Raw genomic sequence first — 55154 nt, 5'->3', positions numbered from 1 at the left:
GTTTCGAGCGCGGCGACCTGGGCTTTGAGTGCGGCCAACTGCGCCAGCTGTGCTTCCCGTTCGGCACGCTGGGCGCGCGCTTCGATCAGGCCGTAGGCCAGCCACTGTAGCCAGGCGTCCATGCCGTCGCCATTGCGGGCGCTCAGCTGCAGCACCTCGATGGCGGGGTTGACGCGGCGGGCGTAGGCGATGCAGGCATCGACGTTGAAATCCAGGTGCGGCAGCAGGTCGGTTTTGGTGAGTACCATCAGACTGGCGGCGGCGAACATGTCCGGGTACTTCAGCGGTTTGTCTTCGCCCTCGGTGACCGACAGGATGGCGACCTTGTGCGCCTCGCCCAGGTCGAACGCCGCCGGGCACACCAGGTTGCCGACGTTTTCGATCAGCAGCAGGCTGTCGTCCTGCAGCGCCAGCGCGTCCAGCGCCTGGCCCACCATGTGCGCGTCCAGGTGGCAGCCCTTGCCGGTGTTGATCTGGATGGCCGGCGCGCCGGCGGCGCGGATGCGCTCGGCGTCGTGCGCGGTTTGCTGGTCGCCCTCGATTACCGCCAGCGGGGTGGAGGCGGCCAACCTTTGCACGGTTTCGGTCAGCAGCGTGGTCTTGCCGGAGCCGGGGCTGGATACCAGGTTCAGCGCAAAAATGCCGCGCTCGGCCAGGCGGCGGCGGTTTACCGCCGCGTACTGGTTATTCTTGCCCAGGATGTCCTGCTCGATCTTCACCATGCGCGCCTGGCTCAGCCCCGGTGCGTGCGCGTGCGCCGGGCCGTGGCCGTAGTGGTGGCTGCCGTCGGCCAGTGTTACCGGCGCGCTATCGGCGGCGTCGCTTGCCTGCGCTACCGGCTGGGCTGGCGCGTGGTGGTGGTCATGCTGGTGCGGGTGAGCGTGGCTGTGATCGTGGTCATGATGATGGTGATGGTGATGGCCATGCGCGTGGCCGCCGGCGCGGCGCGGGCGGTACGGGTATTTCACGGCCGGTTTCTGGCCCTCGATGCTGACATTGCCTTCGGCGCAGCCACAGACGGTACACATGGGTGGGGTCCTTTCTTATTCTGTTCGGTGTTGTGTTTTTCTTTGTGCGGGTGGTAACGGTGCTGGCAGGGCTTATTCCACCTCCAGCTCCGCCACGCGCAGTTCCTCGCCGCCGGTGACCTGTACCTGGTGGCGGCCGCAGCTGGGGCAGGCGTCAAAGCGCGCGTGGATGGCGACCTCCTGGCTGCAGGCCAGGCACCAGCCACGGCCGGGCTCGCGCAGCAGGTGCACCTGGGCGCCCTCGGCCAGGCTGCCGCGTAGTACCACGTCCAGGCAGAAGGTCAGCGCTTCCGGCTCCACGCCGGCCAGCTCGCCTACCTGTAGCCAGATCTGTTTGACGCGGCGGAATTGCTGCGTGTGTGCGTGCTCTTCCAGCAGCTGCACGATGCCTTCGGCCAGCGACATTTCATGCATGGGGCGGTTCCTCGTTATCGATACCGGCAAGTGTAAAGCTTACGCAGGGGTCGATCAGCAATAGCCTGCGCTGTATCTGGGCGGCCGTACCGTTGGCCGCGGCCTGCGCCATGCAGCCTTGCGGGTGGCTGTGCCATAGCGTGGGCGGCAGCACGCGGTAATGGCTGATGTGGCCGTCGCTACCCAGCGTGGCCAGATGCAGCAGCGGGCCGCGTGCGGTGTCTACCAGCGCCAGGCCGCTACCGGCCAGCGTGCAGCTGTCGCTGCCCGCTTCGGCCTCGCCCAGCCAGGCGGCCAGCGCCAGCCAGCGCGCCAGCAGGCGCGCAGCGCTGACATGGCAGGTGTCCAGCCACGCTTGCAGCAGCGGCTGGTAACGCGCCAGCGCGCCGGTTTCTACCGGCTGGCTGCGCCAGCTTGGGTAGTGACCGGCAAGCCAGTGTGGTTCGGCGGCCAGCGCGGCGGTGTTGCCCAGCATATGCAAGGCAGGGGGGGCTTCCGGCGCTGCAGCCAGTAGCTGCTGCAAGGCACGGGCGGCGGCATTATCGCCAGCGGCTGCCCATTGTTGCCAGCCGGCCAGACCATACTGGCACCAGATAGCCGGCTCGGTACCGAAAATGCTGTACGCGGCCAGCTGGCGGTAATCCTGTAGCGTGCTGGCGCGCGCCAGTACCGCGATGGCACTGGCGTCGCAGGGTTGGCCGCAGGCCGGCGCCCAGTCCAGCAGCCAGCGGCGCAGCGTTTCGCGGATGGCCTCCAGCCGCACAGCGGCCAGTGCTTGTGGGTTGGCCGCGGCAGGCTGGCCGCTGGCGGCGGCCAGCGCCAGTGTGGCGGCCAGCTGCTGCGCGTGGCCGCACAGCGAAAACAATTGCGGCGCCAGCGCAATGGCCTCGGCCGGTGTGCGGCCGACAAATAATTGCTCGGCGGCCAACCTGGGCCAGTGCACGCTCACCTGGCCGTGCCGGCGCTGCAAGGTGATGCCGTTCATGCGCCGCCCAGCCCGAACAAGCGGCGGCGGCTCAGGTCCGGCCCTGCCGGCGTGGCCGCTGGCGGCGCCGGAATCTCGAACAGCAGGCGCAGCACTTCGCTGGCGGTGTCGCGCGCGGATTGCTGGTCGGCAAACTGCGGCAGCGGCGAAAACAGCGAGCACATCAGGTAGGGGCCGATGCTGTCCTCGCTGCCCGGCAGAAACGGCATGATGCCTTCCGGCAGCGCCACCAGCCGCTCTTCGCCGGCCGGGCCGTCCGGCAGCGGCGCGTCGGCAGGCAGCAGCATCAGGTTGATGAACCATGGCGTAATCAGCACGCCGGCCCACCAGCCCTGGTAGCGGCGAAAGCCCACGCTTTCCACGCAGATGGCCGGGTTCAGGATGGGGATGCCCTGCATGCGCGTGTGCTGGATGTGGCGGTAGGCCTGTTCCAGTGCGGCGCCCGGGTGCTGCAGCCAGCCGGCGCTGCTGTGGCGCGCGTTCATGGCAGCACCATGAACTGTTCATGCGCACCGTCGCACACCGGGCAGTGCCAGTGCGCAGGCAGTGCGCTAAACGGGGTGCCGGGGGCGATCTGCCATACCGCATCGCCCTGTGCCGGGTCGTACACCCACCAGCAGATCTTGCACTCCAGCCGCGCGTCGTCGGCCAGCGCGCCGGGTTTGCCCAGATAACTGCCTTCAAAGGTGTTCATGCCACTTGCTCCCCGGTGAGCCAGTCCAGCGCTTCCTGCAGCCGCTCGATGGCGTCGGCCAGATCGTCGGCGGCGGCCAGGGCCACCTCCGGCATGCGGGTGATTTCCAGCGTGTCCAGCAGGATGGCGTTCATGCCGTTGAAGTACTGCACCCGCCACACGTTTTGCAGGCCGGTGGCCATCACCCGGCACTTGCCGTAGCCGCGCGAGAACACGCCGCTGTTGCCGCCGCCCAGGTTGGCGTCGATATAGGCCATGTCTTCCGGTGTCATCGGCAGCAGGCTGAAGTTGATGACGTGGTCTTCGTCGCCGTCCTGGTAGGCGGCGGCGCGCTCGGCCACCTCGGCCAGCACCGCCGGCGCGTTCATCAGCGCCACACCGGCCGGGTCGAACGGGGTCAGCTCTCGGCGGCCAAAAGCGCGGGCCTGCTGCCACACGGCAGCGGGGATGGCACAGGCTTCGATGCGGTCGGCCAGCGGCTGGCCGTCGGCGTCGGTTTCCAGCACGCGCCACACGCCGGCGAACACCGATTCCTGGATCAGCAGCTCGTGGCCGTTGAGGCAGCGCACGCGGGCGCTGACTTCACCTTCGCCCAGCAGCTGGCTGACTAGCGTGCGGCCGTCGCGGTCCAGGCCGTTCAGCTGTAGTGACGGGTAGGGCTCGCTCGTGCCGTCCCACGCCTGCATGCGGCGGATCAGCTCGGCCACCAGCGCCTTGGCGTTGCCCAGGTGGGCGGTTTCTTCGGCGGTAGGCAGCCAGGGCATGTCGAAGCCGTCCAGCAGGCGCGGCAGCGGCAGGTAGTTCAGGTCGGGGGCGGCCGGTTGCGAGCCGGGGCCGATGCCCACTACCGGAATGGGGAAGGCTTTGGGCAGGGTAAAGGTGCTCATTGGCAGGCTCCGCTGGTGGGGCTGGTCACAGGAATGCCCACCGAGGGCGGGCGGCGCGCCGGTGCGGCCAACAGTTCGGTAAAGCGGTGTACGACGTCCGGCCAGTCCATCAGGCCGACGATGACGCCGGTGTACTGGCCGCCGCGCAGGAATACCAGCGCCGGGTACTTCAGCACGCCAAAGCGGCTGGCAAGCGTGCGGCTGGCGGCCGGGTCGGCCCAGCAGACGTGCGGCGCGGCGCCGGGCAGGCTTTTCAGCACCTCGGGCACGATGATGGCGTTGTCGGCCACCTCGGGGTGCTGGTGCGGGTCGGCGTTCAGCATCAGCACCAGTTGCGGGTGTGCGGCAGCCAGTGTGTCAAGGTTGGCCGCATCGGCCTGGCTGTAGCCCAGCGCGGCCAGGCGAGCGGCAACGCTGTCGAAGGTAGGAATATACGATTGCATGGTGGGTGGCCTTGCCTTGTCAGCTTGATGGGGTCTCGGGTGTCAGCAGCGCCTGCAGGTGCGGGGGCAGCTGCGGCTCGCGGTGGTAGAGGTCGGCAAAGTGCTGCTCGGGCTGGTAGTGGCCGGCCAGCGCGGCTTCCAGCGCGGCGATGGCGGCCAGGATGTCGGCGGCGCGCTGCTCGTCCAGCAGCTCGCGCGCGGCGCCGGTGAATACCAGTAGCCACTGGCCGGCGCTGACCTCGCCCAGCAGCCGGGTGTCGATGTCTACCTGGCTGCCGTCGCGGTCGCGGCAGCGGGCGCTAAACCAGCCGGGAGTAACGACTTGCATCGGGGTGCCCATGCACATCAGTGCGGCTCCCCGTCAAACAGCACGCGCGCGTCGCCCACGCGGCAGGCGCTGTCGGCGCTGGGGCGCTCGCTTTCGTAGCGCGTCATGTCCAGGCTGGCGTCGTTCAGCCGCGCGCCGTCACCGCTGGCGGGCTGTACCTGCACGCCCCAGGCGGCCAGGGTTTGTACGGCGATGGCCAGCGCCTCGGGCAGGCGGGCGCGCACGGCTGGCGACAGGCTGCCGCCGTAGTCTTCCAGCTCGGCCGGCTGCACACCGATCAGCGTGATGGCGGCAGGCGTCGTACCCTTGAGCTCGGCCAGCGCCAGCACCTCGGAAAAACCGGTCTGGTGCAGGCTCATTTTCTTGGCGGTGAGGTAGGCCGGTACCGCGTCGTCGTGGAAGACGCGCAGCGTGGCCGGGGGCAGGCCAAAGTCGATGGCGTCCAGGATCAGCAGATGGTCGGCCGCCTCGACATAGGGCAGCAGCAGCAGGCCCTGGGTACCGCCGTCTATCACCTCCACGTTGGCGGGCAGGGTATGGCCGGCGTATAGCGCCTCGGCACAGCGCACGCCGAAGCCTTCATCGGCCCACAGCAGATTGCCCAGACCCAGTACCACGATATGTGGCGTTGACATGTTTGCCTTCCCGGTGTGTTACGGAGGGCGTTACATATACAAAGGCCGTGCCAGTTTTGCGTGGGGGGGTGGTGCGGGCAAGTGGCTGATTTTTATGGGTTTGCTGGAGCGCGGCGGCGGGTGGTGCTTGCGGGGTGGAAGGTTGGTTTTCGTTTTGATGCTTTTGGGTGGAAGGTGGCTTTGCAGTGTGGCGGCTAGTGATAGCGTGCAGTCAGCTGCTGTAGCCAGCCGTTTTTTTGCAATTGGCGAAAGCTGGCCTGGTAAGGTGCCAGCCGGGTAGCCGGCGTACCTGGGCTAAAGGCAATGTACAGCGGCTGCGACAGCCCCGGCAGCGTAAAGGCAGGCTGCAGCAGGTGGCTATCCAGCCCGGCCTGGGCGCTGCGGTAGCGCAGCACGGCCTGGTTGGAAAAGGGCAGCAGGTCGATGCGGCGGGCAAACAGCTTGCGGATATTGCTCAGGTCGTCGCTGCTTTCCTGCAGGTTTTGTCCCAGTACAAAACCCTGTTGCAGCAGGTATTGCATTTTCACATCACCCGCGGTGGCGCCCAGCTGCCATACGCGGGCTTGGTCCAGGTTGCGGGCGTTGACTTCCTGGCGGGCGGCCAGGCGCCAGACGGTGACGTCATTGGGAGCGATTTCCCCTATCCAGCCAAACTGCGCTTCTCGCTGTGGCGTGCGTGCCAGGCAGAAGATCATCAGCCCCGGTGTGGTTTCTGCCATCTGGTAGGCCCGGGCCTAGGGCAAGAAGCGTACATCCAGCGTATCGCCGTTGGCCTTGGCCAGCTGGCGTGCGGTTTCCAGCGCGATGCCCCACGGCTGTGGCTGGGCGCTCTGGAAAGGCGGAAACTCGGTGGTGACGGCGGTGATGTTGGCCGCGCAGACCGGGGCGCTGAGTAATAAAGGAAACAGGCGGATGTACACGACAGGCAGGCGGCTTGGTGAGTGGTAAGTAAGGTGCCATGACTCTAGCGCGCCAGGCTTGCGTCGTTAAGTGCTTTTACCAGTACAGATGAAAATTTATTGAATTTAGGCAGGAACGGCTGTTTCAGACGCTATTGCCCGCGTTATCCTGATGCACTATTCATTGCCCTGCCTGCCGCGCCACCCTAAGCTGTATTACCGGTTTTGTGGTGTAAACGACATGAACATACCCGTATCGCAAGCCCTTTCCCTGTTACATCGCTGCAGCACAGCGGTGCTGGCCAGCCATTCGCAGGCAGTGCCGGGCTACCCCTTTGCCACGGTGTTGCCTTTTGCACCGGGGCCGGATCATAGCCCGTGGTTCTTGATGAGCAGCCTGGCCGAGCATTGCCGCAATGCCCAGGCCGACCCGCGCGTCAGCCTGTTGCTGCAAACCCCCACCGGTGAGGTGTTGCAGCAGGCGCGCATGACGCTGGTGGGTGAATTGCAGGCCCAGGTGCCGGATGCGGCTTTGCAGGCCCGGTTGCTGCGCTATTGCCCGGATTTCGAACAGTACCTGGCCTTGGGCGATTTCAGCTTTTACCGCCTGTCACTGCGCGCGCTGCGCTTTATTGGCGGCTTTGGCCAGATGGGCTGGGTGCAGCCTGAGGCCTGGCAGGCGACTGCCCGGCTGGAGCTGGCCACCGAAGCCAGCCTGTTACCGGGGCTGGTGCCGCCGGGCGAGCAGGTTACCGTGCTGGGGGCAGACAGCTACGGTGTGGACTATCTGGCACATGGCCAGCGCCAGCGCCTGGATTTTGGCGCTGCGGTGCCGGCCGGGCAGCTGCTGGCCCGCGCCCGCGCAGCGTTGGCCGCAGGCGAGTTGCGCTGATGGTACAGCGCGCGGCGTGAAAGCGATGTTTGCCGGGCAAATGCGGCATACTGGTATTTGGTTTAAGATTTTGTCGTTTATTTAAAAGTGAAAATCATAAAGCGAGGTAAGGTATGAGCCAACAAGTCAGGCTCGACCGCTGGTTCTGGCAGTCTTTCCTGCGTACGGCACTGGTTCCCTTACTGGTGGTCGAGCTCGGGTTTTTGCTGATCTACTGGGTCAGCGCCCAGATGATTTACCAGGATAACAGCCGCACGGTAGGCGACATGTCCAAGGCGTTCATGCCCCGCGAAGTGGTCACCGAGGCGCGTGCGCTGTCCGAGCGCCTGCATGCCGTCTCGGGTATCACCGGGCTGTTTGCCAGCCAGACCGGGCATGCGCTGCAGACACCCTATACCCCAGCTGCCGGCGAGAAAGCACGCTATCAGCGCACGGCAGACGGGGCGCTGGTGACCACCCGTGACAATGGCGGGGCCGCAGCCTACTACAGCGGCATCGTGCCGTTAGGCCCGCAGCAGCAAACCATAGACCGCAGCGTACAGCTGGACCCGGTACTGAAAGATATCAAAGCAGCGAACCCGCTGATTGCACAGGTTTATCTGAATACCAAAGATTCCTACAACCGTATCTATCCCTATTTTGAAGTGAAGGGCCAGTACCCGGCCAAGATGGATATCCCGTCGTACAACTTTTATTACGAAGCCGACGGCAAGCACAATCCGGCACGCAAACCGGTATGGACCGACGCCTACCTGGACCCGGCCGGCCAGGGCTGGATGGTGTCATCCATCGCCCCGGTGTGGCAGGGTGATACGCTGCAGGCGGTGGTGGGCATCGACATCACACTGAAGACCGTAGTGGACGAGCTGCTGGCACTGGATCTGCCCTGGGGGGCCTACGTGATGCTGATCGGGCGCGACGGCACCATTCTGGCCTTGCCACCGCAAGGCGAGCACGACTGGGGGCTGCAAGAGCTGGGCGTGCACAGCTATACCGAGGCTATCCGCCAGAACGTGTTCAAACCCGAAAAATACCGTATCGACCTGCACCCGGAGGGCAAGAAGCTGGCCGCACTGATGGGCAAGAACCACGCCGGCGTTGCCAGCCTGCCGCTGCGCCATGGCCGTCAAGAGGTGGTGGCCTGGTCGCGGGTGGCCGGCCCGAACTGGACCTTGCTGATGGTGGCCGAAGAGCCGGTGATCCTGGCCGAGGCGCAAAAGCTGCATGAACGCATGACCACCATAGGCTGGTTCATGCTGGCTGCCTTGCTGGCGTTTTATGCCGTTTTCTTTGCCTTGCTGTCCCGGCGTGCCCGCCAGATGAGCCAGCGCGTGGTGGCACCGCTGGCCAGCTTCCAGCAAGCGGTAGAACAAATTGGTGCCGGGCATTACCACACCACCCTGGCCCAGCAGCCCATCACCGAGCTGGACGCCCTGGGCAAGCATATAGGCCAGATGGCCGTACAGCTGCAAAAAGCTTCCGGTGTGGAAGAACAAGCCCGCCTGCAGATGGAAAAAGCCCTGGCTACCGAGCGGCAAATCAACCAGCAACAGCAGCATTTCATCGAGGTGCTGTCGCACGAGGTACGCACGCCGCTGGCGCAGATAGATTCTGTCGCCCAGGCGCTGCAGCGCCGTGGCAGCACGACGGATGCCGATACGCTCAAGGCGCGCCTGGGCCTGATCCGTGATGCCGGCGAGCGCCTGGGGGCCATGCTGGATCGCAGCTTGCTGGCTTTGCTGCCGGTACAGGATAACCATACCCCCTTGCTGCCGGTATCGCTGCCCGCCTTGCTGGACAGCCTGCTCGCCGACGGCCTGACAGACCAGCATATCCAGCGCCAGCTCGACGCGCCGGACAGCCCTGCCGTGCGCGAGCCGCTGTTACGCCTGGTGGTGCAAGAGCTGCTGCACAATGCGGCCAACCATGGTGGTGGCCAGCTGCGTGTAGCCTGCCGCCGGCAAGGCACTGAATGGCTGCTGCGTATCAGCGATGGCGGCCCCGCGTTGCCGGCCGACGAGCTGGCACAGCTGCTGCAGCCGTTTTATCGCCGCAGCGGTGACCGCGCCGTGGGCAGCGGCCTGGGCCTGACCATGGTGGCGCGCTTTGTCGATGAAATGGGTGGCCGCTTGCAGCTGGATAGTGCAGAAGGCGAAGGGCTGATCGTGTCCGTCTACCTGCCACTGACGGAGCATGACCATGTCTGAACAAAAAACAGTACTGTGTGTAGAGGATGACAACACCATCCGCATGCTGATCTGCGAGGAGCTGGCCTTTGCTGGCTACCAGGTACTGCAGGCACGCGATGGCGTGGAAGGGCTGGAGATGGTGCGCCAGCACAGCCCCGACCTGGTAGTGTGCGATATCTCCATGCCGCGCATGAACGGTTTCGAGCTGCTGGAAGCCGTGAACCTGAACGATGACGACCCGGTGCCCTTTGTCATGCTTACCGCGCTGGGCGACCGCCAGAACCAGATCCGCGGGCGTGAGCTGGGGGTGGTGGACTACCTGGTCAAACCGGTGGACTTTGATTTGCTGCTGGCTGCGGTGGCCTCGCGCATCAAGCGCCGCCGGCACTCCGACACTTTTGCCGACGCCAGCGGGCAGTTTTTCAGCCGGCCGTTACTGCTGCAGCGGCTGGAGGCCGCGCGGCGCGTGGTGGCGCCGGTGAGCGTGATCCTGACCAAGATCGACAGCTTTCTTGGCCTGTCCATCCGCCTGGCACCGGCAGAGCAGCAACTATTGCGCAGCCAGGTGCACACCCAGCTGTCGCAGCTGGCCGAATCCGGCAAGGTGTATGGCTGGGCCGATGGCTGCTGGGCGCTGATCGAGCGCGCCGATACCCAGGCCAGCGATATTCCTGCCAGCATGCAGCGCCATGAAATCATGGTGGGGGGGGTGATGGTGAACTACACCTTCAGCATGCTGCGTATCCAGGTGGACTGGACATCGCCCGAGCTGCGCCGGCTGGACGCCAGCGCACTGGTGGAGGCTTGCGCGCTGCACCTGAACTTCATCAGCGCCGGTAACGCGCGGCGCTTTATCTATCTGGGCGATGCGGACTACCACGCGCTGGAGGCAGCGCGCTACGCCGAGCGTAACCTGGCCGAGGCCATACGCCACGGCGAGCTGGAGCTGGTGTTCCAGCCGCGGGTGGATATGGCCAGCGGGGGTATTGTGGGCGCCGAAGCCCTGCTGCGCTGGCCCGGCGCGGCCATCGGGGTATTGTCGCCCGGTTTTTTTGTTCCCGCTGCCGAGCGCATGGGCCTGGCTGCCGAGCTGGACCGCTGGGTGATCAGCCGCATGCTGCAAGCTGTGCGCCAGATGGTGCAGTGGGCGCCGAGTATCGTATTGTCGTTCAACCTGTCCGGGCAAAGCCTGGGCGCCGGGGTGCCGGCCTACCTGAGCGACTGCCTGAAAGACGACGCACAAGGCATTGCGGCCAACCTGGAAATCGAAGTCACCGAAACTTCCATGGCCCACCTCACGCCCGAGGTAGAACAGGCCATCGCCCGTTTGCGCGAGATGGGTACCAAGCTGGCGGTTGATGATTTTGGCATGGGCTACGCCTCGCTGGCCTACCTTAAACGCTTGCGTGCCGAGGTCATCAAGATAGACCGCAGCTTTGTTACCGACATTGCCCGGCAGGAAATCGACGCCCAGATTGTAGAGGGCCTGATCGGCCTGGCGCGCGCCATGGGTTGCATTGTGGTGGCCGAGGGCGTGGAAACGGCGGTACAGGCAGAAGCCTTGCTGAACCTGGGCTGCCGCTACGCGCAGGGCTATTATTTTTATCGGCCCATGCCGCTGGACGAACTTCTTGCCCTGCTGGAGGCACCATGACAGCGATTCCTCCGGGCTGGCTGCCGGCGCTACCGGCGCTGAACCAGCTCAGTACCGCCATCTGGTTTTATCATTTCAGCCAGCAAACCATCGTATGGGCTAACCTGGCCGCGCTCAAGCTATGGGACGCACCGGACCTGGAAGCCCTGCAGCAGCGCGACCTGAGCATGAGTAGCGAAGGCGGGCGCTTGCGCCTGCAAGGCTACCAGGCAGCCTTTGCCCGCCACGAAACCGTGCGTGAAACCTGGACCATCTACCCGCGTGGCCGGCCGGTGCAGCTGCATTGCCATTGCGCGCAGCTGGATGTGGCGGTGCCGGACATCATGCGCGTAGAAGCCAGCGAGCTGGATTTCGACACGCAGACTTCGCGCTCGATAGAAATGCTGCGCCACGTGCGCGAAATGGTGACCCTGTACGACCTGCACGGCAATGTGCTGCTGCGCAACCCGGCCGCGCAGGCCTATCTGCCGCAGGCCGATGATGCCTTTGCGGCCAACCTGCACAGCGCTGCCATCGCCCGCGAGCTGCGCACCGCTGTGTCGGAAAGCCGCTCGGTACGCCGCATTGTGGAAGTCAACCTGGCTGACGGCAGCACCACCCGCCACCAGATGCAGCTGGTAGAAGTGGCCGACCCGGCTACCGGCGACCCGGCGCTGCTGGTGAGCCAGCACGATGTGGGCGACCGGGAAAAACTGCTGCAGCTGCAGCGCGAGCGTAGCGAGGAGCTGCAGAGCATTCTGGATGCCTTGCCGCTGCCCATGGTGATTTCCGAGCTGGAAGGCGGGCGCATCCGCTACGCCAACCGGCTGGCGATAGAGCTGTACGGCATGTGGCTGGGCAGTAGCGGGGACTTGTCGCCCGTTTCGGCGGGTTTGTATGAAAAGCCGGAAGACCGCGACAAATTTCTGGACCTGCTGCAGCTGCAGGGCATGGTGTCCGACTTCCAGACCGTGCTGCGCGACCGCCAGCAGCAGCGTTTTGACGCCAGCCTTACCGGCTGCCTGGTGGATTACCGCGGTATCCCCAGCATTCTGGTCAGCGTGCTGAATATCTCGCATATCCGCGAGCGCGAGCGCTCGCTGGAAGCCACCTTGCAGCACGAACGCGAGCTGATGGAAATGCAGCGGCGTTTTGTCTCCATGGTGTCGCACGAGTACCGCACGCCGCTGGCGGTGATCGACGGCATTGCCCAGCGCATTCTGCGCAGCCCCGGCCAGTTCACCTGCGAGATGCTGCACGAGCGGGTGCAGCGTGTGCGCGATATGGTGGCGCATATGGTGACGCTGGCCGATAGTGTGCTGACGCTGAACCGGCTGGAGTCAAACCAGCTTCGCGTAGAACACGTGCCGGTGCGCTTGCTGCCCTTGCTTGGCGAGTTGGTCGAGCTGAACCAGGCCATTTACCCCGATTGCCATATCGAGCTGGACGCCCAGGCCGAGGTGGCGCTGCAGGTCGAGGGCGACATGGAGCTGCTGCGGCTGATTTTTTCCAACCTGATCAACAATGCCATCAAGTACTCGCCGCGCTGGCAGCGTGTGGCGCTGACCCTGCGCCAGGATAATGACACGGTAAGGGTGTCGGTGCGCGACTGGGGGGTAGGGGTGCCGGAAAGCGAGCAGGGCCTGCTGTTTACGCGGTTTTTCCGCGCCAGTACCGCGCAGGGCATACCCGGCTGCGGCATAGGCCTGGCGCTGGTAAAAGAGCTGGTGCAGATGCACCACGGCAGTATCGAGCTGGAAAGCAGCGAGGGCAATGGTGCCATGTTTACCGTGACGCTACCGCTGCGCCAGCCAGACTAGCCTGCGCAGTAGTGACAAAAGACAACCCCTGTTTGCCAGTGCAAACAGGGGTTTTTTTACGGCATGGCCCTGCCGGGGGCAGGGTGGGTGGCTGCGGCTTATTCGGCCTTGGCGGCTTCCAGCACGATGTTCAGTTTTACGTCATCGCTGATGGCTGGCAGGAAGGTTTTCATGCCGAACTCGCTACGCTTGATGGTGGCCACGGCGTTGGCACCCCAGTTTTCCGCACCGGTCATCGGGTGTTTGGCCTTGGTCACGTTGACCAGCTTCAGGGTCACCGGCTTGGTCACGCCCAGCAGGGTCAGGTTGCCTTTTACAGCAGCCGGCTTGCCGTTCTTGAACTCAACCGCGGTGGACTTGTAGGTCAGGGTAGGGAATTTTTCCACGTTGAAGAAATCGGCGCTCTTCAGGTGTTTGTCGCGGTCGCCCAGGAAGGTCTGCAGCGACGCGGCGTCGATAGCGACATCCACGGCGCCGGTTTTGGCGGCTTCATCCACGGTCAGCTTGCCGCTGATCTTGGTGAAGGTGCCGGCTTGTACCGACAGGCCCAGGTGGTTCACTTCGTAGCTGGCGTAGGTGTGGGTCGGGTCGATGTTGTAGGACACCGGGGCGGCAAAGGCGGCACCAGCAGTGGCAAACAGGGCAGCAAACAGGGTGGTACGGATCATTTTTTCTCTCCAGAGTAGGGTGGGGCTATCAGGGCAAATATGGCTGGGGCTGGGCCCGGGTATCAGGGGTTGACCAGCACCAGACGGAATTTCAGGTCTACGTTGTCGGCTACGGTGCCGGTATCGCTCCAGCTGCCTTCACCGATCTTGAACGCCAGGCGCGAGATCGGCAGCGTGCCGTCCACGGTCAGGGTTTTACCCTGGGCGGTGGCGGTAAACGGGGCGCTCACGTCACGGCTGACGCCTTTCAGGGTCAGCTTGCCGGCGACCTGGTAACGGTTGTTACCCAGGGCCTTGATACTGGTAGACACAAAGCGGGCCTGCGGGAACTGGGCAGCGTTGAACCATTCTTTTTTGCGCGCTTCCGCGCTGGCCTCGCCGGTAGGCAGCGCGATGCTGCCAGTGTCGATGCTGATGTCGGCTTTGCCGGTTTCAGGCTGGGCCGGGTTGAAGTCCACGTTGGCCGCAAATTTCTTGAAGCTGCCGGACATCGGCACGCCCATCTGTTTCAGGGTAAAGGCCAGCTGGCTCTTGGTCAGGTCTACCTGCTGGGCGAAGGCTGGCGCTGCGAGCAGGGCGGCCAGGGGCAGAAGCAGTGCTTTTTTCATGGGTGGGTTCCTGTGTGTGCCACGCGGGTTTAGCCGCGCAGGCTCATGCGGCTCAGCAGGCCGTCCTTGTCGATGAAATGGTGTTTCAGTGCGGCGGCTACGTGGCCCAGTACGGCCAGCAGTAGCAGGGTATTCAGGGCGTCGTGCAGCTGGCCCAGCTGGGGTGCCAGCTCGGGGTTGGCCGCTATCAGGTCTGGCAGCTGCCACAGGCCGAACATCACCACGGGGATGCCGTAGGCCGAGCTCATCAGCCAGCCGGACAGCGGGATGGCAATCATCAACACGTACAGCAGCAGGTGGCCGGCGTGCGCTACCAGGCGGGCAGCTGCCGACATGCTGGCCGGCAGCGCCGGGGCGCCTTTTGCCAGGCGCAGCAGAATGCGTACCAGTACCAGCGCCAGTACGGCGATGCCAGCCCATTTGTGGTAGCTGATCAGCTGGAATTTGGCTGGCGACAGCGGCAGGCTGTGTACGTATTTGCCAAAGGCAAAGGTGGCGACCATCAGCACGGCCATCAGGCCATGCAGCGCGATTTGCAGCGGGTGGTAACGGTTGGCTGGCTTCATTCGGCTGGCTCCAGTTTCTGGCCAATGGCGGCGCGCAATGCGGCCAACATGGCAATGTGTTGGTTCAGGCTGGCGTCGTCCAGGTGGTCAAACGCTTCGCCACAGTGGCTTACTACATCAGGAAAGGCGCTATCGAATACCGCTTCTCCTGCCGGGGTCAGTGCAACAAACAGGCTGCGCCGGTCGTGTTCCGGCACCGTGCGGCTGATCAGGCCTTTGTCCAGCAGCCGGTCCAGGACGCCGGTCAGCGTGCCTTTGGTAATCAGCGTGCGCTCCGACAGCTCGCGGCAGCTCATGCCGGGGGTGTTGCCCAGCGTGGCAATGACATCGAACTGCGGGTGTGTCAGGCCGTGTTGTTTGATGCGCTGGCTACTGAGCTGCTCGAACGCCTGGTAAGTGCGTACCAGTTCGCGTACCAGTGGTATGGAACGGTGTTTGCCGGGCTGGTCTGGCATGCCTGTGTCTCCGAGTAAGTTGTGATTAGGATAGTTCCAGTTAGTACTAAATAAAATCAAGCTTTTTTGTAAATCTTATTCAGCAATTCTGAACTGCTGATGTACCGGCGGGTGTGATGGGGCGTACGGGGGCCGCGTGTGCCGTGCAGGCAGTCCGGTTCGGGCGGGGTGTTGCCGTAAAGATAGCGCTAAGCGGATGAACCCCCGCCGGCAGGCGGGGGCTGGGTGGGTTAGGCTGCCGGCGTGCTGCGCTGTGCCCGCTCTTCGCGCGGGGTAATGCCGAAATGGCTGCGGTAGGTGCTGGAAAAGTGCGGCCCACTGGAAAAACCGCAAGCCAGGCCGATCTGCACAATGGACTTGCTGGTTTGCTGTAGCAGCTGGCGGGCGCGGCTCAAACGCAGCTCCAGATAGTATTTGGAGGGCACAGTGCCCAGGTGCTGTTTGAACAGCCGCTCCAGCTGGCGACGCGACACGCCCACGTAGTAGGCGATATCGTCGGTGGTCAGTGGCTCTTCGATATTGGCTTCCATCAGGCTGACGGCCTCGGTCAGCTTGGGCTGGCTGCCGCCGATGCGCGTGGCCAACGGTATGCGCTGGCGCTCGCTGCCGGGGCGCAGGCGCTCCATGCTGAACACCTCGGACAGCGTGGCGACAAACTCCTGCCCCAGGTTGGCCGCTACCAGTGCCATCATGAAATCGAAGGTGGCTGCACCGCCTGCGCTGGTCAGCCGGTTGCCATCCAGTTCAAAAAGATTGGATGACACGATGACGTCAGGAAATTCGTCGGTCAGGCGGCTGATCTCCTGCCAGTGGATGGTGGCGCGATGCCCTGCCAGCAGGCCGGCGCGCGCCAGCCAGTAGCTGCCGCAGCCTATGCCGACCAGCTGGGTATGGTCGGATAGCTGGCTGCCTATGGCTTTGCCCAGCTCGTCGGCCGATACGTCAATGCCGACTTCGTCAGCCAGCACCACCAGCACGTCCAGTTTGGGCGCGTGTGCCAACGGCAGGTCCACCGGCATGCGCATGCCATTGCTCAGGGTGACCATTTCACCGCTCAGGGATAGCGGCAGAAACTCGTAGGCGCGGCGTTCTGCCAGCTGGTTGGCGCGGGTGAGCACTTCGGTGGCAATGGCAAGGTCTGCCATCGAGGCATGGGGCAGTAGCAGGAAGCCGAAGCGAACGGGTTTGTGATGTGGGGCGATATTGACCATATCCGGTAGCCGGGTGCTCCAGGTGCTGTAGCAGCGGGGTGAATCAAGCGCGCATTGTGTCGTGCTTGCAGGTGGCAGGCAATATGCAGCCATATAAAAACTGCATGGTTTTGCTGCGTGCCTGTAAAAAACGGCGCCATGCAAACGTTGTAGCTTGCATGGCGCCGGTAGATCAAGCCAGATGCTTTATTTCAGGCTGCCGGACAGGAACTGCGCCAGGCGCTCGCTCTTGGGCTGCGCCAGTACTTCGCGCGGGTTGCCTTGTTCTTCGATACGGCCCTGGTGCAGGAAGATCACGTGGTTGGACACCTCGCGGGCAAAGCCCATCTCGTGGGTTACCACCACCATGGTGCGGCCTTCTTTTGCCAGGTCCTGCATCACGCGCAGTACTTCGCCGACCAGCTCCGGGTCCAGCGCCGAGGTGGGCTCGTCAAACAGCATGACTTCCGGCTCCATCGCCAGCGCACGGGCAATGGCCACGCGCTGCTGCTGGCCACCGGACATGTGCGACGGGTATTTGTCTTCCACGCCTTTGAGGCCAACCTTGTCCAGGTATTTGCGGGCACGGGCAATGGCTTCGTCCTTGGGTACGCCCAGTACGTGCACCGGCGCTTCGATGATGTTTTCCAGCACCGTCATGTGCGCCCACAGGTTGAAGTGCTGGAACACCATGGCCAGCTTGGTGCGGATGCGCGCCAGCTGTTTCTGGTCGGCCGCTTTCAGCGCGCCGTTACGCTTGTCCGTAGTCAGCGCCAGCTGTTCGCCGGTGACGGCAATGCTGCCGCTATTGGGCTGTTCCAGCATATTGATACAGCGCAGGAAGGTACTTTTGCCGGAGCCGGACGAGCCGATGATGCTGATCACGTCGCCCGCATGGGCGGTAAGCGATACGCCTTTCAGGACTTCGTGGCTACCGTAGCTTTTGTGCAGATCCTGCACTTGCAGTTTGATATTGGGTGTCTGGTTCATGCTGAGAGCAACTTTCCGGTTTTGAAGGCCTCGGCGCTGGCAACTTTGGCCAGCCACTGGCCTGCAGTAGCGTAATGACGGCTGTCGGTGGCGTACAGCATGCCGGCGCGGTGGGCGCGCAGCGCGGTAACGCGGTCGTTTATCGGGTCGATCACATCGGCCAGGTGCTGGCCGCTTTCAACCAGGGTGCCGGGCGGCACGTAGTAGTGCACCACGCCGGCGTGCGGGGCGAGCAGGCTTTCCGAGCCAGCCAGCGGCGTGGCCGGGTAGGCCAGCGCGGGCAGTGGCGGGGCCTCACCACGGAGGATGCCGCGGTGGGTCAGGAAGGCCAGCAGCCGGTCGGCATCGCCTGCGGCCAACTCGTGGCTCACATCAGCCTGGCCGCGCAGCTCTACGGTGACCGACAGGCAGGCCATGTCGATGGCCGCGTCCAGGCCGGCGCCCTGTACCAGGTCGCGCAGCTGCCACCATAGCTGGCTGCAGGCTTCGTCGAACGGGTTGTCGCCCGAGTCTTCGGCCAGCAGCGTGGCGGCGGCGCCCAGGTAGCGCGCCAGCGGCTCGCACTGCGGCCACAGCGGTGTGCCGGTATACAGGTGCAGGGCGGCGTCCAGGTCGCAGTGCAGGTCCAGTACCACGTCGGCATCGCAGGCCAGCAGCATCAGGGTTTTACGCTGCGAGGCCAGTTCGCTGGCCGGCTCGATGGCGGCCACCATGCTGCGCAGGTGCTCGCGTACCAGGCGGGTGTTGGCCGCAGCGTCCGGGCCCAGTTGCTCGCGCAGCTTGTCGAATAGCTGGCGGGCAAAGGCGGGGTAGTGGCGGTTGAAGTTCTGGCCGCTGCCCAGCTCGAAGCGCCCCAGCGCCACGCCGTTCAGGTTCTGGTCCAGGCCGATGGGGTTGGCCACCGGCACCAGCACGATTTCGCCGGCAATGCGGCCCTCGGCTTCCAGTGCGGCCAACCTTTGCTTCAGATGCCAGGCGGTCAGCATGCCCGGCAGCTCGTCGGCGTGCAGGCTGGCCTGGATGTAGACCTTTTCACCCTGGCCAGGCTGGCCGTAGTGAAAGCTGCAGATGCTGCGCCCGGTGGTGAGGCTGGGCGACAGCAGGGGGTGGTCTATGCGTTGCATGTCGGCTCCTTAGTGCTTGCGCGGGGCCAGGTAGGCCAGCCAGCGGCGCTCGGCCAGCTTGAACAGCCACACGAAGCCAAAAGTCAGCACCAGGTAGAAGCAAGCCACGGTAATGAAGGGCTCGAACGGCATATAGGTATCGCTGAACACGCGGCGCGCCACGCCAGTCAGGTCGGCCAGGGTGACCAGGCCGGCTACAGACGTGGACTGCATCATCATCACCACCTCGTTGCTGTAGGCGGGCAGCGCGCGGCGCAGCGCCGACGGGATGACGATGCGGCGCATCATCAGCCATTTGCTCATGCCCATGGCCTTGGCCGCTTCGATTTCACCGTAATGGGTGTTACGGATCTGGCCGGCGATGATTTCGGTGGTGTAGGCCGCGGTGTTCAGCGTAAAGGCCAGGATGGCGCAGGCGTAAGCCTCGCGCAGGTATTCCCACGCCCAGCTATCGCGTACCCAGTCAAACTGCGACAGGCCGTAATAGATGATGAACAGCTGAACCAGCAGCGGTGTGCCACGGAAGACATAGGTGTACAGCCACACCAGGCTGGACGCCACGCGGTTTTTCGAGACGCGCATCAGCGCCAGCGGCACCGCCAGCAGCAGCCCGCAGGCCAGCGACAGGAACAGCAGCTCCAGCGTCAGCTGCAAGCCATCGCTGGTGGACATCATCGGTGCGCCGTCGGCGCCGCCCAGAAAAGCGGGGAGCTTTTCCACGATCATGTTGAAGTCGATCATAGTTCGGTCTCCCGTACGCCCAGCGAGTAGCGTTTTTCCAGGCGTTTGAGGGCAAAGTCGGACACGCTGGTAATGGCCAGGAAGATCAGGCCTACGACGGCGTACACGGTAAACGGTTCCTGGGTGATGGATTTGGCGGTGTCGGCGCGGTACATCACGTCGTTCAGGCCGATCACCGATACCAGGGCGGTGGATTTCACCAGCACCAGCCAGTTATTGGAAAAGCTGGGCAGGGCAAAGCGCACCATCTGCGGGAAGGTAATGCGCAGAAACACGCGCAGCGGGCTCATGCCGTAGGCCAGGCCGGCTTCCATCTGCCCCTTCGGTACCGCCATGATGGCGCCACGGAAGGTTTCGGTCATGTAAGCACCAAAGATGAAACCGATGGTGAGCACGCCGGCAAAGAAAGAGTTGATCTCCGGTGCCTGCCAGCCCATACGGGTACAGAAATCGTTGATCAGCATCTGGCCGCCAAAGAACAGCAGCAGCATCCACACCAGGTCGGGTACGCCCCGCACCACGGTGGAATACAGCTCAGCCAGCCAGACCAGCGGTTTGGAGGGGGCCATCTTGAACATGGCGCCAATCAGCCCCAGCACCACGGACACCAGCAGCGATGCCACGGCTACCTGCAGTGTCAGTATGGTGCCTTCCAGAATGCTGGGTAGGTAACCCTGTAGAAACATTGTATTACTCCATCGTTCCTGCTTGATGCGGCAGGCGGCCAACCCGGGGTTGGCCGCGCGTTTTGCCAGACGGCGGGTGTTAAGTGCTGCTTACTTGCCGTAGATATCGAAGCTGAAGTATTTCTTCTGGATCTTGTCGTAGCTGCCGTCGGCACGGATCTGCTTCAGCGCCTGGTTGATGCGCGCCAGCAGGGCCTTGTCACCCTTGCGCACCGCAATGCCGGAACCCACACCGAAGTATTTCGGGTCGTTGTAGTCCGGGCCTACCAGGGCAAAGCCTTTGCCGTTGGCGGTTTTGACAAAGTCTACGTCACCCACGGCGGCATCCACGAAGGCAGCGTCTACGCGGGCGGCTTTCAGGTCCAGGAAAGATTCCGGCGCCTTGCCGTAGCTCACCAGTTTGGCACCCAGCTTCACGAAATGTTCGCGGGCGTATTTTTCCTGGATGGACGAGCGCAGTACGCCGATCTTCTTGCCCTTGAACCAGGCATCATTCACCTGGCTGCCTTCGCGCGCCACCAGGCGGCTGGCCATGTTGTAGTACTTGTCGGAGAAATCCACCGCCTTCTTGCGCTCTTCGGTGATGTTCATCGAGGCGATCACGGCGTCGAACTTCTTGGCGTTCAGCGCCGGGATGATGCCGTCGAAGTCTTGCGGCAGCACTTCGCACTGCGCTTTCATGGCCGCGCACAGCGCCTGGGCGATGTCCGGGTCAAAGCCGGTCATCTTGCCGTCGGCCCCCTGTTTGGAAAACGGCGGGTAGCTGGCGTCGGTGGCAAAACGCAGGGTCTCTGCGTGGGCGGCAGTAGTCAGGGCGAGTGCAAGCGCACCCAGCACAAGCAAGGGCTTCTTCATGTTTCTCTCCGGCACGGTAGGTTTTTCTGTTTTTAGGTATGAAAAACCCTGCCTACGGACCAAGGCAGGGCGGGGTTGGCAGGTTTAGTTGCCGTATACGTTAAAATTGAAGTACTTGTCCTGTACTTTCTTGTAGCTGCCATCCTTGCGGACTTGCTCGATGGCTTTGTTCAGGCGTTCGGTCAGGGCGCTATTGCCTTTCTTTACGGCAATGCCGGCACCGCGGCCGAAGTATTTGGCGTCGTTGTAGTCAGGGCCCACGAAGGCGTAGCCCTTGCCTTGCGACGACTTCAGGAAGTCGGTATCGCCGACAACGGAATCCACGAACACGCCGTCAATGCGGCCGGATTTCAGGTCCAGGAAAGCTTCCGGTACCTTGCCGTAAGCCACCAGGCTGGCGCCGCTCTTGGCCCAGTAGTCCTTGGCGAATTTTTCCTGGATGGAGGCGCGCAGTACGCCGATCTTTTTGCCCTTGAAGCTGTTCTGATCAACCTTGGTGCCTTCTTTGGCGATCATGCGGCTAGGGGTGTGGTAGTACTTGTTGCTGAAGTCCACCGCCTTCATGCGCTCTTCGGTGATCGACATGGACGACAGGATGGCGTCGAACTTATTGGCATTCAGTGCCGGGATCAGGCCGTCCCAGTCTTGCGGCACGATCTGGCAGGTGACTTTCATCGCGGTACACAGCGCATTGGCCATATCCACGTCAAAGCCTTGCAGCTTGCCGTCTGCGCCTTGTTTGGCAAACGGCGGGTAGTTGCCGTCGATACCAAAGCGGATGGTTTCAGCTTGTGCCGACATGCCGGCTGCGGACAGGGCCAGTGCGGCCAGGATGAGCGCTTTTTTCATGCTGCTATAACTCTCTTTGAAGATGGTGAACCCCGGCAAGCCGGGGCAGGGGTACCGCAGCCTGACGGTGGCGGTGGTACTGGCCTGGTGCAGGCCTTGCCTTGTTTGCAATATTGTTGTTTTCGCACCCCCTCTGTGGGGGACGGCGAAATCTTTGCACGCAAGCGGCAGCAGGCACAATGCGCCGGCGTGGTTGCCGTGTGTGCTTGCGTGCGGGGGGCGAATTCTACTGTCTTTTTTATAAGGAGGGAAATGTCTTTATATACAGTGGCTTGTTGAGTGTTTTTGCAAAAAAGCCTGTTTTTTACGCATATTCATTTTGTAATTTGCCGTCGCATTGCTATAAGGCAAAAAGTGCACGATTTGTCAATTTCCCGCTGCGCAAGTACTTGTCATTGTGCAGTGCGGTTATTGAATGTGTACGAGCATGTCGCAATAAGGAAATCCCTAGGGTGTGGGCGCTCTTACAATGCGCTCACACAACACCTGTGTTCCCAAAACAAATACGAGAAGCAACATGTCGCTTACCAACAAGACTGAATTTCTGAGCCTGATTGCTGATATCCAGGCGGTAGCAGAGCAGAAGCTGTCCAGCCAGGACGCCGCAAGTCTGGGGTCCTTTGTGCCGCTTTACTTTGAAGAAACCGAACACGAAGACCTGAAAAGCTTCTCGCCGCTGGATCTGTTCGGCGCAGCCATGGCGCATTTCGAATTCGCCAAGAAGCGCGCGCCACGCCAGGCCAAGGCCCGTATTTACAACCCTGATTTCGAGCGTGACGGTTGGCAGAGCACCCACACCGTGATCGAGATCGCGAACGATGACATGCCGTTCCTGATCGATTCGGTAGCCATGCTGCTGGCACGCCACAACCTGAACCTGCACCTGCTGGTGCACCCGGTGCTGTCGGTTGGCCGCAGCGCGGACGGCATCATTGCCGAATTCAAGCGCACCGAAGACCGCAGCCTGCCGCTGGAATCCTTCATCCACGTGCAGGTAGATCGCGTCAGCGACCCGGCCGTGCTCAAAGCGCTGCAAGCCGACCTGAACGATGTGCTGTCCTACCTGCGCCGTGTGGTAGACGACGAGCCGCAGATGCGCGAGGTGGTTGCCGCCCTGCGTGCCGACCTGGCCGCCATCAAGGGCGAGCGCGAGCGCGAAGCCGCTGAAGCCGTTGCCTTCCTGGACTGGATGGCAGCCAACCATTTCATCTTCATGGGTTACTGCGATTACGACCTGGTGAAGCGTGACGGCAAAGACAGCCTGAAGATCGTGAAGCACTCCGGCCTGGGCTTCCTGAAAGACCAGGGTGATAAAGAGTATTCCGAGAGCTTCGAGGCGCTGCCGCAAGACCTGCGCGAACTGGCGCACCAGCCGCAGCTGCTGATCCTGAACAAATCGCAGTCCCGCTCGGTGCTGCATCGTTCCGCCTACATGGATTTCGTCGGCATCAAACGCTTCAACAGCAAGGGCGAGGTCGTCGGCGAGCGCCGTTTCCTTGGCCTGTACACCGCCAGCGCTTACCAGCAGTCGCCGAAGGACATCCCGCTGCTGCGTGAAAAAGTGGCCCACGTGGTATCCGCTTGCGATTACGTAGACAACAGCTACAAAGCCAAGACCCTGGGTTTTGTGCTGGAAAGCTACCCGCGTGACGAGCTGTTCGAAATCCCGGCAGAAACCCTGACCCCTATCGTGGAAGGTATCGTGAACCTGCAGGAGCGCCCGCGTGTGCGCCTGTACACCCGTACCGACCGCTACCATCGTTATGTAAGCTGCCTGGTATTTGTGCCACGTGACAGCTTCAATACCGAAATCCGCCTGAAAATCGAGCGCGTGCTGATGAATGCCTTCAACGGCGCGTCGGCCGAGTTCAGCGTACAGATCAGCGATAGCACCCTGGCGCGCGTGCACTACATCATCCGTACCCAGGGCGGCCACCTGCCGCAGTTCCGCACGCACGAGCTGGAAGCCGACATTGCGCGCGTGGTGCGCGGCTGGCAGGAAGAGCTGCACCATCTGCTGATCGAAGCGCACGGTGAAGAGAAGGGCAACCTGCTGTTCAACCGTTACCGTGGTGCTTTCCCGGTGGCTTACCGTGAAGAGTTTGCCGCGCGCAACGCCGTACTGGATATCCAGCTGATTGAAGATGCTGCCGCCAGCCACGGCCTGACCATGAAGCTGTACCGCGCCTTCCACCGTGGCCATGGCTTCAACCTGAAGCTGTTCCGTGGTGGCGAGCCGCTGGGCCTGTCTGCCAGCCTGCCTATCCTGGAAAACATGGGTGTACAGGTGCGCGACGAGCACCCGTACCGCATCGAGCTGAACGACGGCACCGTGTGGGTAAGCGACTTCGGCCTGGAGCTGGGGGGCGCTGCCGAATCCATGCAGGACGAAGCCGTGCAGAAAAACTTCCAGGCACTGCTGTCTCGCGTGTTTGCCAAAGACTGCGAAAACGACGGTTTCAACCGTCTGGCCGTGGTGGCAGGCCTGGATTGGCGTGAAATCACCCTGGTACGCGCACTGGCCAAATACCTGCGCCAGGGCGGCCTGACCTTCAGCCAGACCTATATCGAAAACTGCGTAGCGCACTACCCGGAAATCACCCGTCGCCTGGTACAGCTGTTTGCTGCCCGCTTGCACCCCGCTGCGTTTGACGACGTGCGTGCTGCCGCCTTGCAGGAAGAGTTGAAAGACCTGCTGGACGGCGTGGCCAACCTGGACGAAGACCGCATCCTGAACGGCTTCCTGCAGGTGATCCTGGCGACCCGCCGCACCAACTTCTGGCAGAAAGACAAAGCCGGCGAGTTCAAGTCCTACGCGTCGTTCAAGCTGGAATCCAGCCTGATTTCCTTCCTGCCGCAGCCGCGCCCGCTGTTCGAGATCTGGGTATACAGCCCGCGTGTGGAAGGCGTGCATTTGCGCGGCTCCAAAGTGGCCCGTGGCGGCCTGCGCTGGTCCGACCGCATGGAAGACTTCCGTACCGAAGTGCTGGGTCTGGTGAAAGCCCAGATGGTGAAAAACTCGGTCATCGTGCCGATGGGTTCCAAGGGCGGTTTCGTCGGCAAGCAGCTGCCGGCACCAAGCGACCGTGAAGCCTTCATGGCCGAAGGTATCGCCAGCTACAAAACCTTTATCTCGGCCCTGCTGGACGTGACCGACAACCTGGTGAATGGCCAGGTGGTACCGCCGGCCGATGTGCGCCGCCTGGACCCGGATGATCCGTACCTGGTAGTGGCTGCCGACAAGGGCACTGCAACCTTCTCCGACATCGCCAACAGCATTTCGGAAGCCTATGGTTTCTGGCTGGGTGACGCGTTTGCATCGGGTGGTTCCGCCGGTTACGACCACAAAGGCATGGGCATTACCGCCCGCGGCGCATGGGAATCGGTGAAACGCCACTTCCGCCATCTGGGCATCAATACCCAGGAGCAGGACTTCAGCGTGATCGGTATCGGTGACATGGCTGGTGACGTATTCGGTAACGGCATGCTGCTGTCCGAGCACATCTGCCTGAAAGCCGCGTTCAACCACCTGCACATTTTCCTGGACCCGACGCCGAATGCGGCGGCCAGCTTTGCCGAGCGTGCGCGCCTGTTCAACCTGCCGCGCTCCAGCTGGACCGACTACAACCGCGAGCTGATCTCGCAAGGTGGCGGCATCTTCGAGCGTTCTGCCAAGTCCATCCCGCTGTCGCCAGAAGTCAAGGCCTGGCTGGAAACCGACAAGGACAGCATGGCGCCGAACGAGCTGATCCACGAGCTGCTCAAAGCCAAAGCCGACCTGCTGTACAACGGCGGTATCGGTACCTATGTGAAGGCGTCTACCCAGAGCCACGCCGACGCCCGCGACCGCGCGTGCGACCCGGTACGTGTCAACGGTAACCAGCTGCAGGTCAAAGTGGTCGCCGAAGGCGGCAACCTGACGTGCACCCAGCTGGGCCGCGTCGAGTTTGCGCTGGCTGGCGGCCGCATCTGCACCGATGCCATCGACAACTCCGCCGGTGTGGACTGCTCCGACCACGAAGTGAACATCAAGATCCTGGTGGGTGCGGTAATGCAAGCCGGTGACATGACGCTGAAGCAGCGTAATGACCTGCTGGCCGAGATGACCGAAGAAGTGGGCCACCTGGTACTGCGCAACAACTACCTGCAGACCCAGATCCTGGCAGTAAACCGCAGCCATGCCGCGTCCATGCTGAGTACCCACTCGCGCATGATTACGCACATGGAAAAAACCGGCGAACTGAACCGCGAGATCGAGTACCTGCCGTCCGATACGCAGATCGGCGAGCGCCGCCTGGCCCGCCAGGGCCTGACCCCGCCAGAAGTGGCCGTACTGCTGGCTTACAGCAAGATCTCGCTGGACCAGGCCATCCTGAAGACCGACGTCCCGGATGACGCCGACTTCCTGCCGGTGCTGGTGAACTACTTCCCGAAACCGCTGCAGCAGCGTTTTGGCGATGCCATGCAGAAGCACCACCTGAAACGCGAGATCATCGCCAACCAGCTGGCCAACCTGATCATCAACCGCATGGGCACCACCTTCGTGTTCCGCATGCAGGAAGAGTCGTCGTTCTCGGCCGCCGACATCACCCGCGCGTTCTGGATTGCCAGCCGCGTCTTTGATGCCGAAAGCCTGTGGACCCGCATCGAAAGCCTGGACAACCTGGTATCGGCCGACCTGCAAGTAGAAATGATGGTGATGGTGCGTACCCTGGTAGAGCGCGTGGTGCGCTGGGTACTGCGCAACCGCCGTGCTGCCGGCTCGGTAGAGGCCACCATCGCGCAGTTCGGCGACAAGGTGCAAGCGCTGCTGGCCAAGCTGCCGCAGCTGATCAGCGCCGACACCTACCCGCAGGTAGCGCGTCTGGAAAAACGCCTGACGCAGCCAAACGTACCGGCCGAGCTGGCCAGCGTGCTGGCGCGCCTGGAGTTTGCCGTGCCGCTGATGGACCTGATCGAGATCGGCGAAGATGGCGAGCTGGCGCTGGAAGACATTGCGGCCAACTACCTGCAACTGGGCCGTGACCTGCAGCTGGACTGGCTGCGTGCGGCCATTACCCAGCTGCCACGCGACAACCGCTGGCAATCGCTGGCACGCAGCGCGCTGCGTGACGACCTGTACCGCCAGCACCGCTCGCTGACCCAGCGTGCGCTGTCTGTGTCGCAAGACGCCGGTTTTGTCAGCCAGTGGCTGCAGCAACGTGCGGCCGAGGTGGAAGCCTGCCAGCAAATGTTTGCCGAGTTGCAGTCTTTCGAAACACTGGATCTGGCCATGTTGTCCGCCGGCATGCGCGAGCTGAATAACCATCTGCTCGCATAATTCCGCTTTCTTGCATTACTCCCTTCAAGCCGACCGCAAGGTCGGCTTTTTTTGTTGTCACGATGCCACAAACAAGCGTTTTACATCACGGTGCAGTGATGATGCTATTTGGTGCAATTCCATGCGGTTCAGCCGGTGAATTGCGCATATTCCGCTCAATAAATCCCAATCGCATGCACTGAAAAAGTGCTGCATGTCCCCGTCTTGCTTGATTGCTTATTCATATTTCGAAAAAGCACGCCTGGGTGGTTTGCTTTATTAAACGGGGCGATTAAATTAATGGACACCTGTGCATAGAGACAGGAAGACAAACCACAGGGCAGGGTCGTGCCCTAGCACTTTACTTCGATAAAGATGCTGGTTAATCTGATAAAAACGAAACAATATTCCGCATTGCGGAACTACTCAGGAAGGACATGATGAGCGAGAAACACACGGCCTCCGACACCCTGGTCAGTTTTCGTGGGGTACAGAAGAGCTATGACGGCGAGTCCCTGATCGTCAAGAACCTGGATCTGGACATTCGCAAAGGCGAATTCCTCACCATGCTGGGGCCGTCCGGCTCCGGCAAAACCACCTGCCTGATGATGCTGGCCGGTTTCGAAACCCCTACCCACGGCGAGATCCGTCTGGGTGACAAGCTGCTGAACCACGTGCCGCCGCACAAGCGCAACATCGGCATGGTGTTTCAGAACTACGCGCTGTTCCCGCACATGACCGTGGCCGAGAACCTGGCCTACCCGCTGACCATCCGCAAGATGAGCAAGTCCGAGATCACCGACCGTGTGAAAAAAGCGCTGGGTATGGTGAAGCTGGACGCGTTGGCAAACCGCTACCCCGGCCAGATGTCCGGCGGCCAGCAACAACGCGTGGCGCTGGCGCGTGCGCTGGTATTCGAACCGCAGCTGGTGCTGATGGACGAACCGCTGGGCGCGCTGGACAAGCAGCTACGCGAGCACATGCAGCTGGAGATCAAGCACATCCACGAAAACCTGGGCATTACCGTGGTGTACGTCACCCACGACCAGGGTGAGGCGCTGACCATGTCCGATCGCGTAGCGGTGTTCAAGGACGGCATCATCCAGCAGATCGACGCGGCCAACGTGCTGTACGAAAAACCGGTGAACTCCTTCGTGGCCAACTTCATTGGCGAAAACAATACCCTGCACGGCGAAGTCGTGGCAGTGCAGGATCAGCACTGCACCGTGCGCCTGGGCAACGGCAACACCGTACAGGCTGCTGCTGTCTGCGTAGGCAAGGCTGGCGAAGCCACCTCCATGTCTATTCGCCCCGAACGCGTGCGCCTGAACCGCTACGCTGAAGCTTGCGAGAACCGCCTGCAGGCCCGTCTGGCCGAGTTCATCTATTTCGGCGACCACGTGCGCCTGCGCCTGGATGTGGCAGGGCAGAGCGGTTTCATGGTGAAGGTGCCTGCCGGCGAGCTCGATAGCAGCTGGAAAGTAGGCGACACACTGGATATAGGCTGGATGGCGCGTGACATTCGCGCGCTGGATGCCTCGGTTTACACGCACTAAATAAAAAGCCCGACCACACGGGCGCTTTCAACGTCCTGCAAAGCGATATCCCCCAGAGGAGTTATGACTATGAACAAAAACACCCCACGCCTGTTGGCCCTGTCCGTTGCCGTAGCACTGGCCGCCCCGGCCATGGCCAAAGACATCACCGTGATTTCTTTCGGTGGTGCCAACAAGGACGCACAAGCCGTGGCCTACTACCAGACCTTCGAAAAAGCCAGCGGCAACAAGATTACCGCGGGTGACTACAACGGCGAAATGGCCAAGATCAAGGCCATGGTCGATGCCAAGAAGGTGAGCTGGGACGTGGTGGAAGTAGAGTCGCCAGAGTTGCTGCGCGGCTGCGAGGAAGGCCTGTTCGAGAAAATCAACTGGTCCAAGGTAGGCAATAAGGCTGACTTTGTGACGCCGGCGGTATCGGAGTGCGGCGTGGGCATTTTTGTATGGTCTACTGCCATGGCCTACAACGCAGACAAGATCAAGGTTGCCCCGCAAGGCTGGGCCGATTTCTGGGACGTGAAAAAATTCCCGGGCAAGCGCGGCCTGCGCAAGGGTGCCAAGTACACACTGGAATTCGCCCTGCAAGCTGACGGCGTGAAACCTGCTGACGTATACAAGTTGCTGGCTACCAAAGCCGGTGTGGACCGTGCCTTCAAGAAACTGGACCAGCTGAAGCCGAATATCCAGTGGTGGGAAGCCGGTGCGCAGCCGCCGCAGTTCCTGGCTTCCGGTGACGTGGTGATGAGCTCGGCCTATAACGGCCGTATCGATACCGCGCAGAAAGAAGGCAAGAACCTGAAAGTGGTGTGGACCGGTAGCGTATACGACGTGGACTCCTGGGCTATCCCGAAAGGTTCGCCGAAGCTGAAAGAGGCGATGGACTTCATCAAGCACGCCAGCCAGCCGGAAAACCAGGCGGTGTACTCCAACAAGATCGCCTACGGCCCGACCAACCTGAAAGCCATCCAGAAGGTAGACCCGAAGTCTGCGACCAACCTGCCAACCTGGCCTGCCAACCTGAAAAACGCGCTGGCCCTGGATGTAAACTTCTGGGTTGAGCATGGTGAAGAGCTGGAAGAGCGCTTCAACGCCTGGGCTGCCCGCTAAGTAGCCACCTTGCCTGAACCGTCCCGCCACGCCCCCCCCGGGGCTGGCGGGACTTTGCTGGAAGTGATGCCCACCATGTCCCAAACCCTTACCGTGAATGCCCCGCTCACAGCTGCAGATGGCGAGCTGCTTACCGTCAAGCTGGCACGCGAGCGCCGTAACAAGCAATTGAAAGCGGTGGCGCTGGTTGCCCCGCTGGCTATTTTCCTGCTGCTGACCTTTCTGGTACCTATCTTCATGCTGCTGGGTCGCAGCGTTGATAACCCGGAGGTGGTAACCCACCTGCCTGCCACCAGCAAGCTGATTGCCAGCTGGGATCGTCGTGCCCTGCCGTCTGAGGATGTATTCCAGGCCATGGCCCGCGACTTGACCGCCGCCAAAGAAGACAAGTCCGTGCCGGAAGTGGCCAAGCGTCTGAACATGGACATCAGCGGCTTCCGCTCGCTGATCCAGAAAACCGCGCGCAAGATGCCGCTGGAGTTGGCCGCAGGCGAAAGCATGCGTGACCGCTTCATCCAGATCGACGAGCGCTGGGGCGACCCGGACCACTGGCACGTCATTGCCAAGAATGCCAAGAGCTGGACGCCATATTACCTGTACAGCTCGCTCGATCTGCGTGAAACCAAGGCCGGTACGCCGGAGCTGGCGCCAGAGGAAGAACGTGCCTTCATCAGCATTTTTGGCCGTACCTTGTGGATCAGCTTCTGGGTGACCGTGTTCTGCCTGCTGCTGGGTTACCCGCTGGCCTACTGGCTGGCCAACCTGCCGGCACGCAAAAGCAACCTGCTGATGATTCTGGTACTGCTGCCGTTCTGGACCTCGGTGCTGGTACGCGTGGCATCGTGGATCGTGCTGCTGCAACGCGAAGGCCTGATCAATAGCGCATTGATGAACCTCGGCATTATCGGTGAGCCGCTACAGCTGGCGTTCAACCGTGTCGGCGTGTATATCGCCATGGTGCACATCCTGCTGCCATTCGTGATTCTGCCGGCCTACAGCGTGATGAAGAGTATCCCGCCAACCTATATGCGCGCCGCTATCTCGCTGGGTGACCACCCGTTTGCCGCCTTCTGGAAGATCTACTTCCCGCAGACCGTGGCTGGTGTGGCTGCCGGTGCCTTGCTGGTATTCATCATGTGTATCGGCTACTACATCACCCCGGCCCTGCTGGGTAGCCCGGAAGAGCAGATGGTGAGCTACTACGTGGCGTTCTACACCAACGTCACCATCAACTGGGGTATGGCCGCTGCGCTGGGTAGCCTGCTGTTGATCGCCACCATGACGCTGTACGCGGTGTACAGCAAGCTGGTGGGTGCCAATAAACTGAGTCTGGGGTAAGCCATGCTGCCAACTTATGCTTCGCCTATCGAGCGCGTCTGGTTCTGGAGCTTCCGCATTTTTTGCGTGATGATCCTGATCTTCCTGGTGTCGCCGCTGCTGGTGATCGTGCCCTTGTCGTTCTCGGCCGATACCTTCCTGCTGTACCCGATCAAGTCGTTCTCGCTACGCTGGTACGAGGAGTTTTTCGGTAATGGTGTGTGGTTGACCTCGCTGAAGAACAGCTTCATCGTGGCGCCGGCGGCCACACTGCTGGCCACGACGCTGGGGACGCTGGCCGCCGTCGGCCTGACCTCGTCGGACTTTCCCGGCAAGTCGGTGCTGATGAGCGTGCTGATCTCGCCCATGGTGGTGCCAGTGGTGATCGTCGGCGTGGGGGCCTACCTGTTCTTTGCCCCGCTGGGTTTGTCCAATAGCTACTTTGCGCTGATTCTGGTGCATACCGCGCTGGGCGTACCCTTTGTGGTGATTACCGTGTCGGCTACGCTACGCGGCTTCAACGCCAACCTGATCCGTGCCAGTGCCAGCCTGGGTGCCAACCCGGTTACCACCTACCGCCGCATCGTACTGCCGCTGATTGCGCCGGGTGTGATCTCGGGTGCGCTGTTTGCCTTTGCCACCTCGTTTGACGAGGTTGTGGTGACGCTGTTCCTGGCTGGCCCGGAACAGACTACGCTGCCGCGCCAGATGTTTGGCGGTATCAAGGAGAACATCAGTCCGGCGATTGCCGCCGCGGCCACGGTGCTAATCCTGTTCTCCATCGCCCTGCTGCTGACGCTGGAATGGTTGCGTGGCCGGGCCGAGAAGACCCGTACCAGCGCGGCCTGATGCCAGGCTTGCGCCAATCAAAAGCCCCTGCCGGTTGGCAGGGGCTTTTTTGTGGCAGCAAGGTTGGCCGCAGCAGGGTCAGAACAGCTCGATATCGCCTTCGTACGGTATCTGCGCCGCGATCTCGCCGCGTTGCAGCAGCTGCGTGTAAGCACAGGTCTGGTTGCGGCCGTTTTCCTTGGCGTAGTACAGCGCGCGGTCGGCCTGCTCCACCACGTTGGCCGGCAGCATCTGCCCCCCTATCAGTACATAACCCATACTGATCTTGACTGCACCTACCTGCGGAAAATTGAAACTGGCGATGTTTTCCCGCAGCGCTTCCAGCCGGGTCATGGCCAGTTGCGGTTCGTCGCGCAGGATAATGCCGAACTCCTCGCCACCGTAGCGGTACAGCTGGGCGTGTGCGCCCAGCACCTGTTCCATGTGGTGCGCAACCAGTAACAGGACTTCGTCGCCCACGATATGGCCGTAGCGGTCGTTTACCAGTTTGAAGTGGTCGATATCCACCAAGGCCAGGGTGTGCTGGTAGTCCGGATTGTCCAGCAGCTCGTACAGCCGGGCATCGAACGAGCGACGGTTCAGCAAGCCGGTAAGCATGTCACGTTCTGCATCGTACAGCAGGCGCAGGTAGTTTTCGTGGATGCGTACCATGCCGCTGAGGAAACCCAGCTCGTCAGGTGTCAGCGGGCCATGCTCTATCTGCAGCAGCGCGATGATGTTGTTTTTCTGGTAGATCACTTGCCAGATATGGCCGCCATATTCCCACGGCGCGCGATGGTCGCGGCCAATGGCGATGGCTTTGCGCGCATCATCACCGGCGGGTAGCCAGCCACAGCTATCGGGGGAGATCTGGCTGTCTTTTTCTGCGACCTGCAGCAGCTTCAGCTCGGGCAGCGACTCGGCGTAGCGCACGCCGTACAGGGCAATGCTGTCGCTTTGCAAAAATGCACTCACCAGCTCCAGCAATGCCCGTTCCAGCTCGCGCTGCTCGCGCTGCGAGGTCATTTTCGCCATCTGTTCCATCAGAGTGGCGATGCTGGAGGGCTGGGCGTGCTGGTCCATTTTCATCCGTATCAACCGGTTTTACTGGCGGCCGGTGCTACCAAAACCACCGCTGCCACGCTCTGTATCGATAAAACTATCTACAATATTAAACCCAACCTGTACCACAGGCACGATAATCATTTGTGCAATGCGTTCCAGTGGTGCCAATGTAAACGGCATGCTGCCGCGATTCCATACTGATACGAACAGCTGGCCCTGGTAGTCGGAGTCGATCAGGCCGGTCAGGTTGCCCAGCACGATGCCGTGTTTGTGGCCCAGGCCGGAGCGCGGCAGGATCATGGCCGCCAGCCCCGGGTCGGCCAGGTGGATGGCCATGCCGGTAGGTACCAGCACGGTTTCGCCAGGCTGGATCACCATGTCGGCTTCGGTGGCAGCGCGCAGGTCCAGGCCGGCAGAGCCGCTGGTGGCGTAGGCGGGCAGGTTGTCTTTCAGGCGTGGGTCCAGGATTTGTACGTCGATAACAGGTTTCATGCGATGTCAGTTTTCAGTTTTCAGGTTAAGGCTTTGGGCCAGATGTTGAACGATGGCTCGGGCCACATCGGCCTTGGGCATGTCGGGCAGCGGGTGCTGGCCGTGGTCATCCAGTAGCGTCACGCTATTGGTATCAGCGCCCATGGCGTGCTGGGCCAGGTTGGCCACCAGTAAGGGGACTTTCTTGCGGCGCCGTTTCTGGTCGGCGTACTGCAGCAGGTTCTGGCTTTCTGCGGCAAAACCCACGCAGAACGGCGCGGCCGGCAGGCCGGCCACGGTGGCCAGGATGTCGGGGTTTTCTTCCAGCTCGATCACCGGCAGGCTGTCGCCTTTCTTGATCTTGTGTTCCGAGCGGTTTTTCACGCGGTAGTCCGCCACGGCGGCCACACTGATGAACACATCGCTGCGGCCAACTTCGGCCAGTACCGCCTGGTACATGTCCTGTGCACTTTGTACCGCAATGGTATGCACCAGTGTGGGCGGGGTGAGGGCAGTAGGACCGCTGACCAGGGTTACCTCGGCGCCGGCGTCACGGCAGGCACGCGCCAGCGCGTAGCCCATCTTGCCGGAGCTGATATTGGTGATGCCGCGCACGGTATCGATGGGTTCGTACGTGGGGCCGGCGGTCAGCAGCACCTTTTTGCCTGCCAGCGGCTTGGCGCTGAATACGCCACCCAGCAGGTCGAACACCTCTTCCGGTTCCAGCATCCGCCCCGGCCCGGTTTCGCCACAGGCTTGCACGCCGTGTGCCGGGCCCCACACCTGAACGCCATCGGCCTGTAGCTGCGCGATGTTGCGCAGGTTGGGCGGGTTTTCCCACATCTGGCGGTTCATGGCGGGTACCACTACCAGCGGGCAAGTACGGGCGGCGGCCATGGTGCTGATCAGATCGTCGCAGGCACCGTGCGCCAGCTTGAAAATGCAGTCGGCAGTGGCTGGCACGATCAGGAACACGTCGGCACGACGCGACATCTCGATATGCGCCATGGCGTTGTCCGGGCGCGGGTCCCAGATATCGGTGTAGACGGCATGGCCCGACAGCGCCTGGAAGGTGGCTGGGGTAACAAAGCGGGTAGCGGCCTCGCTCATCACCACTTCCACATGGTGGCCTGCCTTGACCAGCAGCCGGGTCAGCTCGGCCGACTTGTAGGCGGCAATACCGCCGGTAATGCCAAGAAGAATGCGTTTTTGCGTCATGTTGCTGCCTGCCGTAGATCGTGCAAGGCATGATTGTAACGTAATGCTGCACCTGCACGCAGGCTGCCGTGGCAGATCATTTGGCATGGAAAATGCATTTTATGGAGATGGCAGCATGCCGGATGATGAAGGTTCCGCCAGTGCGCAGGAGGGACTATGTCTATTAGCGAATGGCCCGCGGCCGAACGTCCGCGTGAAAAATTGTTGGCACGGGGTGCACAAGCCTTGTCAGATGCCGAATTGCTGGCGATATTTCTAAGAACAGGCATCAAAGGTTGCTCGGCTGTCGATATGGCACGCCTGTTAATGCAGCGCTTTGGTAGCCTGGGGCGTTTGTTGGGTGCGCGCGCCGACGAGTTTCAACAGCAGGCCGGGCTGGGGCCTGCCAAGTACGTGCAATTCATGGCCATGCACGAGCTGGCGCGGCGGCTGCTAGCCGAAGAAATGGCCGCAGCGGATGTGCTGGACTGCCCGGAAGCCGTACAGCGCTTTCTGCGCGTGGCGATAGGGTATTGCGAGGTGGAGGTGTTCAGCGTGATTTTCCTGACGGCACAATACCGTGTGCTGGCTGTCGAAGAGCTGGCCAGAGGCACGCTGACCGAAACACGGGTCTACCCGCGCGAGGTGGTGCGGCGGGCCTTGCAGCACAATGCTTGCAGCGTGATTGTGGCGCATAACCATCCGTCTGGCGTGGCCGAGCCTTCCGACGCCGACCGTCGGCTTACCGCCACGCTCAAGCAGGCTTTGCAGCTGGTCGATATCAATTTACTGGATCATTTTGTTGTCACGGGCGAGTACGCCGAATCACTGGCGGCGCGCGGCTGGGTGTAGCGGCAGCCTGGTGGTTGCCCCTGCTGTTGTCGTGCGGCCAACCTTGCCGCTTGGCCGGGTCGAAAGGAGCAAGCCATGAACATCTTGCGTCTGATGAATCAGTCCGAGTATATCCAGGTGAACAACCAGCTGGTAAAGCCTGAATTCATGTATGCCAGCGAAGACTACGCCGATGACGACGATATTGTGCTGGAGGCGCACATTAACGAAGCCGATCTGGTGCTGACCGTAGCCGATCTGGAAGACGCCACGCCGCTGGCGGATGGCGCTTACTGGATCGAGAGTGTCGGTTATATCCGTTTTCTTAGCCGGCAAGCTTTGCATTGATGATGGTAAGGGGTGAATGCGATATGGTCCTTAGGGCGGAGTTATATTTTGATTTGTGCTGTTTTATTGCCTTTTTGCGCAATTAAACTGTGCAATTTCTGATATTTCTATAGAATGTGCCTGGGTTTGATCTGGCGCAAATCACGCCGGGGCGGGCTTGATAAAGTACGTGCTTCAATGCGTGTTACATAAGGCGCAAGCGAGGATGGACATGAACAAGATTCGTATTGCCATGGTGGGTGCCGGCGAAACGGCTACACCGCTGTTGCGGCAGCTGCTGAACGCGCCCTATGTGGAGCTGATCGGCGTGGCCGAGCTCAACCTGGCGTTGCCGGGTGTGGCGCTGGCGCGCGAGCGCGGGGTGCCGGTAACCGATAATTTCATCGAACTGGCGGAGCAGGGCGAGCGGGTGGATATCATTATCGACCTGACCGGCTCGCGCAAAGTGCGCGAAGATCTGCGCCGATTCATGCAGTTTGCCGGTAACACCCACACTGTCATCATGCACGAGCGCATTGCCCTGCTGCTGATGTCGCTGTCGGCGGGCGAGCTGGTAGAAACCCGGCATGACTCGCTCAGTTACTGAAGGTTGGTGCTGGGCTACTAAAGTATCGATGCAGTAACCGGCCGCTGTACGACAGTACCGGTCGCTTGAGGGGCGTGCGAAAGCACGCCCTTTTTTCATGCGGCCCACCCGCTGAAGGTTGGCCGCATGCCTTTGAATGCCGGTGCGGCGAGTGTTGGCTGCTAGTTAGCCGAAGCCCCGCTTTTTCAGCGCCAGGTACAGCATGCTGGCGGTGATGGCGTCGTTCAGTGCGTCATGGCGCGGCAGGGCGGGTACGCGCAGGTCATCCACCAGGGTGGCCAGGCGCAGGTCCACATTGCTGTCCGGGTTTTGCCGCAGTTTGTAGTCATAGTAGCGGCCGGATACCTCGATCTGGCGGTTCGGCAGCTTGATGCCGGTCAGCGGCTGCACGTATTTGTTCAGGATAGCCACGTCGTATTCCAGGTAGTAGCCCACCAGCGGGCGGCCGCCGATAAAGTCCAGCAGGCGGGTTACCGCGTCTTGCGGGGCCAGGCCGTCTGATACATCGCGCGGGCGCAGGCCGTGTATGCGTACGCTGCCCGCATCCGGCTTGCGTTCCGGGCGCACCAGGACATAGAACGATTCGCTGCTGAGGATGCGTTGGCCGCGTATCTTGACCGCGCCAATAGAGAGTAGCTCGGCGTCGCGCACGTTCAGGCTGGTGGTTTCGCAGTCCAGGCTGACCAGCTCCTGGTTCTGCTCTTGCAGCAGCATGGCAAAGCGCGGGTCTTTCAGCCGGTGTGCCGCCCATTGTTTTTTCAGTGCGCCTATCATGCTACGGCCCCCAGGCGGAACTGGTGGCGCAGCAGGTTCTTGAATTTCTTCACCAGCGCCAGAGCGTCTTTGAGCAGGTCTTTTTCCAGTGTGGACAGGCGGTCGGGGCGAATCAGGTTGCTGGCCGGGCGGCCGTCTTCCAGGTCGGCCAGGCCATGGCTCAGGCGCAGGCCCAGCAGGAAAGCCAGGGTTTCGTTGATGTCGTTGGCGAACTCCCGCTCCAGGTGGCCGTTTTCTGCCAGGCGCTGCAGGCGCTCGAAGGTATTGTTGGCCGCGATATTGTGGCGCAAAGCCAGTGAACGTATGCCGTGCACGATGGGGAAGATGCCACCTTTCTTGATGTCTAGCGTGGCTTCGCCGTTCTGCTCGCGCGTGAGCAGCTGGGCAAAGAAGCCCAGGGGCGTGTCGAATTGCTCGATGGCGCGGGCAAAGCGCGCGTAGAAGCTTTCATCGTCGGATAGCAGGCTGTTCAGATAGTGTTTGCTGTGCGCCAGCAGCGTGTGGTCGCCGGCAACCGCTTCGGCATCCACAAAGATGGCCAGGTTCATCAGCGCGTCGCCGTCCGGCAGATAGAGCCAGCGATATAGCTGGTCGCGCATGCCTTGCTCGTGCTGGCACCACTGCGGGTTGCTTACCATGATGCGTCCGGGGCAAGGCGGGTAGCCAAAGCGTGCCAGCGCATCGCTGAATGCCTGGCAGGCGCCTGGCAGTGTGGGGTGGTCAAAGCCGTCGCGGATGATCAGTGCGTTGTCCTGGTCGGTTTTCAGGATCTGTTCGCCACGGCCTTCCGAACCCATGACAATCAGGCAGCTGTTGGCGACGACTTCCGGCAGGGCGATCAGCTGCCAGGTGCGCTCGAACAGCCGCGCATTCAGTGCCTGTACCAGGCGGCCCAGCTGTGGTGCCTTGACCCCGTGGCTGGACAGGATGCCCACCAGCCGGGTGATCTGGCCGGCGATGTCCTGCAGCTCGTCCAGGGTGTCAGCGCGTTCCAGCTTGTGGGCAATCAGGTGCGAGTGGTTGGAGAAATAGGACAGGATATCAACCTGCGCCAGAATGCCCACCGGCTCGCCCTGGTCCATCACCACCAGGCGGCGGATGTTGCGCTGCGTCATGGTTAGCAGTGCGTCAAACAGGAAACCGTCGATATCGGTGGTAATCAGGTTGAAGTGGCATACCTGGTGCAGCGGTGTGCTGGCAGGCAGTTCGTTCAGGATAGTGTCGCGAAAATCGGTAGTGGTGAACATGCCCAGCTGGCCCAGGTAGCGTACCAGGATGGACTTGCTTTTACGTTGCTTCATGATGCGGGCAGCGTCCAGTACGCTGTCCTGGCCGTCGGCAAAGACCGGCAAGCGGCTGCAGGCGTCGCGCACGGTGGCCGTGAGCAGGGTTTGCAGCTCGCGGGTGCCGGCGTTTTGCGCCAGTGCGCCGAATTTTTGCGCCACGCTGGCGTAGAAAAATGCGCCAAAGCGCGGGTTGCTTTCGGTGAGCTGCATCACCATGGCACGCGGCAGGCAGTAGGCCAGCGCCTCTTCGTGCACCACAAAGCGCTGTGTGGCCACACCGGCCACCATGGCGCGGGCGTCGAAGGTGTCTTGCGCGTGGTACACGGCCAGCACTTCGTCGTCGGCCATTTCGCGCACCACCCCCTTGATCAGCACATACAGGCTGTCCACGCTGTCACCCGGCGCCATGATGACTTCGTCGTTATCGAGGAACACGATATCCGCCGCGCCCTCCAGTGCCTGTCGTTCGTGCGGGCTCAGGTGGGTAAACGGCGGATGGGTAAAGTCGAAGCGGCTCATGCTGGCAGGTCCGGTGGGTGGCTCATTTCTCCAGCATACGGTGCTATCGAAATGGCTAGCCAGCCCTGCCTGGTGTAAAGCGGCTAGATTTGCGCTGGATCAGACGGTTTTGCAGCATTCGTGCAGCACGGTGCAATGCGTGTGGCCGGTAGTGTCACGCTGCTACGCCGCACAATGCCATCGGTAAACAAGGCCAGCTCGCCATCCTGCATGGCGGTCCACTGTTCGTTGTCGGTGAGCGGTACGGTGGCAATCACCGCTACGCGGTCGTCCGGCGTGGTGACGGTGGAGAAATCCACCGTCACGTCGTCGTCCACCAGGTGGGCGGTGGGGAATGGCGCCTTGCGCACGATGTAGTGCAGCTTGGTAGAGCAATGGGTAAACAGCCACTGGCCGTTGGACAGCATGAAGTTGAACACGCCGTAGCCACGCAGCGTGGCGGCCAAGCCTTCGATGGCCTCGAACAGCTCGTCCAGCGAGGGCGCAGTGCACCAGCGCTGGCGCAGCTGTTCCATGATGTAGCAAAACGCGGCCTCGGAGTCTGTGCTGCCCACCGGGTTGTAGTGGCAGCCGGGTGCGGGCGCAAAATCCACCAGATTGCCGTTGTGGGCAAAAATCCAGTACTGGCCCCAGATTTCACGCTGGAACGGGTGGCAGTTGGCCAGGTTTACCTCGCCCTGCGTGGCCTTGCGGATGTGCGCAATCACGTTTTCCGATTTGATCGGGTATTGGCGCACCAGCGCCGCCACAGGCGAATCGGCAGACGGTTTGTCGTCCAGGTACAGGCGCACGCCCTTGCCCTCGAAAAAGGCAATGCCCCAGCCGTCAGCGTGGTGGTCGGTGAGCCCGCCGCGGCGGTGGAAGCCTTCAAAGGAAAACAGGATGTCGGTGGGCGTATTGCAGTTCATGCCCAAAAGCTGGCACATGGGGGTGTCCGTGTTCAGTAGATGGCCTATTGTTTCATGCAGGGGCGGCCGCGCCAAGCGGCATTCTGCCGGGCCACTGCCTTGGGGTGGGCTTGTGATTTATGAGAAAATCCCGATATGTGTTTTCCTGGGCTGGCCAGCAATGGTGCTGTTGCCGGCCAGACCCAACAGAAAGGCGGGCATGACCACCATCGTCGTAGTGAGCAAGGGGGCAGAGATTGCCATCGCCGCAGACAGCCAGACCACCTTTGGCGACGACCAGAAGCTGCTGGCTGCCTACGATGTGTACAGCAACAAGATCTTCAAGCTGGGCGACAGCTACCTGGCCATTGCCGGCTCGGCGGCGCACGACCTGGTATTGCAATCGGCACTGAAAGGCATGAAATCGCGCGATTTCGGCAGCCGTGCCGGCTTGTTCGAAACTTTTCGCAAGATTCACCCCAAGCTGAAAGACCACTTCTATCTGCGCCCGGAAGAAGAGGAAGACGACCCGTACGAGTCCAGCCAGATGATGGTGCTAGTGGCTAATGCCAATGGCATTTTTGGTGTTTACCCCATGCGCGAGGTGTACCAGTTTGCCCGTTACTGGGCCATAGGCTCGGGGCGCAAGTTTGCCATGGGCGCCATGCACGCCCTGTTTGATACCGACATGACGGCCGGCCAGATTGCCGAAGCGGCTATCCGTGCCGGCTGCGAGTTCGACGCCAGCTCCGCACTGCCGTTGACGATTCACACTATTCAGAAAGAAAAGGACACCCGCTCATGAGCCAACACAACACGCTGCAACGCTTCCTGTTTGACGGCATACCTGTGCGTGGCGCACTGGTACGCATGGACAGCGCCTGGCAAGAGGTGATGGCGCGCCATCAATACCCGCCGGCTATCCGCCATGTGCTGGGCCAGATGCTGGCGGCCAGCAGCCTGCTGGCGGCCAACCTGAAGTTTGACGGCACGCTGATCATGCAGCTGCACGGCAAGGGCGCGTTGCGCCTGGCTGTGGCCGAATGTACCAACGACCGCACGGTACGAGCTACCGCCCGCTTTGACGATGGTATTGCCGATGCCCCGCTGGCCGAACTGCTGGGCGAAGGCGGCACCTTTGTCATTACGCTGGAGCCTAAAGACGGCGAGCCGTGGCAGGGTATTGTGGCGCTGGAAGGCGACAGCATTGCCGCCATGCTGCAAAACTACATGCTGCGTTCCGAGCAGCTGGAAACCCATCTGGTGCTGGCCTGTAACGACGAGACTGCCGCCGGCCTGCTGCTGCAGCGCCTGCCCGATGGCCATGGCGATGCCGAAGGTTGGCCGCACGTTAAAGCGCTGGCGGGAACCCTGCAGCAGGACGAGCTGCTGAAACTGGACGCACTGGATATCCTGTACCGCCTGTACCACCAGGACGCGGTGCGCATTTTCGACCCGGCCCAGGTCAGCTTTGCCTGCAACTGCAGCGCCGAGCGCGTGGGCGATATGCTGAAGCTGCTGGGCGGCGAAGAGGTAGCCAGCGTGGTGCTGGAGCAGGGCAGCATAGAGGTGGGCTGCGAATACTGCGGCCAACGTTACGTATTTGACGACGAAGACGTGAACACGCTGTTCGGTATGGATGTGGTGGCCGCGGTGCGCGCCGAGCAGCAGCGCCACTAGCCAGCACCACAGTAAAACAAAAACCCGCCAGCTGGCGGGTTTTTGTTTGCGTGGCTTACAGGCCGGCGTGGATGCGGTCGTGCATTTCATCCACCCAGTCTTCGAACTCCACCTCGTGCATGCCCAGGTAGGCGATCAGCTCTTCTGCGCGGTCTTTCCAGCCCGGGTCGCCATTCTGGTCGGTGCTGGTGCGCCAGATGTGCTGCGCGGCGCGGGCAACGGCAATCATCATCTTGTGGCTGTGGTCCAGCAGCTCGTCGTTGCTGTCCTGGAACAGGTCCGGGTTGTGCTGCAGCAAGATGGCCTGGCCAAAGTCTTCCGGCATGTTCCAGGTACGTGCTACCAGGTAGCCCACCACGTCGTGGCTGGTGCCATGGAACTCCTGCTCGATCTTGCTGATCTGGCGGTCGCGCGCCTGGGTAATCAGGCGCAGCGTACGCTCGTAGTTGGGGTAGCGCATCAGCATCACGGCGATGCCGCAGCTGCGGAATAGCGCAAAGCTCTGGCATTCGTCCGCCGGGCGGCCCAGTTTTTCACACAGGCTGGCAGCGATGGACGCCTCGTGCATGGTGCGTTCCCAGAACTGCTCGATGACCGGCGGGTTCTGGCTGGTTAGCGTCAGGCGTAGCAACAGGCCGTGCACCAGGTGAATGATATTGCGTTCGCCCAGCAGGTTTACTGCCTGCAGTATGGATGTCAGGGTACGGCCACTACCAAAAAACGGGCTGTTGGCCGCTTTCAGGATGGCGGCAGACAGCCCCAGGTCGCTGCCGATGATGTCGGCCACGTCCATCAGGCTCATGTCCGGGTTGCTACGCAGGGCGACCAGCTTGTCCAGGATTTCGGGACGAGGCGGAATCACCAGGTTGCGCACCAGATCGGCTGTGGTATTGGCGTCGAATTGAGGGACCTTCATTGCTAAGGATCCGGTATAGGCTGGGTTATAGGAATTTCAACTCATTCTAGCAGTGAAGGCGGGGTATTTCATGGCGAAATCAGTATCTGGATCACCTTTTTTGCAAGTGAGTCCGGATGGGCTGTAATGCGCAGCACGTGCTGCATGGCCGCGTGCGGCGGGCGATGCACGGCAACGCCTTGAAGCCACAGCGCTTTTTGGCGCGCCAGCGCCGTGTCGGCGTCCGGGTAGACGATCGCCAGGAAATTGGTGTGCGACGGGATGATGCGCAGCCCGCCTTGCTGCAGCGCCTGTTGCAGCTGGTCGCGTAGCGCCAGCGTGTCGGCAATCAGCCGCTGGCTGCATTCGGGCTGGTCCAGCGCGGCGACCGCAGCGGCTTGTGCCACGCTGGAGGTGCCGTACTGGGTGCGGATCTGGTCGGCCTTGGCCACCCATTCGGCCGGTGCCAGCGCATAGCCGATGCGCAGGCCGGCCAGGCCGTGCGCTTTGGACAGCGTGCGCAGGCGGGCGGTATCGGGCAGTGTGCCCTGGCGCTCGGCCTGGTCGCAAAAGTCGATATAGGCCTCGTCCAGCAGCAGGAAGGTGTCGGCCGGCAGCGCAGCGCGCAGCGCGGTGACCTCGGCCAAGGGCAGGTAGCTGCCGGTCGGGTTATCGGGGTTGGCCAGGTATAGCAGCGCGGCCTGGTGCTGCTGCACGGCGGCCAGCAGGGCGGGCAGGTCATTCACCAGGCTGTCGCCGTGCTGCGCATAGGGCACTTCCACCACGCGGGCGCCCACGCCTTCGGCAAAGTAGCGGAAGGTGGGGTAGGTGCCGGCGGTGCACACCACCACGTCGCCCGGCGAAACGCGGGCACGCAGGAAGAGCGCGATCAGGCTGTCGGCGCCGGCATCCACCACCACGTTGGCCGCCTCCACGCCGTTGAGCGCCGCGGCGCGCTGGCGGATGGCGCCTGCGTACGGGTCCGGGTATAGCCGCGCCAGTTCGTACAGCGCCTCGCCCCATTGCTGGCTGACGGTGTGGCCGGCGATGGCCATGCTTTCGTTGGAGCCGATACGGCTGTCGATGCGGCGGCCGATCAGCGCTTCCAGCCTGGGTAGGCCGGGAAACGGGTTGGCGATGGTGACGTCTTGCAGGTGGCGGGCGTAGCGTGGCATGGCGGTATCCATAAAAGCTGATGGCATGACACTAAGGCAAAACGCGCCGGCGCGCCATGCCGGTTATGCATAAGCAAAGAACGCGGCCAAGGTATCGGCCAGTGCGGCGGGTTGCTCCCACTGGATCATGTGGCCGGCGTCGGCGATGGTGGTTTCTGTCAGCGTGGCAAAGCAGGCGCGGCGCTCTGGCAGCGTATCGAATACGCCCTTGGCCATGGGGTGGTCCCACATATCGCCGCCTATCACCCACAATACCGGCGCGCTGATGTGCTGCCAGCAGGCTTTGGCTTCTTCCAGCCGGTACAGCGCCGGGTTTACCATCTTGTGGCGTGGGTCGGCGCGGTATTGCCACTGGCCGTGTTGCTGCTGGCACAGCGCGGCAGCCATGTGCTGCGCGTAAGGCAGCGCCATGCGCGGGTTGCGCGCCTGCAGTTTGGCGGCCACGTCATCCAGGCTGCCCACGGTGCTAAAGGCCGGAGCTTGCTGTTTTTCGCGCAGCCAGCGCGCGTAGCGGCCCGGTGCCTCGGCCGGGCGGGTGGCGGCCAGACCAAAGCCTTCTACCAGCGCCAGCCGTGCCACGCGATCGGGGCGGATGCCGGCGTACAGGCCGGCTACCATCGCGCCCATGCTGTGGCCGACCAGGTTGGCCGCACGGTGCGGGCTGTAGTGCTGCAGCAGGGCGTCCAGGTCGGCCAGGTAGTCGGGCGAGTAATAGCTACCGTGGTTCCACGCGCTGTGGCCGAAGCCGCGCCAGTCTGGTGCCACGATCTGCCAGCCGCCTGCCAGGTGGTCGGCGACAAACTGGAACGTGTCGGCGCAATCCATCCAGCCGTGCAGCATCACCAGCAGGGGGGCATCGGGCTGGCCCCAGCGGCGGATATGGTAGGCGTGGCCATTGAAAGTATGCCACTCGCTGCGCGGCTGCTGCTGTGGCTGGTAGGGCAGGGTGGGGTGCATGCAGAATCGCAACCTGAATCAATCGGAGGCGCCTAGTGTACGCACAGGAGGAGACAGATGACGAGTAGCGACACCCGCCAGCGCCATGTACAGCGTGTTCTGCAGGTGGTGCATTACCTGTGGCAGCACCCGCAGCACGACACGCCGCTGGCGCTGCTGGCCGAGATGGCGCACTTTTCGCCCTATCACTTTCACCGCACCTACGTGGCGGTGATGGGCGAGAGCGTGCACGACACGCGCCAGCGTTTGCGCCTGCAGTTGGCCGCATTGGCGCTGCGGCGTCAGCCCGTGGTGCCTGTGCAGCAGATGGCGCAGCGGGCAGGTTATGGCAGCGCTGCCGCCTTTGTGCGTGCCTTCCGTCTAGCCTATGGCATGCCGCCGGGGCGCTATCGTCAGCACTGTGTCCTGCGCCTGCAAACCTTGTCCCGACTGGAGAATGCCATGTACACCCCCGAATTCCGTACCCTGGATCACGCCATGCCGCTAGCGGCCTTGCCGCACCGTGGCGATTACATGCAGATAGGCCAGGCGTTCGAGCGCCTGGGGGCGATGGCCCGCCCGTGGCTGGGGCCGGAGAGCCGCTGGTACGGCATCTATCTGGACGACCCGCGCGCGGTACCGGCCGGGCAGCTGCGTTCGGCAGCGTGCCTGACGCTACCGCCCGGCGTTAGCTTGCCGGGCGGGCTGGAGGCGTGGCGCATCGAGGCGGGGCGCTACGTGGTGATCTGCCATCGCGGCCCGTACAGCGAGCTGGAGCAGGCTTATGGCTGGCTGTACGGTGTGTGGCTGCCCGCCAGTGGCGAGCAGCTGGCCGACCGGCCGTGCGTGGAGGCGTACCTGAATTCGCCGCAGGATACCGCGCCGAAAGACCTGTTGACCGAAATCTGGGCGCCGCTGGTGTAGCTCGCCAGGCTGCTGCGTTTGCCGGTGCAGATACGTTTGGCGGTTGTTTGCTGTGTAGCCAAAGAAAAACCCCGCAGCGTGCTGCGGGATTTTTTGCGGCCAACCTTGGCGCGGGCTTAGCGGCCCACGTTGTAGTTTGGCGCTTCTTTGGTGATCTGTACGTCGTGCACGTGCGATTCACGCATACCGGCGGAAGTGATTTCCACAAAGCCGGCTTTCTCGTGCATCACGTCGATGCTAGGGCAACCCAGGTAGCCCATGGACGAGCGCAGGCCGCCCACCAGCTGGTGGATAACCTGGGCGATCGGGCCCTTGTACGGTACGCGGCCTTCGATGCCTTCCGGTACGAACTTGTCGGCTGCATTGGAGCTGTCCTGGAAGTAGCGGTCGGCCGAGCCCTGGCTCATGGCGCCCAGGCTGCCCATGCCGCGGTACGATTTGTACGAACGGCCCTGGAACAGTTCTACTTCGCCCGGTGCTTCTTCGGTGCCGGCAAACATGCCGCCCAGCATCACGGCGTTGCCGCCGGCTGCCAGTGCCTTGGAGATGTCACCGGAGAAACGGATGCCGCCGTCGGCGATCATCGGTACGCCGGTGCCTTTCAGGGCTTCGGATACATTGTGGATGGCGGTCAGCTGCGGTACGCCTACACCGGCCACGATACGGGTGGTGCAGATGGAGCCTGGGCCAATGCCCACTTTCACGCCGTCAGCGCCAGCGGCCACCAGGGCCAGGGCAGCTTCGGCAGTGGCAATGTTGCCGCCGATCACGTCTACTTGCGGGTAGGTTTCCTTCACCCACTTCACGCGGTCCAGTACGCCCTGGCTGTGGCCGTGGGCAGTATCCACCACGATCACGTCCACGCCGGCAGCCACCAGCGCTTTGACGCGCTCGTCGGTGTCGCCGCCAGTACCCACGGCAGCGCCTACGCGCAGGCGGCCCTGGTTGTCTTTGTTGGCGTTAGGGTGTTCGCTGGTCTTGATGATGTCCTTGACGGTGATCAGGCCTTTCAGCTCGAAGTCATCGCCAATCACCAGTACGCGTTCCAGACGGTGGGTGTGCATCAGCTCGCGGGCTTCTTCGATGCTGGCACCTTCCTTCACGGTAACCAGGCGCTCGCGCGGGGTCATGATGCTGGCTACCGGCTGATCCAGGCGGGTTTCGAAGCGCAGGTCACGGTTGGTCACGATGCCGACTACCTTGCCATCCTGGATCACCGGCAGGCCGGAGATCTTGTGCTGGCGGGTCAGCAGAACCAGGTCGCGTACCAGCATGTCCGGGGCGATGGTAATCGGGTCTTTCACCACACCACTTTCATGACGCTTTACCTTGGAAACTTCCAGGGCCTGTTTTTCAGCGCTCATGTTTTTGTGGATGATGCCGATGCCACCTTCCTGGGCCATGGCAATCGCCAGGCGCGACTCGGTCACGGTATCCATGGCGGCGGAAACCAGTGGCAGGTTCAGGCTGATGTTTCGGGTAAGACGGGTGTGGAGGGCAACGTCGCGCGGCAGTACTGCAGAATGGGCCGGGACGAGGAGAACGTCGTCGAAAGTGTAGGCTTTCTCGATGATGCGCATCTTCGCGTTTCCTTAGGCGGCAAAAACGCATTATACCGATCTGCTGCCCCAAGTGCAAAATGTGATGGCGGTTTTGCCTATAGTGTGCATGCAGTGTATAAAGTGGCCGTTTGCTGCCGATTGCAAAGACGGTTTTCATGAGAAAAGACATAGTGATAGCAGCGCTGCTGCTGGCTGCCAGTGGCATGGCCCAGGCCGAGGTCTACAAATGGGTAGATGCCAACGGCCGCGTGGTGTTTTCCGACCAGCCGCCACCTGGCAAAAAGGTAGACAAGGTGAAGGTTTACCCCGGCGGGGCGCAGCTGCCACGCCAGGCGGCCTCGGCCCCTGCTGATGCGGCGGCGGGGCAGTCTGCCGGCGGGCTGGACGCGGATGTGAAGGCGCTGAACGAGCGCATTGAAAGGCACAACCGCGACGTGAAGGCGCAAAACTGCAAAACTGCCCAGGCCAACCTGGCGGCGCTGGACCGTCCTGGTAGCAAGGCCGGCCGCGAAGACATGCTCAAACGTGCGCGCGAGGAAGTGCAGATCTGGTGCGGCAAGTAATGCAGCCTGCTTTTGATTACCGGCCGGTTCTGGCCAGCCTGCCCGGTTTGCCCGGGGTGTACCGTATGCTGGACGCCTCGGGCAATGTGCTTTACGTTGGCAAGGCTATCGACCTGAAAAAGCGCGTTAGCTCCTACTTCCAGAAAAACGACCTGAGCCCGCGCATCCAGCTGATGGTGGCGCAGATCGCCAGCATCGAAACCACGGTGGTACGTAGCGAGGCCGAAGCGCTGATCCTGGAAAACAACCTGATCAAGGCGCTGGCACCCAAGTACAACATCCTGTTTCGCGACGACAAGTCCTACCCTTATCTGATGCTGTCCGGCCACGCCTACCCGCAGCTGGCCTACTTTCGCGGCGACCCGAAAAAGCCGCATCAGTATTTTGGCCCCTATCCGAACGGCTACGCCGTGCGCGAAAGCATCCAGATACTGCAAAAAGTCTTCCGCTTGCGCAGCTGCGAAGACAGCGTATTCAGCAACCGCTCGCGCCCCTGCCTGTTATTCCAGATCAAGCGTTGCACCGCGCCCTGTACCGGCGAAATCAGCGCAGAGGACTACCGCGAAGACGTGCGCGGCGCCGTGGCTTTCTTGCAGGGCAAGCAGAACGAGCTGATCGACGCGCTGACCGAGCGCATGTTGGCCGCATCGGAATCGCTGGCGTTCGAGCAGGCGGCAGAGCTGCGCGACCAGATCCAGGCCCTGGCGCGGGTGCAAGAGAAGCAGTTCATCAGCAGTAATACCAGCCAGCTGGACGCCGACGTGGTGGCCATCGCGGCGCATGGCGGGCTGGTGTGCGTGAACCTGGTGATGATTCGTGGCGGGCGCCACCTGGGCGACAAGAGCTTTTTCCCGCAGAACGCCGACGAAGCCTCGCTGGCGGCCAACCTGGAAGCCTTCCTGGCGCAACATTATCTGGGTGTGCCGCTGCCTGCTGTGATCATCCATAACGAGCAGGTATCGCCCGAGCTGCAGGCGCTGTTGATCGAGCAGGCAGAAAAGCGCCTGGCTTTTGTGGGCAACCCGATCGGCGAGCGCCGTGTATGGCTGGAAATGGCCGAGAAAAACGCCCAGTTGGCCATCGGCCAGAAAATACTCAGCGTGGCCGGCCAGCAAAGCAGGTTGGCCGCACTGGCCGAGCTGATGGAAGTAGAGCAAGTAGCGCGGCTGGAGTGCTTCGATATCAGCCACACACTGGGCGAGGCCACGGTGGCCTCCTGCGTGGTGTACGACCGTGGCGGCATGCAGCCGTCGGAGTACCGCCGCTTCAATATCGAAACCGCCGCCGCAGGCGACGATTACGCCGCCATGCGCGAGGCGCTGACCCGCCGCTACAGCAGGTTGGCCGCAGAAGAAGGCAAGCTGCCCGACGTATTGCTGATCGACGGCGGCAAGGGGCAGGTGGGTGTGGCGCTGGAAGTGCTGGCCGAAGTCGGGGTGGATGTGCCCATCGTCGGGGTGGCGAAAGGCGAGGAGCGCAAGCCCGGTCTGGAAACGCTGATCGTGCCGCATCTGCAAAAGACGTTACAATTGCCGCGCGATCATGCCGCCCTGCACCTGATACAAACCGTGCGCGACGAGGCGCACCGCTTTGCCATTACCGGCCACCGCGCCAAACGGGCCAAAGCGCGTACCTCGTCTACGCTGGAAGACATCCCGGGTGTCGGCCCCACGCGCAGGCAGCGCCTGCTTACCCGTTTTGGCGGGTTGCGCGGGGTGGTGGCGGCCAGTATCGATGATCTGGCCCAAGTAGACGGTATCAGCCGCGCGCTGGCCGAAAAAATTCATAACGCACTGCACTAGCACACCCGAGCCGACACATGCCCTTTAACCTGCCCATTTTATTAACCTGGCTGCGCGTAGCCCTGATTCCCGTATGCGTGGCGGTGTTCTTTCTGCCGGATAGCGTGCTGCTGCAACATCACCGCAATAGCCTGGGGGCGTTCATCTTTGGCCTGGCGGCGGCGACCGACTGGCTGGATGGCTACCTGGCGCGTCGTCTGGGGCAGACCTCGGCCTTTGGCGCATTCCTGGACCCGGTGGCCGACAAACTCATCGTGGCCGCCGCGCTGATCTTGCTGGTAGAGCTGGGCCGGCTGGAAGGCTGGATGGCCATGATCATCATCGGCCGCGAAATTGCCATTTCGGCGCTGCGCGAGTGGATGGCCGAAATGGGCAGCCGTGGCAGTGTAGCCGTGGCCTATATCGGCAAGCTGAAAACCGCCGCCCAGATGGTGGCGATTTTGCTGCTGCTGTACGCAGGCCCGCTGGTGCCAGGGCTGAGCACCATGCTGGCAGGAAAATTGTTCATGATTGTCGCTGTCATATTGACTTTGTGGTCAATGGTTTACTACCTGCAGATGGCGGCGCGCGAATTCTCGGGCAAAAAAATTGATGTTTGAGTGTTGACACTCCCGAAAAGATCATTATAATTTGCCTTCTCTTAACGACGCAGCGACGGAAACGACGCAGCGGTCATTAAGAAAAACCAAGTTTTATGCGGGAATAGCTCAGTTGGTAGAGCGCAACCTTGCCAAGGTTGAGGTCGCGAGTTCGAGCCTCGTTTCCCGCTCCATAAAACTTGAGCAGCACCATGCGACGCGGGAATAGCTCAGTTGGTAGAGCGCAACCTTGCCAAGGTTGAGGTCGCGAGTTCGAGCCTCGTTTCCCGCTCCATAAAATTTAAGCAGTACCATGCGACGCGGGAATAGCTCAGTTGGTAGAGCGCAACCTTGCCAAGGTTGAGGTCGCGAGTTCGAGCCTCGTTTCCCGCTCCATACAATTTAAGCAGTACCATGCGACGCGGGAATAGCTCAGTTGGTAGAGCGCAACCTTGCCAAGGTTGAGGTCGCGAGTTCGAGCCTCGTTTCCCGCTCCATACAATTTAAGCAGCACCATGCGACGCGGGAATAGCTCAGTTGGTAGAGCGCAACCTTGCCAAGGTTGAGGTCGCGAGTTCGAGCCTCGTTTCCCGCTCCACAGATTGTTCAAATTGTTTGAATAAGTTAGTATTCAGGCAATCAAGTTTTGGCGCGGTAGCAAAGCGGTTATGCCCCGGATTGCAAATCCGGTCAGTCCGGTTCGACTCCGGACCGCGCCTCCAGATAAAGCCCGGTAGATCAATGATCTACCGGGCTTTTCTCATTTCATCCTGCCAAACTGCCACCTGATCGGGCGCTGCCATCGAGGCCTTGCCTGGGCTTTATCACGTAGAGGTGGCAAGCCACCGCGCTTGCGGCGCATCGCCGTTGTGCGCTTGCTGACGGGGCGCGGCGGGGCTAGGGCCAGTATCCAGCTGTGCAATGGGCGCTTGTATTGCCATTCTTAAAGATGTATATTTTGCACATCTTAATGTTGCAGGCGCCGAACCAAGTTGTGGCGCCAGCTTTTTACCCTTGAAGATGCATTTATAATTCATCTATTGGAGCCCGCCATGCTGGATCAAGCCACCCGCCAACTCGTCAAAGCCACCGCACCCGTACTCAAAACCCACGGTGTCACGCTTACCCGCCACTTTTATGCCCGCATGTTCCAGCACAATCCGGAGCTGAAGCAGATCTTTAACCAGGGCCACCAGCAGGCCGGTAGCCAGCAGCAAGCACTGGCGATGGCGGTGGCGGCCTACGCCGAGCATATCGATAACCCGTCGGTGCTGGCGCCGGTGCTGACGCTGGTGGCCAATAAGCACGCCAGCCTGGGCATTCGCGCCGAGCATTACCCCGTCGTAGGCCGCCATTTACTGGCGTCCATTGCCGAAGTGCTGGGCGACGCGGCCGATGACGCCTTGCTGGCCGCCTGGGGCGCAGCCTACGGCCAGCTGGCCGACCTGCTGATTGCCGAAGAAGCGGCGCTATACCAGCAGGCCGCCACGCAGGCGGGGGGCTGGAGCGGCTGGCGTGCCTGCCGTGTGGTGCGCAAGGTGGCAGAAAGCAGCGAAATCACGTCGTTTTATCTGCAGCCGGCCGATGGCGGCAGCTTGCCGGTGTGGTTGCCGGGCCAGTACGTTACCGTGCGCGTGGCGGTGCCGCAGCTGGGCATCATGCAGCCGCGCCAGTACAGCCTGTCGTCGGCACCGGGTGGCAGCGCGCTGCGTATTTCGGTCAAGCGCGAAGCCGCCACGGCGGATAGCCCGGCTGGCATGGTGTCCAATGTGCTGCACGACACGGTAGAGGAGGGCGCGCTGATCGACGTGGCGCCGCCGATGGGCGACTTCTGGCTGGATACCGCGGCCGATACGCCGGCGGTGTTGATCAGCGCCGGCGTCGGCATTACCCCGATGATGGCCATGCTGGACGCGCTGCTGCAGGCCGGCCAACCGCGCCCGGTGCAGTTCCTGCACGCGTGTCGCAGCCCGTCGGTACAGGCGTTTGGCACGCACCTGGCCAATCTGGCGGCCGAATACCCGCAACTGCAGCTGGCACTATGGTACGAGCAGGCCGACAGCTTGCCGGCGCACGGCGCAGTGGCCAGCCAGCTTGGCCGCATGCAGCTGGGTGCGGCCAACGTGCTGCCGGATGCGCATTACTATCTGTGCGGCCCGCTGGCCTTCATGCAGGCGCAGCAAGCCAGCCTGCTGGCACTGGGCGTACCTGCGGCCAACCTCCACGCCGAAGCCTTCGGCACCGGCGGTAACGGCCTGGGCTAAGCAGGTGTTGCCTGCCGCCTGGTTTTGTCAGCCGGCGGCAGGCAGCGTATGCTGCGTACTGTTTTCACGCTGCCTACCGTTATGCAACTTACCCAGTTTACCGACCTGGGCCTGCGCGTCCTGATGTACCTCAGCTATCAGGAGCGCGAGCAGCCCGTCACCATCGCCGAAATCGCCGAACGCTTTGCCATCTCGCGCAACCACCTGATGAAAGTGGTGCACGCCATGGCGCAGCAGGGCTGGCTGGCCACCACCCGCGGCAAAGGCGGCGGCCTGGCGCTGGCCATGCCGGCCGATCAGTACCGGCTGGGGCAGGTGATCCGCCAGCTGGAACAGATTACGGTGCTGATCGATTGCGCCCAGCCGCCCTGTGCGCTGCGCGGCCAGTGCCGGCTGAAAGGCGTGCTGGACGAGGCGCTGGCGGCCTTCTTTACCGTGCTGGACCGCTACACGCTGGCCGACGTGGTGGCGCAGCCCACTGGCCAGGCCATTGCCATCCTGCACCGGCTGGGTAGTGCCGGCCTGCCGCCTGCTGGCAACAGCTAAGCGCTTGGCTACCGGCTGCGCTCTATAAAGGTGGCATAGCCAGCCAAGGTTGGCCGCAGATGTTGCTGCATGGGGCTTGAGGCAAATTAAAACGCGTGTTTAACTGTGGGCCAGCGCTGCCGCCAAGGCAGCCGGCAAGGGCCGCAGAGCCCCCCGCCCACACCAACACGAGGAATTCCCCATGCTGCACGGTACCCCGCGCAAAGTCGCCATCGTCGGCGCCAATCGTATCCCCTTCGCCCGCTCCGGCACCGCCTACAGCCAGCTGTCCAACCGCACCATGCTCACCGACACCCTCAAAGGCCTGGTGGAAAAATGCGGCCTGCAAGGCCTGCTGCTGGGCGAGGTGGTGGGCGGCGCGGTGATGAAACACGCCCGCGACTGGAATATGGTGCGCGAATGCGTACTGTCCAGCGGCCTGCACCCCCACACCCCGGCCTACGACATCCAGCAAGCCTGTGGCACCGGGCTGGAGGCCACCATCCTGGTGGCCAACAAGATCGCGCTGGGCCAGATCGAGGCCGGCATCGCCTGCGGTACCGACACCACCTCCGACGCACCGGTGGCCGTTAGCCGCGGCCTGCAGCGCGCGCTGATGGACATCAACGCCGCCCGCAGCACCGCCGACAAGCTCAAGCTGCTGCCACGCCTGCTGAACCCGGCCAACCTCAAGCCCGAGCTGCCGGCCAACGCCGAGCCGCGCACCGGCAAGAGCATGGGCCAGCACGCCGAAATCACCGCCCAGCGCTACGGTATTACCCGCCAGGCGCAAGACGCGCTGGCGCTGGCCAGCCACCAGAAGCTGGCCGCCGCCTACGACCGCGGCTTCTTCGACGACCTGGTCATGCCCTACCACGGCCTGCAGCGCGACAACAACCTGCGCCCCGACAGCAGCCTGGACAAAATAGCCAAGCTCGCGCCGGCCTTTGCCCGCAACGGCGGCACCATTACCGCGGCCAACGCCTCGCCGCTGACCGACGGCGCCTCCGCCGTGCTGCTGGCCAGCGAAGACTGGGCCCGCGCCCACAACCTGCCCATCCTGGCCTACATCACCGCCGGCGAAGTGGCCGCCGTCGACTACATCGACGAACGCGAAGGCCTGCTGATGGCGCCGGCCTACGCTATCCCGCGCATGCTGCAAAAGCACGGCCTGGCGCTACAGGATTTCGACTTCTACGAAATCCACGAAGCCTTCGCCGCCGTGGTGCTGTGCACGCTGGCGGCGTGGGAGTCCGACGACTTCTGCCAGAGCAAGCTGGGCTTGCCCGCCGCGCTGGGCAGCATCGACCGCAGCCGCCTCAACGTGAACGGCAGCTCCATCGCCGCCGGCCACCCGTTTGCCGCCACCGGCGGCCGGGTGGTGGCCACGCTGGCCAAACTGCTGGCCGAAAAAGGCAGCGGCCGTGGCCTGATCAGCATCTGCGCCGCCGGCGGCCAGGGCGTCACCGCCATTCTGGAACGCTAAACCGCTACGTGTCGCAGCGCAGGGCAGGGCGGCCAGTGCAGCCAGGGTTGGCCGCCGCCCACGCCGCCGGCATTGCCGCAAGGCCCGCTTTCGGCTAGAATCTGCACCCTGTCTGTGCCTCGGTGGTGAAATTGGTAGACACAAGGGACTTAAAATCCCTCGACCTTACGGTTGTGCCGGTTCGACCCCGGCCCGAGGCACCACAAAGCAACAAGGCTTACCGCTGCGGTAAGCCTTTTTGTTTGCCTGTTGCGGCCACGGCGCCGCCTTCCTCCGCCCGTTCCGGGCAGCCTTACGCCGTTATGCCCGCCGCCGTCCGTGACGCTGCCGACGGCTGGTTCAGCCCGATACAGCAGCCAAACGGGTCTTTCAGCATCGCCGCTTGCGCGCCCAGGCTGGTAGTCATCGGCCCGCGATAGCGCGTGGCGCCAGCCGCCTCCAGCTGCGCCATACTGTGCGCCAGGTTGGCCACCTCCCAGTACACCGTGGTGCCGCTAATGCCGCCCGGGCTTTTCTCATCTGCCGGGTGAAAGCCCAGCAGCACACCCGGCCCGCGCACAAAGGCGTAGTGCGGGTTTTCGTATTGCACCTGCGCCCCCAGCCGCTCGGCGTACCACGCTGCCGCGGTGTGGATGTCGGACACAAAAAAGATCATGGATTCGACGGCTTTCAGCATGGTGGGGCCTCATTGGTGAGTGGCAGGGTTGCCCCGTATAGGGCACCGCTAGCCTTGGTAAGCCTGCGGCGCATCTTGCCGCAGGATGGTGGGTGATGCACTTTGTGACAGCAGCACGCCGTCACGGTGGGGTCACGGGTAGGATTTGATGTCGTCACTCGGGTATCGGGACCATCTGGCGAAGTCCTCGTCAGCGTGGCGCTCCAGTACGGCGTCGGGTTCGTTGCGGATGTTCCATGCGTAGTTGAGGTGGTGATACGCATGTGCCAGGTCGAGTTTCAGTTCGACTTCTTCATAATCAGGGTCAAGTAGCGATTTCTCGGGCGTGTACTGAATTTTGTGTAAACGGACATTTGGCAGGAAACTGCTACCTAGTCTGGAGGCACAATGAGCTCGAAAAATCACAACGTACCTGACGCACTACTGGACAGCTTGCTG

General features: G+C 62.3%; 53 protein-coding genes, 7 tRNA genes and 1 pseudogene (1 of these 61 running past the window's edge). 28 read left to right on the top strand and 33 right to left on the bottom strand.

What is annotated here, in order from left to right:
* The 11 genes from hypB to PQU95_RS04390 form a co-directional block, all read right to left on the bottom strand.
* On the bottom strand, window positions 1-1028 hold the 5' portion of the coding sequence (gene hypB / locus PQU95_RS04440) for a hydrogenase nickel incorporation protein HypB (RefSeq protein WP_272750875.1). 19 nt of this gene lie to the left of the window's left edge; only the first 1028 of its 1047 coding nucleotides appear in the window; it begins with the start codon at window positions 1026-1028; its stop codon lies off the left edge, out of view.
* 72 nt (window positions 1029-1100) lie between these two features.
* Entirely contained in the window at window positions 1101-1442 is a 342-nt protein-coding gene (gene hypA, locus PQU95_RS04435) for a hydrogenase maturation nickel metallochaperone HypA (protein WP_272750874.1), read from the bottom strand.
* Window positions 1435-2427 carry a hypothetical protein gene (locus tag PQU95_RS04430; protein ID WP_272750873.1) on the bottom strand — a complete coding sequence of 331 codons (993 nt, stop codon included), beginning with the start codon at window positions 2425-2427 and terminating at the stop codon, window positions 1435-1437. The genes hypA and PQU95_RS04430 overlap by 8 nt, the downstream gene beginning before the upstream one ends.
* Window positions 2424-2912, bottom strand: coding sequence for a [NiFe]-hydrogenase assembly chaperone HybE (gene hybE / locus PQU95_RS04425; protein WP_272750872.1), 489 nt, complete (start codon window positions 2910-2912; stop codon window positions 2424-2426). Before hybE ends, PQU95_RS04430 begins: the two co-directional genes overlap by 4 nt.
* Complete coding sequence (locus PQU95_RS04420) at window positions 2909-3121, bottom strand: rubredoxin (protein WP_272750871.1); 213 nt, start codon at window positions 3119-3121, stop codon at window positions 2909-2911. The genes hybE and PQU95_RS04420 overlap by 4 nt, the downstream gene beginning before the upstream one ends.
* On the bottom strand, window positions 3118-4008 hold the full coding sequence (locus tag PQU95_RS04415; RefSeq protein ID WP_272750870.1) for a hydrogenase expression/formation protein: 891 nt from the start codon (window positions 4006-4008) through the stop codon (window positions 3118-3120). Before PQU95_RS04415 ends, PQU95_RS04420 begins: the two co-directional genes overlap by 4 nt.
* Window positions 4005-4451: a thioredoxin domain-containing protein gene (locus tag PQU95_RS04410; RefSeq protein WP_272750869.1), complete on the bottom strand. Its 447-nt coding sequence runs from the start codon at window positions 4449-4451 to the stop codon at window positions 4005-4007. The genes PQU95_RS04415 and PQU95_RS04410 overlap by 4 nt, the downstream gene beginning before the upstream one ends.
* A 19-nt stretch (window positions 4452-4470) precedes the next feature.
* Window positions 4471-4791: a HypC/HybG/HupF family hydrogenase formation chaperone gene (gene hypC, locus PQU95_RS04405; protein ID WP_272750868.1), complete on the bottom strand. Its 321-nt coding sequence runs from the start codon at window positions 4789-4791 to the stop codon at window positions 4471-4473.
* Between the two features lie 5 nt (window positions 4792-4796).
* Window positions 4797-5414, bottom strand: a complete 618-nt coding sequence (hybD, locus tag PQU95_RS04400; protein ID WP_272750867.1) for a HyaD/HybD family hydrogenase maturation endopeptidase — start codon at window positions 5412-5414, stop codon at window positions 4797-4799.
* Window positions 5415-5608: 194 nt separating this feature from the next.
* Entirely contained in the window at window positions 5609-6133 is a 525-nt protein-coding gene (locus tag PQU95_RS04395; RefSeq protein WP_272750866.1) for a transporter substrate-binding domain-containing protein, read from the bottom strand.
* A 15-nt stretch (window positions 6134-6148) separates the two neighbouring features.
* The gene (locus PQU95_RS04390) at window positions 6149-6334 is read right to left on the bottom strand and encodes a hypothetical protein (protein WP_272750865.1); all 186 of its coding nucleotides are present in this window, start codon (window positions 6332-6334) and stop codon (window positions 6149-6151) included.
* Between the two features lie 220 nt (window positions 6335-6554).
* Here PQU95_RS04390 and PQU95_RS04385 point away from each other — a divergent pair, with 220 nt between their 5' ends.
* The 4 genes from PQU95_RS04385 to PQU95_RS04370 all read left to right on the top strand — a co-directional run bounded on the left by PQU95_RS04385 (window position 6555) and on the right by PQU95_RS04370 (window position 12847).
* Window positions 6555-7205: a HugZ family pyridoxamine 5'-phosphate oxidase gene (locus tag PQU95_RS04385; RefSeq protein WP_272750864.1), complete on the top strand. Its 651-nt coding sequence runs from the start codon at window positions 6555-6557 to the stop codon at window positions 7203-7205.
* Between the two features lie 113 nt (window positions 7206-7318).
* Window positions 7319-9412 (top strand): sensor histidine kinase, encoded by a 2094-nt coding sequence (locus PQU95_RS04380; protein WP_272750863.1) that lies wholly within the window; start codon window positions 7319-7321, stop codon window positions 9410-9412.
* Window positions 9405-11048 (top strand): EAL domain-containing response regulator, encoded by a 1644-nt coding sequence (locus PQU95_RS04375; RefSeq protein ID WP_272750862.1) that lies wholly within the window; start codon window positions 9405-9407, stop codon window positions 11046-11048. Before PQU95_RS04380 ends, PQU95_RS04375 begins: the two co-directional genes overlap by 8 nt.
* Window positions 11045-12847: a sensor histidine kinase gene (locus PQU95_RS04370; protein WP_272750861.1), complete on the top strand. Its 1803-nt coding sequence runs from the start codon at window positions 11045-11047 to the stop codon at window positions 12845-12847. The genes PQU95_RS04375 and PQU95_RS04370 overlap by 4 nt, the downstream gene beginning before the upstream one ends.
* Window positions 12848-12945: 98 nt before the next feature.
* Here PQU95_RS04370 and PQU95_RS04365 read toward each other — a convergent pair whose 3' ends face one another.
* The 11 genes from PQU95_RS04365 to aotJ (PQU95_RS04315) form a co-directional block, all read right to left on the bottom strand.
* On the bottom strand, window positions 12946-13515 hold the full coding sequence (locus tag PQU95_RS04365; protein ID WP_272750860.1) for a YceI family protein: 570 nt from the start codon (window positions 13513-13515) through the stop codon (window positions 12946-12948).
* A gap of 62 nt (window positions 13516-13577) precedes the next feature.
* Window positions 13578-14123 (bottom strand): YceI family protein, encoded by a 546-nt coding sequence (locus tag PQU95_RS04360; RefSeq protein WP_272750859.1) that lies wholly within the window; start codon window positions 14121-14123, stop codon window positions 13578-13580.
* A gap of 29 nt (window positions 14124-14152) precedes the next feature.
* Window positions 14153-14689, bottom strand: a complete 537-nt coding sequence (locus PQU95_RS04355; RefSeq protein ID WP_272750858.1) for a cytochrome b — start codon at window positions 14687-14689, stop codon at window positions 14153-14155.
* A complete protein-coding gene (locus PQU95_RS04350; protein WP_272750857.1) occupies window positions 14686-15144 on the bottom strand; it encodes a MarR family winged helix-turn-helix transcriptional regulator in 459 nt (152 codons plus the stop codon). Before PQU95_RS04350 ends, PQU95_RS04355 begins: the two co-directional genes overlap by 4 nt.
* Before the next feature lie 230 nt (window positions 15145-15374).
* Window positions 15375-16355 carry a GlxA family transcriptional regulator gene (locus tag PQU95_RS04345; RefSeq protein ID WP_272750856.1) on the bottom strand — a complete coding sequence of 327 codons (981 nt, stop codon included), beginning with the start codon at window positions 16353-16355 and terminating at the stop codon, window positions 15375-15377.
* A gap of 186 nt (window positions 16356-16541) precedes the next feature.
* Window positions 16542-17324 (bottom strand): ABC transporter ATP-binding protein, encoded by a 783-nt coding sequence (locus PQU95_RS04340; RefSeq protein WP_017508570.1) that lies wholly within the window; start codon window positions 17322-17324, stop codon window positions 16542-16544.
* Window positions 17321-18448: a succinylglutamate desuccinylase/aspartoacylase family protein gene (locus PQU95_RS04335; protein WP_272750855.1), complete on the bottom strand. Its 1128-nt coding sequence runs from the start codon at window positions 18446-18448 to the stop codon at window positions 17321-17323. Before PQU95_RS04335 ends, PQU95_RS04340 begins: the two co-directional genes overlap by 4 nt.
* 9 nt (window positions 18449-18457) lie before the next feature.
* Window positions 18458-19189: an ABC transporter permease gene (locus PQU95_RS04330; RefSeq protein WP_272750854.1), complete on the bottom strand. Its 732-nt coding sequence runs from the start codon at window positions 19187-19189 to the stop codon at window positions 18458-18460.
* Complete coding sequence (locus tag PQU95_RS04325; RefSeq protein WP_272750853.1) at window positions 19186-19875, bottom strand: ABC transporter permease; 690 nt, start codon at window positions 19873-19875, stop codon at window positions 19186-19188. Before PQU95_RS04325 ends, PQU95_RS04330 begins: the two co-directional genes overlap by 4 nt.
* A 90-nt stretch (window positions 19876-19965) precedes the next feature.
* Window positions 19966-20730, bottom strand: a complete 765-nt coding sequence (gene aotJ / locus PQU95_RS04320; RefSeq protein WP_272750852.1) for an L-arginine-binding protein AotJ — start codon at window positions 20728-20730, stop codon at window positions 19966-19968.
* A gap of 84 nt (window positions 20731-20814) precedes the next feature.
* Window positions 20815-21579 carry an L-arginine-binding protein AotJ gene (aotJ, locus tag PQU95_RS04315; RefSeq protein WP_272750851.1) on the bottom strand — a complete coding sequence of 255 codons (765 nt, stop codon included), beginning with the start codon at window positions 21577-21579 and terminating at the stop codon, window positions 20815-20817.
* 517 nt (window positions 21580-22096) lie between these two features.
* Here aotJ (PQU95_RS04315) and PQU95_RS04310 point away from each other — a divergent pair.
* From PQU95_RS04310 to PQU95_RS04290, 5 genes are all read left to right on the top strand, one after another.
* The gene (locus PQU95_RS04310) at window positions 22097-26899 is read left to right on the top strand and encodes an NAD-glutamate dehydrogenase (protein WP_272750850.1); all 4803 of its coding nucleotides are present in this window, start codon (window positions 22097-22099) and stop codon (window positions 26897-26899) included.
* Between the two features lie 419 nt (window positions 26900-27318).
* Window positions 27319-28434, top strand: a complete 1116-nt coding sequence (locus PQU95_RS04305; RefSeq protein WP_272750849.1) for an ABC transporter ATP-binding protein — start codon at window positions 27319-27321, stop codon at window positions 28432-28434.
* 69 nt (window positions 28435-28503) lie between these two features.
* Window positions 28504-29541 (top strand): ABC transporter substrate-binding protein, encoded by a 1038-nt coding sequence (locus PQU95_RS04300; RefSeq protein ID WP_272750848.1) that lies wholly within the window; start codon window positions 28504-28506, stop codon window positions 29539-29541.
* Between the two features lie 75 nt (window positions 29542-29616).
* Window positions 29617-30879, top strand: coding sequence for an ABC transporter permease (locus tag PQU95_RS04295; RefSeq protein WP_272750847.1), 1263 nt, complete (start codon window positions 29617-29619; stop codon window positions 30877-30879).
* 3 nt (window positions 30880-30882) lie between these two features.
* Window positions 30883-31707, top strand: coding sequence for an ABC transporter permease (locus tag PQU95_RS04290; RefSeq protein ID WP_272750846.1), 825 nt, complete (start codon window positions 30883-30885; stop codon window positions 31705-31707).
* A 78-nt stretch (window positions 31708-31785) separates the two neighbouring features.
* Here the strand turns inward: PQU95_RS04290 and PQU95_RS04285 are convergent, their stop codons facing one another.
* The 3 genes from PQU95_RS04285 to coaBC are packed head-to-tail and all read right to left on the bottom strand — an operon-like array spanning window position 31786 to window position 34440.
* The gene (locus PQU95_RS04285) at window positions 31786-32769 is read right to left on the bottom strand and encodes a GGDEF domain-containing protein (RefSeq protein WP_272750845.1); all 984 of its coding nucleotides are present in this window, start codon (window positions 32767-32769) and stop codon (window positions 31786-31788) included.
* Window positions 32770-32790: 21 nt separating this feature from the next.
* On the bottom strand, window positions 32791-33243 hold the full coding sequence (gene dut / locus PQU95_RS04280; protein ID WP_272750844.1) for a dUTP diphosphatase: 453 nt from the start codon (window positions 33241-33243) through the stop codon (window positions 32791-32793).
* 6 nt (window positions 33244-33249) lie between these two features.
* Complete coding sequence (gene coaBC / locus PQU95_RS04275; protein ID WP_272750843.1) at window positions 33250-34440, bottom strand: bifunctional phosphopantothenoylcysteine decarboxylase/phosphopantothenate--cysteine ligase CoaBC; 1191 nt, start codon at window positions 34438-34440, stop codon at window positions 33250-33252.
* Window positions 34441-34596: 156 nt separating this feature from the next.
* Here coaBC and radC point away from each other — a divergent pair, with 156 nt between their 5' ends.
* The 3 genes from radC (at window position 34597) to PQU95_RS04260 (ending at window position 36184) form a co-directional block, all read left to right on the top strand.
* On the top strand, window positions 34597-35271 hold the full coding sequence (gene radC / locus PQU95_RS04270; RefSeq protein ID WP_272750842.1) for a RadC family protein: 675 nt from the start codon (window positions 34597-34599) through the stop codon (window positions 35269-35271).
* A gap of 75 nt (window positions 35272-35346) precedes the next feature.
* Window positions 35347-35598, top strand: a complete 252-nt coding sequence (locus PQU95_RS04265) for a hypothetical protein (protein ID WP_272750841.1) — start codon at window positions 35347-35349, stop codon at window positions 35596-35598.
* A 211-nt stretch (window positions 35599-35809) separates the two neighbouring features.
* Window positions 35810-36184, top strand: coding sequence for a Gfo/Idh/MocA family oxidoreductase (locus tag PQU95_RS04260; protein WP_227304260.1), 375 nt, complete (start codon window positions 35810-35812; stop codon window positions 36182-36184).
* Between the two features lie 165 nt (window positions 36185-36349).
* Here PQU95_RS04260 and PQU95_RS04255 read toward each other — a convergent pair whose 3' ends face one another.
* The 3 genes and pseudogenes from PQU95_RS04255 to PQU95_RS04245 form a co-directional block, all read right to left on the bottom strand.
* A complete protein-coding gene (locus PQU95_RS04255) occupies window positions 36350-36958 on the bottom strand; it encodes a 3'-5' exonuclease (protein WP_272750840.1) in 609 nt (202 codons plus the stop codon).
* Entirely contained in the window at window positions 36955-38763 is a 1809-nt protein-coding gene (locus PQU95_RS04250) for a putative nucleotidyltransferase substrate binding domain-containing protein (RefSeq protein WP_272750839.1), read from the bottom strand. Before PQU95_RS04250 ends, PQU95_RS04255 begins: the two co-directional genes overlap by 4 nt.
* A gap of 164 nt (window positions 38764-38927) precedes the next feature.
* Window positions 38928-39689, bottom strand: a pseudogene (locus PQU95_RS04245) (class II glutamine amidotransferase); the annotation flags it as partial.
* Between the two features lie 181 nt (window positions 39690-39870).
* Between PQU95_RS04245 and PQU95_RS04240 the strand changes: the two are divergent.
* Both PQU95_RS04240 and hslO read left to right on the top strand, forming a co-directional pair.
* Window positions 39871-40455 carry an Ntn hydrolase family protein gene (locus tag PQU95_RS04240; RefSeq protein ID WP_272750837.1) on the top strand — a complete coding sequence of 195 codons (585 nt, stop codon included), beginning with the start codon at window positions 39871-39873 and terminating at the stop codon, window positions 40453-40455.
* Entirely contained in the window at window positions 40452-41330 is an 879-nt protein-coding gene (gene hslO, locus PQU95_RS04235; protein ID WP_272750836.1) for an Hsp33 family molecular chaperone HslO, read from the top strand. Before PQU95_RS04240 ends, hslO begins: the two co-directional genes overlap by 4 nt.
* Window positions 41331-41385: 55 nt before the next feature.
* On the opposite strand, the gene PQU95_RS04230 is transcribed toward hslO, so the two are convergent.
* The 3 genes from PQU95_RS04230 to PQU95_RS04220 form a co-directional block, all read right to left on the bottom strand.
* Window positions 41386-42246, bottom strand: a complete 861-nt coding sequence (locus PQU95_RS04230; RefSeq protein WP_272750835.1) for an HDOD domain-containing protein — start codon at window positions 42244-42246, stop codon at window positions 41386-41388.
* Window positions 42247-42314: 68 nt separating this feature from the next.
* Window positions 42315-43400, bottom strand: a complete 1086-nt coding sequence (locus PQU95_RS04225; protein ID WP_272750834.1) for an aminotransferase class I/II-fold pyridoxal phosphate-dependent enzyme — start codon at window positions 43398-43400, stop codon at window positions 42315-42317.
* Window positions 43401-43463: 63 nt separating this feature from the next.
* Window positions 43464-44357: an alpha/beta fold hydrolase gene (locus tag PQU95_RS04220; RefSeq protein WP_272750833.1), complete on the bottom strand. Its 894-nt coding sequence runs from the start codon at window positions 44355-44357 to the stop codon at window positions 43464-43466.
* 57 nt (window positions 44358-44414) lie between these two features.
* Between PQU95_RS04220 and PQU95_RS04215 the strand changes: the two genes are divergently transcribed.
* Entirely contained in the window at window positions 44415-45260 is an 846-nt protein-coding gene (locus tag PQU95_RS04215; RefSeq protein ID WP_272750832.1) for an AraC family transcriptional regulator, read from the top strand.
* Window positions 45261-45376: 116 nt separating this feature from the next.
* Here the strand turns inward: PQU95_RS04215 and guaB are convergent, their stop codons facing one another.
* Entirely contained in the window at window positions 45377-46840 is a 1464-nt protein-coding gene (gene guaB / locus PQU95_RS04210; RefSeq protein ID WP_227304244.1) for an IMP dehydrogenase, read from the bottom strand.
* Between the two features lie 137 nt (window positions 46841-46977).
* Here guaB and PQU95_RS04205 point away from each other — a divergent pair, with 137 nt between their 5' ends.
* The 13 genes from PQU95_RS04205 (at window position 46978) to PQU95_RS04145 (ending at window position 54243) form a co-directional block, all read left to right on the top strand.
* Complete coding sequence (locus PQU95_RS04205) at window positions 46978-47385, top strand: DUF4124 domain-containing protein (RefSeq protein ID WP_272750831.1); 408 nt, start codon at window positions 46978-46980, stop codon at window positions 47383-47385.
* Window positions 47385-49187, top strand: a complete 1803-nt coding sequence (gene uvrC / locus PQU95_RS04200) for an excinuclease ABC subunit UvrC (protein ID WP_272750830.1) — start codon at window positions 47385-47387, stop codon at window positions 49185-49187. The genes PQU95_RS04205 and uvrC overlap by 1 nt, the downstream gene beginning before the upstream one ends.
* A gap of 17 nt (window positions 49188-49204) precedes the next feature.
* A complete protein-coding gene (gene pgsA / locus PQU95_RS04195; protein ID WP_272750829.1) occupies window positions 49205-49786 on the top strand; it encodes a CDP-diacylglycerol--glycerol-3-phosphate 3-phosphatidyltransferase in 582 nt (193 codons plus the stop codon).
* Window positions 49787-49883: 97 nt separating this feature from the next.
* Window positions 49884-49959: transfer RNA gene (locus PQU95_RS04190), tRNA-Gly, on the top strand.
* Between the two features lie 25 nt (window positions 49960-49984).
* Window positions 49985-50060: transfer RNA gene (locus PQU95_RS04185), tRNA-Gly, on the top strand.
* Between the two features lie 25 nt (window positions 50061-50085).
* Window positions 50086-50161: transfer RNA gene (locus tag PQU95_RS04180), tRNA-Gly, on the top strand.
* A gap of 25 nt (window positions 50162-50186) precedes the next feature.
* Window positions 50187-50262: transfer RNA gene (locus PQU95_RS04175), tRNA-Gly, on the top strand.
* Window positions 50263-50287: 25 nt separating this feature from the next.
* A tRNA-Gly gene (locus PQU95_RS04170) sits at window positions 50288-50363 on the top strand.
* Window positions 50364-50413: 50 nt separating this feature from the next.
* A tRNA-Cys gene (locus PQU95_RS04165) sits at window positions 50414-50487 on the top strand.
* A 330-nt stretch (window positions 50488-50817) separates the two neighbouring features.
* Complete coding sequence (gene hmpA / locus PQU95_RS04160; RefSeq protein WP_272750828.1) at window positions 50818-52029, top strand: NO-inducible flavohemoprotein; 1212 nt, start codon at window positions 50818-50820, stop codon at window positions 52027-52029.
* Between the two features lie 48 nt (window positions 52030-52077).
* On the top strand, window positions 52078-52575 hold the full coding sequence (locus tag PQU95_RS04155; protein WP_272750827.1) for an RrF2 family transcriptional regulator: 498 nt from the start codon (window positions 52078-52080) through the stop codon (window positions 52573-52575).
* A 181-nt stretch (window positions 52576-52756) separates the two neighbouring features.
* On the top strand, window positions 52757-54040 hold the full coding sequence (locus PQU95_RS04150) for an acetyl-CoA C-acetyltransferase (protein WP_272750826.1): 1284 nt from the start codon (window positions 52757-52759) through the stop codon (window positions 54038-54040).
* Window positions 54041-54156: 116 nt separating this feature from the next.
* Window positions 54157-54243, top strand: a tRNA-Leu gene (locus PQU95_RS04145).
* A gap of 89 nt (window positions 54244-54332) precedes the next feature.
* Here the strand turns inward: PQU95_RS04145 and PQU95_RS04140 are convergent.
* Entirely contained in the window at window positions 54333-54716 is a 384-nt protein-coding gene (locus tag PQU95_RS04140) for a VOC family protein (RefSeq protein WP_272750825.1), read from the bottom strand.
* Between the last annotated feature and the right edge of the window lie 438 nt (window positions 54717-55154).

The organism is Vogesella aquatica, from assembly GCF_028548455.1.
Lineage (GTDB): Bacteria > Pseudomonadota > Gammaproteobacteria > Burkholderiales > Chromobacteriaceae > Vogesella > Vogesella aquatica.
The sequence above is the reverse complement of the archived record's forward strand: the minus strand, read 5'-3'. Positions and strand labels throughout refer to the sequence as shown.

Excerpts from the sequence above, each read along its gene's own strand:
- PQU95_RS04255 (WP_272750840.1), bottom strand. The coding sequence starts at position 36,958 with ATGATAGGCGCACTGAAAAAACAATGGGCGGCACACCGGCTGAAAGAC.
- PQU95_RS04395 (WP_272750866.1), bottom strand. The coding sequence starts at position 6,133 with ATGGCAGAAACCACACCGGGGCTGATGATCTTCTGCCTGGCACGCACG.
- hypA (WP_272750874.1), bottom strand. The coding sequence starts at position 1,442 with ATGCATGAAATGTCGCTGGCCGAAGGCATCGTGCAGCTGCTGGAAGAG.
- PQU95_RS04370 (WP_272750861.1), top strand. The coding sequence starts at position 11,045 with ATGACAGCGATTCCTCCGGGCTGGCTGCCGGCGCTACCGGCGCTGAAC.
- aotJ (WP_272750851.1), bottom strand. The coding sequence starts at position 21,579 with ATGAAAAAAGCGCTCATCCTGGCCGCACTGGCCCTGTCCGCAGCCGGC.
- PQU95_RS04215 (WP_272750832.1), top strand. The coding sequence starts at position 44,415 with ATGACGAGTAGCGACACCCGCCAGCGCCATGTACAGCGTGTTCTGCAG.
- dut (WP_272750844.1), bottom strand. The coding sequence starts at position 33,243 with ATGAAACCTGTTATCGACGTACAAATCCTGGACCCACGCCTGAAAGAC.
- PQU95_RS04290 (WP_272750846.1), top strand. The coding sequence starts at position 30,883 with ATGCTGCCAACTTATGCTTCGCCTATCGAGCGCGTCTGGTTCTGGAGC.
- PQU95_RS04350 (WP_272750857.1), bottom strand. The coding sequence starts at position 15,144 with ATGCCAGACCAGCCCGGCAAACACCGTTCCATACCACTGGTACGCGAA.
- PQU95_RS04340 (WP_017508570.1), bottom strand. The coding sequence starts at position 17,324 with ATGAACCAGACACCCAATATCAAACTGCAAGTGCAGGATCTGCACAAA.
- PQU95_RS04225 (WP_272750834.1), bottom strand. The coding sequence starts at position 43,400 with ATGCCACGCTACGCCCGCCACCTGCAAGACGTCACCATCGCCAACCCG.
- hslO (WP_272750836.1), top strand. The coding sequence starts at position 40,452 with ATGAGCCAACACAACACGCTGCAACGCTTCCTGTTTGACGGCATACCT.
- PQU95_RS04265 (WP_272750841.1), top strand. The coding sequence starts at position 35,347 with ATGAACATCTTGCGTCTGATGAATCAGTCCGAGTATATCCAGGTGAAC.
- PQU95_RS04325 (WP_272750853.1), bottom strand. The coding sequence starts at position 19,875 with ATGTTTCTACAGGGTTACCTACCCAGCATTCTGGAAGGCACCATACTG.
- PQU95_RS04155 (WP_272750827.1), top strand. The coding sequence starts at position 52,078 with ATGCTGCGTACTGTTTTCACGCTGCCTACCGTTATGCAACTTACCCAG.
- PQU95_RS04300 (WP_272750848.1), top strand. The coding sequence starts at position 28,504 with ATGAACAAAAACACCCCACGCCTGTTGGCCCTGTCCGTTGCCGTAGCA.
- PQU95_RS04230 (WP_272750835.1), bottom strand. The coding sequence starts at position 42,246 with ATGAAGGTCCCTCAATTCGACGCCAATACCACAGCCGATCTGGTGCGC.
- pgsA (WP_272750829.1), top strand. The coding sequence starts at position 49,205 with ATGCCCTTTAACCTGCCCATTTTATTAACCTGGCTGCGCGTAGCCCTG.
- guaB (WP_227304244.1), bottom strand. The coding sequence starts at position 46,840 with ATGCGCATCATCGAGAAAGCCTACACTTTCGACGACGTTCTCCTCGTC.
- PQU95_RS04140 (WP_272750825.1), bottom strand. The coding sequence starts at position 54,716 with ATGCTGAAAGCCGTCGAATCCATGATCTTTTTTGTGTCCGACATCCAC.
- PQU95_RS04260 (WP_227304260.1), top strand. The coding sequence starts at position 35,810 with ATGAACAAGATTCGTATTGCCATGGTGGGTGCCGGCGAAACGGCTACA.
- PQU95_RS04420 (WP_272750871.1), bottom strand. The coding sequence starts at position 3,121 with ATGAACACCTTTGAAGGCAGTTATCTGGGCAAACCCGGCGCGCTGGCC.
- PQU95_RS04250 (WP_272750839.1), bottom strand. The coding sequence starts at position 38,763 with ATGAGCCGCTTCGACTTTACCCATCCGCCGTTTACCCACCTGAGCCCG.
- coaBC (WP_272750843.1), bottom strand. The coding sequence starts at position 34,440 with ATGACGCAAAAACGCATTCTTCTTGGCATTACCGGCGGTATTGCCGCC.
- PQU95_RS04240 (WP_272750837.1), top strand. The coding sequence starts at position 39,871 with ATGACCACCATCGTCGTAGTGAGCAAGGGGGCAGAGATTGCCATCGCC.
- PQU95_RS04385 (WP_272750864.1), top strand. The coding sequence starts at position 6,555 with ATGAACATACCCGTATCGCAAGCCCTTTCCCTGTTACATCGCTGCAGC.
- hybD (WP_272750867.1), bottom strand. The coding sequence starts at position 5,414 with ATGTCAACGCCACATATCGTGGTACTGGGTCTGGGCAATCTGCTGTGG.
- hypC (WP_272750868.1), bottom strand. The coding sequence starts at position 4,791 with ATGGGCACCCCGATGCAAGTCGTTACTCCCGGCTGGTTTAGCGCCCGC.
- hmpA (WP_272750828.1), top strand. The coding sequence starts at position 50,818 with ATGCTGGATCAAGCCACCCGCCAACTCGTCAAAGCCACCGCACCCGTA.
- PQU95_RS04355 (WP_272750858.1), bottom strand. The coding sequence starts at position 14,689 with ATGAAGCCAGCCAACCGTTACCACCCGCTGCAAATCGCGCTGCATGGC.
- PQU95_RS04345 (WP_272750856.1), bottom strand. The coding sequence starts at position 16,355 with ATGGTCAATATCGCCCCACATCACAAACCCGTTCGCTTCGGCTTCCTG.
- PQU95_RS04310 (WP_272750850.1), top strand. The coding sequence starts at position 22,097 with ATGTCGCTTACCAACAAGACTGAATTTCTGAGCCTGATTGCTGATATC.
- uvrC (WP_272750830.1), top strand. The coding sequence starts at position 47,385 with ATGCAGCCTGCTTTTGATTACCGGCCGGTTCTGGCCAGCCTGCCCGGT.
- PQU95_RS04430 (WP_272750873.1), bottom strand. The coding sequence starts at position 2,427 with ATGAACGGCATCACCTTGCAGCGCCGGCACGGCCAGGTGAGCGTGCAC.
- PQU95_RS04305 (WP_272750849.1), top strand. The coding sequence starts at position 27,319 with ATGAGCGAGAAACACACGGCCTCCGACACCCTGGTCAGTTTTCGTGGG.
- aotJ (WP_272750852.1), bottom strand. The coding sequence starts at position 20,730 with ATGAAGAAGCCCTTGCTTGTGCTGGGTGCGCTTGCACTCGCCCTGACT.
- PQU95_RS04220 (WP_272750833.1), bottom strand. The coding sequence starts at position 44,357 with ATGCACCCCACCCTGCCCTACCAGCCACAGCAGCAGCCGCGCAGCGAG.
- PQU95_RS04295 (WP_272750847.1), top strand. The coding sequence starts at position 29,617 with ATGTCCCAAACCCTTACCGTGAATGCCCCGCTCACAGCTGCAGATGGC.
- PQU95_RS04335 (WP_272750855.1), bottom strand. The coding sequence starts at position 18,448 with ATGCAACGCATAGACCACCCCCTGCTGTCGCCCAGCCTCACCACCGGG.
- PQU95_RS04375 (WP_272750862.1), top strand. The coding sequence starts at position 9,405 with ATGTCTGAACAAAAAACAGTACTGTGTGTAGAGGATGACAACACCATC.
- PQU95_RS04415 (WP_272750870.1), bottom strand. The coding sequence starts at position 4,008 with ATGAGCACCTTTACCCTGCCCAAAGCCTTCCCCATTCCGGTAGTGGGC.
- hybE (WP_272750872.1), bottom strand. The coding sequence starts at position 2,912 with ATGAACGCGCGCCACAGCAGCGCCGGCTGGCTGCAGCACCCGGGCGCC.
- radC (WP_272750842.1), top strand. The coding sequence starts at position 34,597 with ATGTCTATTAGCGAATGGCCCGCGGCCGAACGTCCGCGTGAAAAATTG.
- PQU95_RS04360 (WP_272750859.1), bottom strand. The coding sequence starts at position 14,123 with ATGAAAAAAGCACTGCTTCTGCCCCTGGCCGCCCTGCTCGCAGCGCCA.
- PQU95_RS04330 (WP_272750854.1), bottom strand. The coding sequence starts at position 19,189 with ATGATCGACTTCAACATGATCGTGGAAAAGCTCCCCGCTTTTCTGGGC.
- PQU95_RS04150 (WP_272750826.1), top strand. The coding sequence starts at position 52,757 with ATGCTGCACGGTACCCCGCGCAAAGTCGCCATCGTCGGCGCCAATCGT.
- PQU95_RS04410 (WP_272750869.1), bottom strand. The coding sequence starts at position 4,451 with ATGCAATCGTATATTCCTACCTTCGACAGCGTTGCCGCTCGCCTGGCC.
- PQU95_RS04285 (WP_272750845.1), bottom strand. The coding sequence starts at position 32,769 with ATGGACCAGCACGCCCAGCCCTCCAGCATCGCCACTCTGATGGAACAG.
- PQU95_RS04380 (WP_272750863.1), top strand. The coding sequence starts at position 7,319 with ATGAGCCAACAAGTCAGGCTCGACCGCTGGTTCTGGCAGTCTTTCCTG.
- PQU95_RS04205 (WP_272750831.1), top strand. The coding sequence starts at position 46,978 with ATGAGAAAAGACATAGTGATAGCAGCGCTGCTGCTGGCTGCCAGTGGC.
- PQU95_RS04365 (WP_272750860.1), bottom strand. The coding sequence starts at position 13,515 with ATGATCCGTACCACCCTGTTTGCTGCCCTGTTTGCCACTGCTGGTGCC.